General features: G+C 72.0%; 53 protein-coding genes and 2 pseudogenes (1 of these 55 running past the window's edge). 26 read left to right on the top strand and 29 right to left on the bottom strand.

Annotated features, from left to right (window positions below):
- The 6 genes in view from aepX to ACZ7P3_RS39825 are tightly spaced (at most 28 nt apart) and all read right to left on the bottom strand, a layout consistent with a single transcriptional unit that may run on beyond the window.
- Positions 1 to 369: the 5' portion of a phosphoenolpyruvate mutase gene (gene aepX, locus ACZ7P3_RS39850; RefSeq protein ID WP_472089403.1), read on the bottom strand. It extends 525 nt beyond the left edge of the window; 369 of the gene's 894 nt are visible here — the first part of the coding sequence; its start codon is at positions 367 to 369; its stop codon lies off the left edge, out of view.
- Between the two features lie 28 nt (positions 370 to 397).
- On the bottom strand, positions 398 to 778 hold the full coding sequence (locus ACZ7P3_RS39845; protein ID WP_472089402.1) for a Rieske (2Fe-2S) protein: 381 nt from the start codon (positions 776 to 778) through the stop codon (positions 398 to 400).
- Positions 779 to 782: 4 nt separating this feature from the next.
- Positions 783 to 1,868: an amidohydrolase family protein gene (locus ACZ7P3_RS39840; RefSeq protein ID WP_472089401.1), complete on the bottom strand. Its 1,086-nt coding sequence runs from the start codon at positions 1,866 to 1,868 to the stop codon at positions 783 to 785.
- Positions 1,869 to 1,873: 5 nt separating this feature from the next.
- Entirely contained in the window at positions 1,874 to 2,719 is an 846-nt protein-coding gene (locus ACZ7P3_RS39835) for an SDR family oxidoreductase (protein WP_472089399.1), read from the bottom strand.
- Positions 2,691 to 4,097: an aspartate aminotransferase family protein gene (locus tag ACZ7P3_RS39830; protein ID WP_472089398.1), complete on the bottom strand. Its 1,407-nt coding sequence runs from the start codon at positions 4,095 to 4,097 to the stop codon at positions 2,691 to 2,693. Before ACZ7P3_RS39830 ends, ACZ7P3_RS39835 begins: the two co-directional genes overlap by 29 nt.
- Positions 4,094 to 5,305: an aminotransferase class I/II-fold pyridoxal phosphate-dependent enzyme gene (locus ACZ7P3_RS39825; protein ID WP_472089396.1), complete on the bottom strand. Its 1,212-nt coding sequence runs from the start codon at positions 5,303 to 5,305 to the stop codon at positions 4,094 to 4,096. The genes ACZ7P3_RS39830 and ACZ7P3_RS39825 overlap by 4 nt, the downstream gene beginning before the upstream one ends.
- Before the next feature lie 453 nt (positions 5,306 to 5,758).
- Here ACZ7P3_RS39825 and ACZ7P3_RS39820 point away from each other — a divergent pair, with 453 nt between their 5' ends.
- The 12 genes from ACZ7P3_RS39820 to ACZ7P3_RS39765 all read left to right on the top strand — a co-directional run bounded on the left by ACZ7P3_RS39820 (position 5,759) and on the right by ACZ7P3_RS39765 (position 18,407).
- Positions 5,759 to 6,913, top strand: a complete 1,155-nt coding sequence (locus tag ACZ7P3_RS39820) for an iron-containing alcohol dehydrogenase (protein WP_472089395.1) — start codon at positions 5,759 to 5,761, stop codon at positions 6,911 to 6,913.
- Positions 6,913 to 8,229 carry a cupin domain-containing protein gene (locus tag ACZ7P3_RS39815; protein WP_472089394.1) on the top strand — a complete coding sequence of 439 codons (1,317 nt, stop codon included), beginning with the start codon at positions 6,913 to 6,915 and terminating at the stop codon, positions 8,227 to 8,229. Before ACZ7P3_RS39820 ends, ACZ7P3_RS39815 begins: the two co-directional genes overlap by 1 nt.
- Positions 8,230 to 8,238: 9 nt before the next feature.
- Positions 8,239 to 9,255 (top strand): NAD(P)-dependent oxidoreductase, encoded by a 1,017-nt coding sequence (locus ACZ7P3_RS39810; RefSeq protein WP_472089392.1) that lies wholly within the window; start codon positions 8,239 to 8,241, stop codon positions 9,253 to 9,255.
- On the top strand, positions 9,255 to 10,403 hold the full coding sequence (aepY, locus tag ACZ7P3_RS39805; RefSeq protein WP_472089391.1) for a phosphonopyruvate decarboxylase: 1,149 nt from the start codon (positions 9,255 to 9,257) through the stop codon (positions 10,401 to 10,403). Before ACZ7P3_RS39810 ends, aepY begins: the two co-directional genes overlap by 1 nt.
- Entirely contained in the window at positions 10,400 to 10,954 is a 555-nt protein-coding gene (locus ACZ7P3_RS39800) for an adenylyltransferase/cytidyltransferase family protein (protein WP_472089390.1), read from the top strand. Before aepY ends, ACZ7P3_RS39800 begins: the two co-directional genes overlap by 4 nt.
- Entirely contained in the window at positions 10,926 to 12,212 is a 1,287-nt protein-coding gene (locus ACZ7P3_RS39795) for a CMP-5'-phosphonoformate--3-phosphoglycerate phosphonoformyl transferase (protein ID WP_472089388.1), read from the top strand. The genes ACZ7P3_RS39800 and ACZ7P3_RS39795 overlap by 29 nt, the downstream gene beginning before the upstream one ends.
- The gene (locus tag ACZ7P3_RS39790; protein ID WP_472089387.1) at positions 12,206 to 13,456 is read left to right on the top strand and encodes an enolase-like domain-containing protein; all 1,251 of its coding nucleotides are present in this window, start codon (positions 12,206 to 12,208) and stop codon (positions 13,454 to 13,456) included. The genes ACZ7P3_RS39795 and ACZ7P3_RS39790 overlap by 7 nt, the downstream gene beginning before the upstream one ends.
- The gene (gene bcpA / locus ACZ7P3_RS39785) at positions 13,440 to 14,330 is read left to right on the top strand and encodes a carboxyvinyl-carboxyphosphonate phosphorylmutase (RefSeq protein ID WP_472089386.1); all 891 of its coding nucleotides are present in this window, start codon (positions 13,440 to 13,442) and stop codon (positions 14,328 to 14,330) included. Before ACZ7P3_RS39790 ends, bcpA begins: the two co-directional genes overlap by 17 nt.
- Positions 14,320 to 15,708, top strand: a complete 1,389-nt coding sequence (locus tag ACZ7P3_RS39780; RefSeq protein WP_472089384.1) for an aldehyde dehydrogenase family protein — start codon at positions 14,320 to 14,322, stop codon at positions 15,706 to 15,708. The genes bcpA and ACZ7P3_RS39780 overlap by 11 nt, the downstream gene beginning before the upstream one ends.
- A gap of 9 nt (positions 15,709 to 15,717) precedes the next feature.
- Entirely contained in the window at positions 15,718 to 16,476 is a 759-nt protein-coding gene (locus ACZ7P3_RS39775; protein ID WP_472089382.1) for an MBL fold metallo-hydrolase, read from the top strand.
- Positions 16,477 to 16,566: 90 nt separating this feature from the next.
- Entirely contained in the window at positions 16,567 to 17,118 is a 552-nt protein-coding gene (locus ACZ7P3_RS39770) for a TetR/AcrR family transcriptional regulator (protein ID WP_472089380.1), read from the top strand.
- Between the two features lie 236 nt (positions 17,119 to 17,354).
- Positions 17,355 to 18,407, top strand: coding sequence for an IS4 family transposase (locus ACZ7P3_RS39765; protein ID WP_472089378.1), 1,053 nt, complete (start codon positions 17,355 to 17,357; stop codon positions 18,405 to 18,407).
- Positions 18,408 to 18,588: 181 nt separating this feature from the next.
- On the opposite strand, the gene ACZ7P3_RS39760 is transcribed toward ACZ7P3_RS39765, so the two are convergent.
- Together ACZ7P3_RS39760 and ACZ7P3_RS39755 are read right to left on the bottom strand one after the other, a co-directional pair.
- Positions 18,589 to 20,226, bottom strand: coding sequence for a M4 family metallopeptidase (locus ACZ7P3_RS39760; protein WP_472089376.1), 1,638 nt, complete (start codon positions 20,224 to 20,226; stop codon positions 18,589 to 18,591).
- A 663-nt stretch (positions 20,227 to 20,889) separates the two neighbouring features.
- Positions 20,890 to 21,432 (bottom strand): GNAT family N-acetyltransferase, encoded by a 543-nt coding sequence (locus ACZ7P3_RS39755; protein WP_472089375.1) that lies wholly within the window; start codon positions 21,430 to 21,432, stop codon positions 20,890 to 20,892.
- A gap of 497 nt (positions 21,433 to 21,929) precedes the next feature.
- Here ACZ7P3_RS39755 and ACZ7P3_RS39750 point away from each other — a divergent pair, with 497 nt between their 5' ends.
- Entirely contained in the window at positions 21,930 to 22,175 is a 246-nt protein-coding gene (locus ACZ7P3_RS39750; RefSeq protein ID WP_472089373.1) for a hypothetical protein, read from the top strand.
- 293 nt (positions 22,176 to 22,468) lie between these two features.
- Here ACZ7P3_RS39750 and ACZ7P3_RS39745 read toward each other — a convergent pair whose 3' ends face one another.
- The 5 genes from ACZ7P3_RS39745 to ACZ7P3_RS39725 form a co-directional block, all read right to left on the bottom strand.
- Positions 22,469 to 22,753, bottom strand: coding sequence for a hypothetical protein (locus tag ACZ7P3_RS39745; protein WP_472089372.1), 285 nt, complete (start codon positions 22,751 to 22,753; stop codon positions 22,469 to 22,471).
- Positions 22,754 to 23,285: 532 nt separating this feature from the next.
- Positions 23,286 to 24,032, bottom strand: coding sequence for a carbonic anhydrase (locus ACZ7P3_RS39740; protein ID WP_472089371.1), 747 nt, complete (start codon positions 24,030 to 24,032; stop codon positions 23,286 to 23,288).
- Between the two features lie 185 nt (positions 24,033 to 24,217).
- Positions 24,218 to 24,577 (bottom strand): winged helix-turn-helix transcriptional regulator, encoded by a 360-nt coding sequence (locus ACZ7P3_RS39735; RefSeq protein WP_472089370.1) that lies wholly within the window; start codon positions 24,575 to 24,577, stop codon positions 24,218 to 24,220.
- 119 nt (positions 24,578 to 24,696) lie between these two features.
- Positions 24,697 to 25,368 carry a fumarylacetoacetate hydrolase family protein gene (locus ACZ7P3_RS39730; protein WP_472089369.1) on the bottom strand — a complete coding sequence of 224 codons (672 nt, stop codon included), beginning with the start codon at positions 25,366 to 25,368 and terminating at the stop codon, positions 24,697 to 24,699.
- The gene (locus ACZ7P3_RS39725; protein WP_472089367.1) at positions 25,368 to 25,859 is read right to left on the bottom strand and encodes a MarR family winged helix-turn-helix transcriptional regulator; all 492 of its coding nucleotides are present in this window, start codon (positions 25,857 to 25,859) and stop codon (positions 25,368 to 25,370) included. Before ACZ7P3_RS39725 ends, ACZ7P3_RS39730 begins: the two co-directional genes overlap by 1 nt.
- A gap of 72 nt (positions 25,860 to 25,931) precedes the next feature.
- Between ACZ7P3_RS39725 and ACZ7P3_RS39720 the strand changes: the two genes are divergently transcribed.
- On the top strand, positions 25,932 to 26,573 hold the full coding sequence (locus ACZ7P3_RS39720) for an MBL fold metallo-hydrolase (protein WP_472089366.1): 642 nt from the start codon (positions 25,932 to 25,934) through the stop codon (positions 26,571 to 26,573).
- Between the two features lie 360 nt (positions 26,574 to 26,933).
- On the opposite strand, the gene ACZ7P3_RS39715 is transcribed toward ACZ7P3_RS39720, so the two are convergent.
- Entirely contained in the window at positions 26,934 to 27,227 is a 294-nt protein-coding gene (locus ACZ7P3_RS39715) for a hypothetical protein (RefSeq protein WP_472089364.1), read from the bottom strand.
- A gap of 211 nt (positions 27,228 to 27,438) precedes the next feature.
- Positions 27,439 to 28,110, bottom strand: coding sequence for a DUF4097 family beta strand repeat-containing protein (locus tag ACZ7P3_RS39710; RefSeq protein WP_472089363.1), 672 nt, complete (start codon positions 28,108 to 28,110; stop codon positions 27,439 to 27,441).
- 263 nt (positions 28,111 to 28,373) lie between these two features.
- Between ACZ7P3_RS39710 and ACZ7P3_RS39705 the strand changes: the two genes are divergently transcribed.
- The 3 genes and pseudogenes from ACZ7P3_RS39705 (at position 28,374) to ACZ7P3_RS39695 (ending at position 30,694) form a co-directional block, all read left to right on the top strand.
- Positions 28,374 to 29,156 (top strand): GbsR/MarR family transcriptional regulator, encoded by a 783-nt coding sequence (locus tag ACZ7P3_RS39705; protein WP_472089362.1) that lies wholly within the window; start codon positions 28,374 to 28,376, stop codon positions 29,154 to 29,156.
- Between the two features lie 362 nt (positions 29,157 to 29,518).
- On the top strand, positions 29,519 to 29,905 hold the full coding sequence (locus ACZ7P3_RS39700) for a hypothetical protein (protein WP_472089361.1): 387 nt from the start codon (positions 29,519 to 29,521) through the stop codon (positions 29,903 to 29,905).
- A 693-nt stretch (positions 29,906 to 30,598) separates the two neighbouring features.
- Positions 30,599 to 30,694 (top strand): annotated as a pseudogene (locus ACZ7P3_RS39695).
- A 266-nt stretch (positions 30,695 to 30,960) separates the two neighbouring features.
- Here the strand turns inward: ACZ7P3_RS39695 and ACZ7P3_RS39690 are convergent.
- The 5 genes from ACZ7P3_RS39690 to ACZ7P3_RS39670 all read right to left on the bottom strand — a co-directional run bounded on the left by ACZ7P3_RS39690 (position 30,961) and on the right by ACZ7P3_RS39670 (position 34,168).
- Entirely contained in the window at positions 30,961 to 31,227 is a 267-nt protein-coding gene (locus ACZ7P3_RS39690) for a hypothetical protein (RefSeq protein ID WP_472089359.1), read from the bottom strand.
- Positions 31,203 to 31,604 carry a VOC family protein gene (locus ACZ7P3_RS39685; RefSeq protein ID WP_472089358.1) on the bottom strand — a complete coding sequence of 134 codons (402 nt, stop codon included), beginning with the start codon at positions 31,602 to 31,604 and terminating at the stop codon, positions 31,203 to 31,205. Before ACZ7P3_RS39685 ends, ACZ7P3_RS39690 begins: the two co-directional genes overlap by 25 nt.
- The gene (locus ACZ7P3_RS39680) at positions 31,601 to 32,122 is read right to left on the bottom strand and encodes a cupin domain-containing protein (protein WP_472089356.1); all 522 of its coding nucleotides are present in this window, start codon (positions 32,120 to 32,122) and stop codon (positions 31,601 to 31,603) included. Before ACZ7P3_RS39680 ends, ACZ7P3_RS39685 begins: the two co-directional genes overlap by 4 nt.
- An 88-nt stretch (positions 32,123 to 32,210) precedes the next feature.
- A complete protein-coding gene (locus ACZ7P3_RS39675) occupies positions 32,211 to 33,461 on the bottom strand; it encodes an MFS transporter (protein WP_472089354.1) in 1,251 nt (416 codons plus the stop codon).
- Between the two features lie 113 nt (positions 33,462 to 33,574).
- Positions 33,575 to 34,168 carry a malonic semialdehyde reductase gene (locus ACZ7P3_RS39670; protein WP_472089352.1) on the bottom strand — a complete coding sequence of 198 codons (594 nt, stop codon included), beginning with the start codon at positions 34,166 to 34,168 and terminating at the stop codon, positions 33,575 to 33,577.
- Positions 34,169 to 34,286: 118 nt separating this feature from the next.
- On the opposite strand from ACZ7P3_RS39670, the gene ACZ7P3_RS39665 reads away from it, so the two are divergent.
- Positions 34,287 to 34,793 carry a MarR family winged helix-turn-helix transcriptional regulator gene (locus ACZ7P3_RS39665; protein WP_472089350.1) on the top strand — a complete coding sequence of 169 codons (507 nt, stop codon included), beginning with the start codon at positions 34,287 to 34,289 and terminating at the stop codon, positions 34,791 to 34,793.
- A 493-nt stretch (positions 34,794 to 35,286) separates the two neighbouring features.
- On the opposite strand, the gene ACZ7P3_RS39660 is transcribed toward ACZ7P3_RS39665, so the two are convergent.
- The 3 genes from ACZ7P3_RS39660 to ACZ7P3_RS39650 form a co-directional block, all read right to left on the bottom strand.
- Positions 35,287 to 38,226, bottom strand: coding sequence for an ATP-binding protein (locus ACZ7P3_RS39660; protein WP_472089348.1), 2,940 nt, complete (start codon positions 38,224 to 38,226; stop codon positions 35,287 to 35,289).
- Between the two features lie 28 nt (positions 38,227 to 38,254).
- The gene (locus ACZ7P3_RS39655) at positions 38,255 to 39,022 is read right to left on the bottom strand and encodes an SDR family oxidoreductase (protein ID WP_472089346.1); all 768 of its coding nucleotides are present in this window, start codon (positions 39,020 to 39,022) and stop codon (positions 38,255 to 38,257) included.
- Positions 39,023 to 39,358: 336 nt separating this feature from the next.
- Positions 39,359 to 40,384, bottom strand: coding sequence for a helix-turn-helix domain-containing protein (locus ACZ7P3_RS39650; protein WP_472089344.1), 1,026 nt, complete (start codon positions 40,382 to 40,384; stop codon positions 39,359 to 39,361).
- A gap of 193 nt (positions 40,385 to 40,577) precedes the next feature.
- On the opposite strand from ACZ7P3_RS39650, the gene ACZ7P3_RS39645 reads away from it, so the two are divergent.
- Positions 40,578 to 40,781 (top strand): hypothetical protein, encoded by a 204-nt coding sequence (locus ACZ7P3_RS39645; protein ID WP_472089343.1) that lies wholly within the window; start codon positions 40,578 to 40,580, stop codon positions 40,779 to 40,781.
- A 256-nt stretch (positions 40,782 to 41,037) separates the two neighbouring features.
- On the opposite strand, the gene ACZ7P3_RS39640 is transcribed toward ACZ7P3_RS39645, so the two are convergent.
- On the bottom strand, positions 41,038 to 41,469 hold the full coding sequence (locus ACZ7P3_RS39640; protein WP_472089341.1) for a TrmO family methyltransferase domain-containing protein: 432 nt from the start codon (positions 41,467 to 41,469) through the stop codon (positions 41,038 to 41,040).
- A gap of 273 nt (positions 41,470 to 41,742) precedes the next feature.
- On the opposite strand from ACZ7P3_RS39640, the pseudogene ACZ7P3_RS39635 reads away from it, so the two are divergent.
- From ACZ7P3_RS39635 to ACZ7P3_RS39610, 6 genes and pseudogenes are all read left to right on the top strand, one after another.
- Positions 41,743 to 41,841: pseudogene (locus ACZ7P3_RS39635) on the top strand.
- 576 nt (positions 41,842 to 42,417) lie between these two features.
- Positions 42,418 to 42,906: a hypothetical protein gene (locus tag ACZ7P3_RS39630; RefSeq protein ID WP_472089338.1), complete on the top strand. Its 489-nt coding sequence runs from the start codon at positions 42,418 to 42,420 to the stop codon at positions 42,904 to 42,906.
- 395 nt (positions 42,907 to 43,301) lie between these two features.
- Positions 43,302 to 43,835 carry a GNAT family N-acetyltransferase gene (locus ACZ7P3_RS39625; RefSeq protein WP_472089336.1) on the top strand — a complete coding sequence of 178 codons (534 nt, stop codon included), beginning with the start codon at positions 43,302 to 43,304 and terminating at the stop codon, positions 43,833 to 43,835.
- A 977-nt stretch (positions 43,836 to 44,812) separates the two neighbouring features.
- Positions 44,813 to 46,336 (top strand): InlB B-repeat-containing protein, encoded by a 1,524-nt coding sequence (locus tag ACZ7P3_RS39620; RefSeq protein WP_472089335.1) that lies wholly within the window; start codon positions 44,813 to 44,815, stop codon positions 46,334 to 46,336.
- 402 nt (positions 46,337 to 46,738) lie between these two features.
- Positions 46,739 to 47,308, top strand: a complete 570-nt coding sequence (locus ACZ7P3_RS39615; protein WP_472089334.1) for a hypothetical protein — start codon at positions 46,739 to 46,741, stop codon at positions 47,306 to 47,308.
- 385 nt (positions 47,309 to 47,693) lie between these two features.
- Positions 47,694 to 48,086, top strand: a complete 393-nt coding sequence (locus ACZ7P3_RS39610) for a hypothetical protein (protein ID WP_472089332.1) — start codon at positions 47,694 to 47,696, stop codon at positions 48,084 to 48,086.
- Between the two features lie 45 nt (positions 48,087 to 48,131).
- Here the strand turns inward: ACZ7P3_RS39610 and ACZ7P3_RS39605 are convergent, their stop codons facing one another.
- The gene (locus ACZ7P3_RS39605; RefSeq protein WP_472089330.1) at positions 48,132 to 49,157 is read right to left on the bottom strand and encodes an alpha/beta hydrolase family protein; all 1,026 of its coding nucleotides are present in this window, start codon (positions 49,155 to 49,157) and stop codon (positions 48,132 to 48,134) included.
- Between the two features lie 573 nt (positions 49,158 to 49,730).
- On the opposite strand from ACZ7P3_RS39605, the gene ACZ7P3_RS39600 reads away from it, so the two are divergent.
- Positions 49,731 to 50,567, top strand: a complete 837-nt coding sequence (locus tag ACZ7P3_RS39600; RefSeq protein WP_472089328.1) for a PIG-L family deacetylase — start codon at positions 49,731 to 49,733, stop codon at positions 50,565 to 50,567.
- Between the two features lie 588 nt (positions 50,568 to 51,155).
- Here the strand turns inward: ACZ7P3_RS39600 and ACZ7P3_RS39595 are convergent.
- The 4 genes from ACZ7P3_RS39595 to ACZ7P3_RS39580 all read right to left on the bottom strand — a co-directional run bounded on the left by ACZ7P3_RS39595 (position 51,156) and on the right by ACZ7P3_RS39580 (position 55,445).
- Positions 51,156 to 51,821, bottom strand: a complete 666-nt coding sequence (locus ACZ7P3_RS39595; RefSeq protein ID WP_472089326.1) for a nitroreductase — start codon at positions 51,819 to 51,821, stop codon at positions 51,156 to 51,158.
- Positions 51,822 to 52,224: 403 nt separating this feature from the next.
- Entirely contained in the window at positions 52,225 to 52,956 is a 732-nt protein-coding gene (locus ACZ7P3_RS39590) for an SDR family oxidoreductase (protein ID WP_472089325.1), read from the bottom strand.
- Positions 52,957 to 53,056: 100 nt separating this feature from the next.
- Positions 53,057 to 53,725, bottom strand: a complete 669-nt coding sequence (locus ACZ7P3_RS39585; protein WP_472089323.1) for a nitroreductase — start codon at positions 53,723 to 53,725, stop codon at positions 53,057 to 53,059.
- A 1,234-nt stretch (positions 53,726 to 54,959) separates the two neighbouring features.
- A complete protein-coding gene (locus tag ACZ7P3_RS39580; RefSeq protein WP_472089321.1) occupies positions 54,960 to 55,445 on the bottom strand; it encodes a MarR family winged helix-turn-helix transcriptional regulator in 486 nt (161 codons plus the stop codon).
- Positions 55,446 to 55,657: the final 212 nt, after the last annotated feature.

The raw sequence follows: 55,657 nt of genomic DNA, 5'->3' as shown, positions 1-55,657 counted from the left end.
GAACGAGTTCATCTTGGGGAAGACCTTGTCCTCCAGGCAGACCGCCGAGGCGCCGATCCGCTCGGCCTGCCGTGTGAACCGCCGCGCGCTGTTGAAGTCGCCGTGCCCGGTGTCGCCGTCGACCATGACCGGCACGGCGGAGGCGTCCACCACCCGGGCGACCACGTCGACGATCTGCGACCACGAGGCCTCGGAGCTGTCCCGGACACCGAGAGCGGTGGAGATGGACAGCCCCGACGCCCATAGGGCCGGGAACCCGGCGGCGTCGGCGATCCGGGCGGACAGCCCGTCGTGCGCCTCCATGAAGAAGAACAGTTCCGGGGCCTCGAACAGGGCGCGCAGCCGGGCGTTGCGTGAACCAGTGGACATGCGTTTCTCATTTCGCTGGGTGGACGGGTCAGACGTAGAGAACGACATCGCCGTCCTCGACCTCGGCGCGGTACGTCGCCGCGCGCAGCGGCCGTGGCTCCCATACGGAGCATCCGGTCGAGACATCGGTCTCGAAGTTGTGCCAGGGGCAGACGGCCACCGTCCGGCTGTCGGAGCGCCGGTGTTCACCGGGCCGGTCCGCGACCCACATCCGTTCCACCGACCCGCCGGACAGCGGTCCGCCCTGATGGGGGCACATGTCCGAGACGGCGTGCAGTTCCCCGTCCTCGTCGCGGACCACCAGGATTCGCCGGCGCCCGAGTTCGGCGAGGCGACTGGTGCCCGGAGCGAGCTCGTCCACGGCGCACACGACGTGCCGTTTGCGTTCGCGCTGGTACTCGGTGCTCATCGCGTCACACCTCGATCCCGTAGAACGAGGCCGCGTTGTCGTGAAGGATCTTGCGGCGCAGTGCGTGCGAGAAGCTGGTAGGCAGCGCGCGGGTCGGCGAATCGAAGTCCCAGTGCGGATAGTCCGAGGAGAACATGAGGAACTCGTCGTTCCCGACCATCTCGAACATCTGCAGCAGGTGCTCGGGGTCCTCGGCGATCTCCATCGGCTGCGTGGTGAACTTGACCCGTTCGCGGATGATGTCGGACGGCAGCCGGGTCACCCACGGGATCTCCCGGCGCAGACTGCGGTAGTTGTGATCGAAGCGCCACATCAGGTGCGGCAGCCAGGTCCAGCTCGACTCGATCATCGCCACCCGCAGGTCGGGAAACTTGTCGAAGACCCCGTGCACCACGCATCCGATCAGCTGCGACTGCCACGCCTGCTCGATCGCGGTGTGCCACTCGATGTAGTAGGGCGGCAGACCGACCGCGGTTTCGACCGTGGCGCCCTGGTGGAAGCCGACGGCCAGGTTGTTGCGTTGCGCGGCGGCGTAGACCGGGTGGTAGTACTCACGGCCGAGTACGTCGTGCGAGATCACCGGCAGGATGACCTGCACGATCTGGGGGTGCTGCCCGACCCGGTCTATCTCGCGCGCCGCCTCCTCGGGCTTCTGCGCGGCCACGCACACCGAGCCGAGCAGCCGCGAGTCCTTGTCGAGCCAGCTGGAGATCAGCCAGTCGTTGTAGGCCTTGGCGATACCGCACGCGAACTCGGGCTGTGTCTTGAACTCGGTGGGGTACAGCAGGCCGGTGAGCACGGCCTTGCCGAGGCTGAACTCGTCGAGGTGCTGGCGCTGCATCAGCCCCAGGTCGCTGCCGGCCCGGAAACCGTTGCCGGGGTTGGCGTCGGGCCGGGCCAGGCCGCCCGTGGTGGGCCAGGAGTAGGGGATGGAGATGCCCATCCAGTTGTCGGGGTGGATTCGGCTGCGCCAGGGTTCGTCGACGTATTGCAGGAACTCCAGCGGGTTGCCGATCATCTCGTGCACATCGGCGTCGATCACGGGAATGTCCGTGTTCGGAGCCGCTTCATCGGTCGCTGCCACGGTCATGCCTTTCAAGTGAGCGGACGGCTCGGGGGGTAGCGCCTGGCGATGAGACGCTCGAGGAGCCGTCCGGTGAGAAGTCGCTTGAGGAACAGCTGCAGGGGGACGTGCGCGCCGATGGAGTACACCGGCGCCGGGTCGGGGTCGTTGACGATCCGCCAGACCAGCCGCGACACCTCGGCCGGGTCGCCGGCCTTGGCGTGCGAGCTGTCGAGCGTGTCCGAGGCCGCGGTCAGCGCGGCGGCGTACGCGGAGCCGGGGAGCAGCACGCGCTCGCGCCGCCGGCTGATGTCGGAGCGGTAGTAACCGGGCTGCACGACGCTGGCACGGACACCGAACGGCGCGACCTCGTACCGAAGGGACCGGGCGAAGCCCTGGAGCGCCGCCTTCGAGGCCGCGTAGGCGGACTGGTACGGGAGCGGGAACTCGGCCATCAGCGAGCCGACCATCACGATCGCCCCTTGGCCGGCCGCGCGCATCCCGGGCAGGTACTCGCGGACCAGCCGCACCGGCCCGAACACGTTGACCGCGAAGAGGTTCTCGATCGCGGTGTCGTCGAGGTCCTCCAGCGGGCCGAGCTGGCTCATCCCGGCGTTGTTCACCAGGATGTCCACCGGTCCGGTCAGCTTCGCGCACGCCGCGACGCTCGCCGGATCGGTGACTTCCAGCGGGATGTACTCGACTCCCGCAAGCCGGTCGGGGTCCGGGAGCGCCGCCGGGTTGCGGCAGGTGCCGAACACGATGACGCCGCGGGCGGTCAGGAACCGCGCGATGTCGCGGCCCAGTCCGCTGGACACGCCGGTGACCAGCGCCGTGCGGCGGGACCCGCTAGACGACGAGGTCGAGGAACCGGTCATACGCCGTCACCACCTTGTCGTTGTCGGCCGTCGTGTGGGCGGTGGTGAGCATGTCCCGGCCCATGCGGGACAGGACCCCGGCGTTCTGGACCGGCAGCATGTAGCGGCTGAGGATCTCGCGGCGCCGCAGTACCTCGGCGAAGTCGTCGGGGCCGCGCAGTCCGACCGCGTGCGGCGCGGTCAGCTCGATCCTCACCACGGTCCCGAAGTGGTAGGCGAAGAAGTCGAAGCCGCGCGAGGTGAACAACTCGTTGAGCCGCGCGACCAGGTCGGCGGCGACGGCGTCGGCCCGCTCGAACACGCCGTCCCGGCCGATGATGCCGAGCGTGTGGTAGGCGGCGGCGGCCGACAGCACGTTGCCGGACAGCGTGCCGCCGATGTACGTGGTCGGGCGGCCGTCGGGGACGCCGATGTGCGCGGTGTCGATGATCTCCCGGCGGCCTCCGACCGCTCCGCACGACGGATAGCCGTTCATCAGGCCCTTGCCGAGGGTGGTCAGGTCCGGTGTGACGCCGAAGCGGGCCTGCGCGCCGCCGCGGGCCGCCCGCACGCCGGTGACCACTTCGTCGAAGACGTACAGCGCGCCGTAGCGGTGCACCAGTTCGATCGCCTGGGCATGGAAGTCCTCGTCGAAGGGCACCAGGCCGGACTCGGCCCCGAGTGGTTCGCAGATCACCGCCGCCACGCCGCCGGCCGGCTCGGCCGCCCTGAGCGCCTGCTCCAGCTCGTCCAGATCGTTCTGGTGGACGAGCACCGTGTTGCTCAGGAACTCGGGCGGTACCCCGCCGGACAGGACCGTCCCAGAGCCCGGGATCTCCAGGTCGGTCATGAACTGGTCGCCCCAGCCGTGGTAGGCGCCACGGAACTTGACGACCTTGCTGCGGCCGGTGTGGGCGCGGGCCATGCGCATCGCGGCGAGGTTGGCCTCAGCGCCCGAGGAGGTGAACCGTACCGCCTCGACCGAAGGGAAGACGTCCGATATCCGCTGTGCGGCGAGGACCTCGAACTCGTCCATGTAGCCGTGGAAGTTCGTGCGCCGGCTGACGATCCCGGCCAGGGCCGAGTTCAGTTCGGGGTCGTTGTGCCCCAGGCTGAGCGCGCCTCCGGCCAGGACGCAGTCCACGTACTCGTTGCCGTCGACGTCCGTCACCCGGCTGCCCCGGCCGCCGCGCATGAACAGCGGGTACGGATAGGAGAGCGGGTCGACGTGCTCGACCCCGCGCGGCAGCACTTCGGCGGCGCGCTGTGCGAGGTCGGCCGAGCCACGGGTGCGGTGCAGGAACTGCGCGTGTTCGGCTTCGAGTCGCGCCGGGTCGGGCTCGCGCAGCGGCGCCTTGGCGAGCTTGGCCTGCCGCTCGCGGATCTCCGCGGCCTTCATGCCCGGCCCACCAGGTCGAAGTAGACCTTCTCGATCGCCTCGACGGTCCGTTCCACGTCGTCGGCGGTGTGCAGAGCGGTCGGTGTCAGCCGCAGCTGGACCACGCCCTGGGGCACCACCGGGTAGGTGACCAGGCTCACGAAGACTCCGTGCTCGTCCCGCAGCCGCCGGATCAACTCGACCGCGAGTTCGGTGTCCATGCTCAGGTAGACCGGGGTGACCGGGCTTTCGGTGGCGCCGACCTCCAGGCCGCGAGCCCGTAGCTCCTTTTGCAGCAGGGCCGAGATGTTCCACAGTGCCGCGCGCGCCTCGGGCCGGGTCCGGATCAGCCGCAGCCGCGCGCGGTTGCCGATCACCACCGGCATCGGCAGGCCCTTGGAGAAGATCTGCGAGCGGGTGTTGTAGCGCAGGTAGGAGACGACCTCGGTCTCGCCCGCGACGAACGCGCCGATGCTGGCTCCGGCTTTGGCGAAGGTACCGAAGTACAGGTCGATGCCGTCCTGGACTCCGAAGTGCTCGCCGGTACCGCCGCCGCTGGGGCCGGTGACGCCGAAGCCGTGCGCGTCGTCGACCAGGAGCCGGAAATCGAAGCGGTCCTTGAGCCGTACGATCTCGTCGAGTCTGCCGAGATCGCCGGACATGCCGAAGACGCCTTCGGTGACGACCAGGATGCCGCCCTTGGGGTGCAGCTGCGCGCTCACCCGCTCCAACAGGTCGGTGAGGGCCGCGACGTCGTTGTGCGGGAAGGCGAAGTGCTTGCCCTGGTGCAACACGACGCCGTCCACGATGCAGGCGTGGCAGTGCGCGTCGTAGATGACCACGTCGTGCCGGCCGGTGACCGCGTCGATCATCGACGACATGCCGGGGTAGCCGAAATTCATGAAGAACGCGGCCGGCTTGGCCGCGTACTCGGCCAGCTCACGCTCCAGGTGTTCGAGCTCGTCGGTCTCGCCGGACATCATCCGCGAGCCCATCGGTGCGGCCAGACCGTAGTCGGCGGCGGCCTGGGCGTCCACAGCCCGGATCTCGGGGTCGTTGGCCAGGCCGAGGTAGTTGTTGACGCTCCACACGACGCAGTCGCGTCCGCCGAAGTTCATCCGGTTCGAGATCTCACCGCGCAGTTTGGGGAAGGCGCACAGCCCGTGGGTGCGCTCGGCCCAGGAGCCGAGTGTGCCCTCGACGGGTTTCGTCTTCGCGAACAGGTCCATCTGCGGTCCCCTTCAAGCCGTATCGCACACCGGTTCGGTGAGCGCGATGAAGCGGAAACCTAGGCAGGGCCGCGAAGCCGGTCAACGAGCGCGACCGTTGCTGATCAACCGATAAGGGATGTCTGATACATCAACAGAAAGGGCGAAAATAACCAACTGCTTATCGATCGCCCCCACTCGGCTAATGAACGTTGGCCCTCTGGTGGAGCGCTGGTTGCCTGTGCGTGTCCGGCGGACCCGGCGGCGCGGTGTCCCCCGCACCGCGCCGCCGTACGACCGGCGACGACGACCGCGGTCACGTATCCGCACCACCGGTACCCAGCGCCATCAGCCGCCGGCGGCGACACGCCCGTCGCCGGACGGCCGGCCGCGGTGCACGCCTGGCGCCACCCGCATGGTCGAACCGGCCGCATCCCGGTCCGGGCACACCACCGACCGCAATGCCGAGGACTCATGACCATCGCACCCCCCTCTCCCCGTCGGACACGGCCGGACGACCCCTACGTGGCGTTCGGCCCCGGCTCGGCGCTGGGCCTGACGCAGGTCCTGGCCCGCTTCGGCGACGGACGGCCACCGCTGGTGCTGGCAGGCCACGGCTCGGCCGGCCGCGCCTGGCTCGCCGAACTGCGCGGCACACTGCCGGCGCACGTCTTCACCACCGTCCCCGGCGGCTACCCGACCTGGGCGAAGATCGACCGGATCGCGGACCTGATGGTCCGTCTGGACACGGGCCCCATCGTGGCCATCGGCGGCGGAAGCGTTGTGGACACCGCCAAGGTGGCCGCGGTCCGCGCCGCCGAGGCCACCGGCATCCCGCGCCGCCCGGTCACCGCTGTGCCCACCACGCCCGGCACCGGCGCCGAGGTGACGCCGTTCGCGACCGTGTGGGACTTCGCCGGCGGACGCAAGGACTCCTTCGTCGGCACGGGCATGGCGCCCGACGCGGTGGTCATCGATCCGGAGCTGACCCGGACCCTGGCCGCCGAGACCCTGGGCGGCATGGTGTTCGACACCCTCGCGCAGGGCATGGAGGGCGCCTGGTCGGCGGGCTCGACGCCCGAGACGGTGGCGCACGGGGTCGGCGCGGTCGCCCTGGCGTCCGCGAACCTGGAACGCCTGCTGGCGGATCCGGACGACATCGCCGCGCGCAGCGCGATCAGCCTGGCCGGCCTGTACTCCGGGCGCGCCATCGCGGTGGCACGCACCACGGTGTGCCACGCGCTGTCCTACCCCATGACCCTGCGCTACGGCATCCCGCATGGCCACGCCTGCGGTCTGACCCTCGGAGCGGTCCTCTCCTACAACGCCGAGACCACGGACGCCGACTGCCAGCATCCGCGCGGCGCGCGCGCCGTGCGGGACATCGTCGCGCGGATCCTCGACGCGCTGCGCTGCGCCGACCCGGGCTCGGCCGTGCGCCGGCTGGACGGCCTGCTGGCCGCGGCGGGCCTGGCCGGTTACGACGGCCACGACTTCGACGACGAGCATCTGGCGGCCGAGGCGCTGCGCTACGACCGGGCCGACAACAACCCGCGCCGACTCGACCGCGACCGCCTCGGGTCGCTCCTCGCGAGCCTGCGCCAGCCCACCTCACCGCGGAGCGAGTGATGACACCAGACCGGTTCCGACTGATGCACTGGATGAACGCGCGCAAGATCACGCCGGACCTGCTCGGTGCCGCGGGCGTGGACGTGCCGGTGCTGAGCGCCGTCCTGGACGGCAGCCGCACCGACATGTCCGAGACGCAGCTCGCGGCCCTGTGCACGGCACTGCGCGTCGCACCGGAACAGATCGCCGCGCGCGAAGGCACCGACGCGGCCGCGATCGTGCAGAGCGCGGAACAGATGTACGCCACGTGCCGGCCCATCCAGCGGGCCGGCATCCACTTCTACAACTACTACACGATGGCGGCGCCAGAGGGCCGGGTCGCGCCGGTCATTCTCGACATCCTCTGCCCGGCCGGAACGCTGCCGACACTGAACAACGGCCATCTGGAACCCGCGATCACGATCAACCTCGGCCCCGGGCGGATCCACGGACGCTGGGGAGCCGAACTGGACGACACGACCTGGCGAGTGATGGAGCCGGGTGACTCCTATGTCGAGTCCTCCTACTGTCCGCACACCTACGGACTCGTGGACGAGACCCCGGCCCGCATCGTCTCCTACACAGGCGTCTCCAACCTGGCCCGCCTGCTGGAGGAGGCCAATACCTGGGCCGACCCGGCGGTGGACGCCCTGCTCACGGACCTGGACACCGTCCCGGCGGAGGCGGCGGCGCTGCGTGCCGCCCTGCGCCGGCGCGGATTCGACGCCGACAGCGCGGGCCGGATCTCCGGCGTCAGCGCCGACCACATCAGCGCATTCTGCGACGGCAAGACCGAGAGCCTCGGCCTGGGCGAACTGCGCGACCTCTGCGGGACGTTGGGCTTCGACTTCCGGCCCCTGATCGAGCCGGTCCGGCGCCGCGACAGGCTGGGCAAGACACATCTGACGGCCGCGGAGAGCCGGGCGACCACCCGAGCATTCGCCGGCTACACCGCGTCGTCGGCCGCCATGACCCCCGAACTCCCCGACCTGGTCGGTGTCTTCCTCACCGTCGACGGCGAAGCGGACGGCCTCGGCCTGACCGACCACGGCGAGAACCACTACCTGGTCACCGACGGCGAACTGACGCTGCGCCGGCAGGAACCCGACGGCACGGTGACCGCCACCACCCTCGGACCCGACGGCACGGCCTGGCTCGCGCCGTTCGTCGCGCACTCCTGGTCCGGCTCCGGCTCGGTCATCAAGCTCGGCAGCGGCGACCACCTCGGCTACCTCGACCAGATCGAACTGACCAACACCTTCGACCCGGCCGCCACTGTGCGGCGTGGCCGGCGGGACGCGCGCGGCTGGGGCTACGAGCCCGGCAGCGGGAAATGAGGAGTGCCCATGCCCAGCGTCTTCTACACCGACCCCGCCTGGGCCGTCGACCCGGCGGGGCGGCTGAACCCCGAACTGGCGACAATCGAGCGCGAGGTGTACGGCGACGAGGTCGAGCTGCGGTTCGGCACGCACGGTGCGACCGGATACCTGCTCGATGGTGAGAAGCTGTACGCGCGCGCGGCCGGCGCCGACGCGATGGTCGTCTACCGCTGCCAGGTCACGCCCAAGCTGCTGGCGGCGGCCGGCGACGGCTGCCGGGTAGTGGCCCGGCAAGGCGTGGGCCTGGACAACCTGAACATCCCGTTGCTGAAGAGAGCCGGCCGGTTCGGCTTCCACGTCCCCGACTACTGCGGCGACGAGGTGAGCACGCACGCCCTCGCCCTGCTCCTCGCCCTGGAGCGCGGTGTGTGCGTGCAGAACGAGGCGGTGAAGGCCGACCACTGGGGCATCTACCGCGGCGGCGTCCCGCGCCGCACCGCCGACGCGACCGCCGGGATCGTCGGCTTCGGCCGCATAGGCCGCGCGGTCGCCCGCAAACTCCAGGCCTTCTACGGCCGCGTTCTGGCCTACGACCCCTACGTCCCCGGCGACCTGATGGCCAGCCATGGCGTCGCACGCTGCGCCGAGCTGGAGGACCTCCTCGCGGCCTCGGACGCCGTACTCCTGCACGCCGAACTCACCGCGGAGAGCAGGGGGTTGATCAACACGCACACCGCCCGGGCCTTCAAGCCGGGCAGCCTGCTGGTCAACGCGGCCCGCGGCGCCCTCATCGAGCTGGAGGCCGTCGCCGCCGCCCTCGACGAGGGCCGGCTGGGCGGCTTCGCCTCCGACGTGTTCTCTCCGGAGGACCCGAACCGTGCCGCGGTGGCCGCCGAACTGATCAAACGCGACGACGTGGTGGTCAGCTCGCACCGGGCGTTCCTGTCGAAGCAGGCCGAGACCAGCCTGCGCCGCCGGATCGCCGAGGGCGTCCTGCACGTGGTGCGCACCGGCGAGCCGCCACGCTCGGGCCGGGTGGCGTGATGGTCGCCGCAGCGCACCTGCTGGACCTGCTGGCCGACCGGGGCGTCGTCGATGTCACCGGCGTCCCGTGTTCCTACCTCACGCCCCTCATCAACCGGGCGGCGTCCGGCTCCAGGGCCACCTATCTTCCGGTGGCGCAGGAGGGCGAGGCGGTCGCGCTCGCCGCGGGTGCCTGGCTGGCCGGGGCGAGCGCGTGTGTGATCGCCCAGAACTCTGGACTGGGCAACATGGTCAATCCCCTGACCTCGCTCAACCATCCGGCCCGTATCCCGATCCCCCTGGTGGTGACCTGGCGCGGTGAACCCGGACGCCCGGACGAGCCGCAGCACGCGCTGATGGGCCGTGTCATGCACGACCTGCTGGACATCGTCGAGGTCGGCCACACGCCGCTCCCCGGTGAACCCGGCGCCATGGCCGACGCCGTCGCGCACGGCTGGAAGGAGATGGAGACCTCCGATCTGCCGCATGCCTTCGTGCTGCGGCAGGGGATCCTCGCCGACGAGCCACTGATCGAGCCGGAACCCGCCACACCGGTGCGGCCCGCCGTGGTGCGGCACGAGCCGCTGCACGCGCCGCCGACCCGGATCAGGGCACTGGAGGAACTGCTGGCGACTCTGCCCGACTCCGCCGCGATCGTGTGCACGACCGGCAAGTCCAGCCGGGAACTGTTCACGCTCGCCGACCGGCCGCAGCACTTCTACCTCGTCGGAGCCATGGGCTCGGCCATGGCGGTCGGCCTCGGTGCCGCCCGCCACACCGACCGGCCGGTGGTCGTCGTCGACGGCGACGGCGCGGCCCTGATGCGGCTCGGCGCCTTCGCCGCCGCCGGACGGCACGGCACCGGCCGGCTCCTGCACATCCTGCTGGACAACGGGGTCCACGATTCGACCGGCGGCCAGCAGACCCTCGCCGCGCAGGTGGACTTCCCCACCATCGCCGCGGCCTGCGGCTACCACGCCGTCCACGACTGCCCGGATCTCACGTCGTTCGCCGCCGCGCTCCGCGGCGCGCTGGCGGCGGGCGAGGGCCCGACGCTGATCCGCCTGACGGTCACCCCGGGATCGCTGCAAAGGCTCGGGCGGCCGAGCGTGGGCCCGGCCGAAGTGGCACGGCGCTTCCGCGACTTCGTGACGGGAGGCACACGGTGACCCATCCGGTCGGCGTGATCCACGGCCGCTTCCAGCCCCTGCACCTCGGCCACCTCGAATACCTGCTCGCCGGCGCACAGCGCTGCGAGACCCTCGTGGTCGGCATCACCAACCCCGACCCCGAACAGACGGCCTTCGAGCCCACCGACGCCGAACGCGGACTCGCCGAGTCGAATCCGTGCACGTACTACGAGCGCTATCTCATGGTGCACGGAGCGTTGACCGAGGCCGGCGTCGAACCGAACCGTCTGCGCATCGTCCCGTTCCCGCATTCGTTCCCCGAACGGCTCCGGTTCTACGCACCCCAGGAGGCGGTCTACTACCTCACCATCTACGACGACTGGGGAGACGCCAAGCTCCATCGCTTCCGCGACCTCGGTCTGCGCACCGAGGTCATGTGGAAACGCACCGACAAGCCGATCAGCGGCACGCGGGTGCGCCGCGCGATCGCCGAAGGCGGGACCCACTGGCCCGCACTGGTTCCAAACGCCGTGTCCACCGTCATCAAGGAGCGTGGCATCGATGAACGCATCCGTGCCGTCCACGACTAGCGGGAAGGTGTACGTCCTCGCGCTGTGCGGGGGCGCGGACCGGCCGATCGGAAGACTCGAGGGCCGTACGCCGTTCGAGGCCGCCGACACACCGCACCTGGACGCGCTGGCGGCGCGCGGCGCGAGCGCGCTGATCGAGGTGATCGGCAGCGGTATCCCGCCCGAATCCGACTCCGGAGCCATGGCCTTGCTCGGCTACGACCCGCTGCTCCACTACACCGGACGCGGCCCGCTCGAGGGTTTCGGCGGCGGCTACTGGAGCGGCGGCGGCTCATCGGTGGCGTTCCGGATCAACTTCGCCAGTATGGACCCCGTCTCCGGGCGCCTGGACCGGCGAACCTCGCGGGACCTGACCGATCCGGAGCTGGAGACGCTGGTCGCGCAGATCACCGCCGGCGTGGACCTGGGGCCGGCGATCCGGATGTCGCTGACCGGCTGGGGCCGCCACCGCGGCATCCTCGCACTGACCAGCGAGTCGACGGAGCTGTCCGGCGCCGTCTCCAACACCGATCCCGGATTCGTGAAGATGGGCGCTTTCGGGGTACCGGTCGCGGAGCCCGCCGACACCCCGCTGCCCTGCCGGCCACTCCAGGAGGAGCCGGCCGCGCGGCGCACCGCCGACCTGGTCAACGGCTTCGTCGCGGCGAGCGCCCGCGTCCTGGCGGGCAGCGCGGTCAACCGCGCCCGCATCGAGGCGGGCCGCAGACCCGCCAACGTGATCCTGGTACGCGACGGCGGCCACACACTGCCGACGCTCGCGCCCGCGCCCCGGACGACGTCGATGTACGGCCAGGTCCCCGCCGAACAGGGGCTGGCCGCCCTGATAGGGGCCCGGTTCACCCGCTCCAGGCCCGCAGCGGACGAGTCGGTCGAGGCGTACTACCGCGCGCTGGTGCCCATGCTCCTCGCCGACCCCGCCGAAGTGGTGTTCGTGCACGTCAAGGGACCCGACGAGCCCGGCCACGACGGCCAGGTCCAGGAGAAGGTCCACGCGATCGCGGACCTCGACGCCCATCTGGTCGGCCCCCTGGCCGCAGCGCTGACCCCGGCCGACACCATGGTCGTGACCTGCGACCACTCCACACCGTGCGAGCTCGGCATCCACGCGCCCGACCCGGTGCCGATCACGGTCGCCGGGCCCGGTACGGCCCCGGACGGCTGCACCGTGTTCGGCGAGCGGGCGTCCGCACACGGCTCGCTGCCGCTGTCGCGGGCCTGTGAGCTGATGGACCGGCTTTTCAAGGAGCGGCCGTGCTGATCGAACGGGTAAGGCTGCGCGGCGTGCTCGACTCGCGGGCGCACCCGACGGTCGAAGCCGATCTCCAGCTCGCCGGGGACGAGGGCTTCGGCCGCGGTTCCTGCCCCGTGGCCATCGCGCCCGGACGGCTCGAACGGCGCCGCGGTCTGCACACCGGCGACCTCGGCACCCTGCTGGACCAGGGCACCACCGCACGACTGGTGCGCTCCGCACTCCATGGCCGGCAGGTGTCGGGCCAGCGGGAACTCGACGCCGTGCTGCTCGCCCTCGACGACGAGCACGCCCTGGGCGCCGACGTCACGCTGGCACTGTCCCTGGCCTTCGCCCGCGCCGCCGCCCGACGCGAGCGGCTTCAGCTCGTCGGCTGGCTCGCGCAACAGAACGGCGGATTCCCCCGGCAGGTGCCCCGGCTGCTCGTCAACACGTTCTCCGGCGGGATCCACGGCCGGGGCGAGGCGGCCTCGTTCCAGCAGATCATGGCGATCCCGCTCCACGAGACCCTGATCGAGGACATCCACGCGGCCATGGCCGTCCACTCCCAGCTGGAGAAGGCGCTGGGGGATCCCCGGTTGTCGGCGTCGAGCGGGTTCGTGGTCGCGGACCGGCCGACGCGCGACCAACTGGCGCTGCTCGCCTCCGTCATCGACACCTGCAATCTCGCCGGCCGGGTAGGCATCGGGGTGGACGTGGCGGCGGAGCACCTGGCCACCGACGGCGGCTATCGCTTCGAGGGCCGGGTCCACACCTGCGCGGGGTTCGGCGAGCTGCTGCTGCGCCTCACGGGCGACCACGGCTTCGGCTACGTCGAAGACCCCTTCGATCCGGCCGACACGGCGGCCTGGCGCACGTTCACGCCGCGGTTCGGTGAAGCCGGTGCGCTGGTCGTCGGCGACGACCTGTTCGCCTCCGACGCCCGGCGGGTCGAACCGGCCCTGGCGCACGCCGTCCTGCTCAAGCCCAGCCAGGCAGGGACCGTCTCGGCCACCCTCGACGCCGCCTGGGCGGCCCACACCGCGGGTCTGCGCACCGTCGTGTCGCACCGCTCCGGCGAGACCGAGGACACCGCGATCTGCGACCTGGCCCTCGCGGTCGGCGCCGACCACATCAAGATCGGCGGCCCGCGCCGCGGCGACCGGATCGCCAAGTACAACCGCTTCCTGCGCCTGCTCGAGTCACCCCTGCTGGCAGGCCTACCACGCCCGCCCGTCCACCCCAAGGAGAACCGGCATGTCCCGTGCCAGTGAGTTCAAGAGGCTGATGCTCGACCCGAAGATCCTCGTGGTGCCGAGCGCGTACGACGCGCTGAGCGCCAGGGTGATCGCACAGGCCGGGTTCTCGGCAGTCCACATGACCGGCTCGGGCACCTCGGCGGCCATGCTCGGTCTGCCCGACCTGGGCTTCGCCACCATCACCGAGATGGCCTGGAACGCCAAGAACATCTGCCTGGCCGTCGACCTCCCGGTGATCATGGATCTGGACGCCGGCTACGGCAACGCCATGAACACCTGGCGCTGCATCCGCGAGTTCGAGCAGGCCGGCATCGTCGGCGGACATCTCGAGGACCAGGTCGTACCCAAGCGCTGTGGGCACCTGGAGGGCAAGCGGCTGATATCGGCGCGCGAGATGACGGGCAAGATCGAGGCCGCGGTCGAAGCCCGCCGCGACCCGGACTGGACCATCATCGCCCGCACCGACGCCCGCGAGAAGCTCGGCCTGGACGAGGCGATCCGCCGCTCCAAGGAGTACGTGGCGGCCGGCGCCGACTGCATCTTCCTCGAGGCGATGCTCTCCGTCGACGAGATGAAGCGGGTCCGCGACGAGATCGACGCCCCGCTGCTGGCCAACATGGTCGAGGGCGGCAAGACCCCGTGGCTGACGACGGCCGAGCTGGAGGCGATCGGCTACAACCTCGCGATCTACCCGCTGTCGGGCTGGTTCGCGGCCACGTCGATCCTGCGCAAGGTCTTCGCCGAGCTGCGGGACGCCGGGACGACGCAGGCGTTCTGGCCTCGCCACGGCATGCAGATGACCTTCGAGGAGCTCTTCGAGGTCTTCGGCTACAGCAGGATCTCCGAGCTGGAGGAGCGGTTCGTGGTGAAGGACGACGATGTTTCTTGACGGCCGCATCCACAGCACCAACCGCGAACTGACGGTGTCCGACCCCTGGGACGGCAAGGTCGTCGGTGCCGTCCCGGCCGATGGTCCCGAGCAGGTCGGGACGGCGCTGGCGGCTCTGAGCGGCGCCGGTCCCGCGCCATCGGCCACCGACCGCTCCCGGGTCCTGTCCCGGGCCGCCGACCTGGTGGCCGAGCGGGCCTCGCAGTTCGCGGCGCTGATCACCGCCGAGGCCGGGATCTGCCGCGCGGAGTCGGCGCGCGAGGTCGAGCGTGCCGTGGCGAACCTGCGGGTCGCGGCCGCCGAGGCCGAGCGGATCCGCGGGGAGTCCATCCCGATCCCCGGCGCGGGCCGGCTCGCGGTGACCGTCCCGGAGCCGATCGGCGTGGTCGCCGCGATCACTCCGTTCAACCGGCCGCTGAACCAGGTCGTGGTGAAGGTCGCGCCGGCCGTCGCCGCCGGCTGCCCGATCGCCGTCAAGCCCTCCGAACGGACGCCGCTGACCGCCTTCAAGTTCGCGGAGCTCCTCGTCGAGGCGGGTCTCGCGGCCGATCGGCTGGCGGTGCTCGCCGGCGAGCCGGGCCATGTGGGTCCGGTCCTCGTCAGCCATCCCGAGGTGGCGATGGTGACGCTGACCGGCAGCGTCACCACCGGCCGTGCCGTGGCGGCGGCCGCGGCGGGCCGCAAGCTCCTGCTCGAACTGGGCGGAAACGATCCACTGTTCGTACTGCCCGACGCGGATCTGGAGCTCGCGGCGAGGCTGGCCGCCGACGGTGCGTGCGCCACCGCCGGCCAGTCCTGCCGCGGGGTGAAGCGGATCATCGTGTGGGAGTCGGTCGCCGACGCGTTCGTGCCCCTGCTCACCGCCGCGGTCGCGGCGAAGCGAGCCGGCGATCCACGCGCCGCCGACACCGACGTCGGACCGCTGATCACCGAGGACGCGGCCCGCCTGGTCGCCGAACGGGTGGCCGCTGCGGAGAAGGACGGCGCCCAGGTCACCGTCGGCGGCACCCGAACCGGGCCGCTCATGGCGCCGACGGTACTCGACCGCGTACCGCCCCGGACCGACCTGGTCCGGGAGGAGACGTTCGGCCCGGTCGCGCCGGTGCTGCGCGTCGCGGACACCGACACGGCGGTACGCGTCTCGAACGGCACGCCGTACGGGCTCCAGGCCGGGGTGCTCACCAACGACAGCGCGGCGTTCTGGGAACTGGCGTCCCGGCTGCGCGTCGGCGCGGTCAACCTCGGCGCCGGTCCGCACTTCGACTCCCCGCACATCCCGTTCGGCGGTGTGAAGGCCAGCGGAGTGGGCCGCGAGGGGATCAGATATGCCATGGCGGAGATGACCTCCGTCAAGACGGTGACATTCCCCTACGCGTGAGGAGAAACCATGCGCGTGACGATCGCCGGCTCGGGCGACGCGTTCGGCAGCGGAGGCCGCTTCCAGGCCTGCACGCACATCGCGCCGTCGCACGGTCCGGCGGTCCTCGTCGACTGTGGCGCCACGTCGTTGACGGCGCTGCGCAGGGTCGGCCTGGACCCGGGGCAGGTCGGCATCGTCGCCATCACGCACCTGCACGGCGACCACTTCGCCGGCCTGCCCTACCTGATCCTCGACGGCCAGTTCCGTCGCCGGACCACCGGCCTGCGGGTCATCGGCCCACCCGGCACGCGCGGCCGTCTCGCCGAGGCCATGGAGGTCCTGTTCCCCGGCTCGACCACGGTGGCCCGACGCTTCCAGGTCACCGTCGACGAGGTCGCACCGGGCGAGACGGCGTCGACGCCGGCCGACCGGATCCGTGTCGAAGCCCACCCCGCCGACCACTCGGCGGGCGCACCGGCCCTCTGCCTGCGACTGGCCGTCGAGGACCGGATCCTGGCCTTCTCCGGCGACACCGCCTGGACGCCGGAACTGGCGGTCATGGCAGCAGGCTCGGACCTGTTCGTCTGCGAGGGCTACACATGGGGGCGCAAAGTGCCCGGCCACATGGACGTGGCGGACCTCGTCGACAACCGGGAGGCGGTGGCGGGCGGGCGGCTGGTGCTCACCCACCCGTCGCCGGACGTGCTCGAAAAGGAGGCGCTGCTGCCGTTCGAACTCGCCTCCGACGGCATGGTCGTCGACATCGGGTCCGGGCCGCTCCCGTGATCCCGGCCTCCCGCAGCGGGAACGGGCACTCGTCCCAGAAGACCGTGGCCGATAGATGTAAGACTCCAGCATATTGTCTACGATGTATACATGACTGCGAGGAGCACCACCACGCCCGGCCGCCGGCCCCTGGCCCGTGCGCGCATCATCGACGCGACCTGGGCGCTGGCCGCCGAGCAAGGGCTGGCGTCGGTGACCATGCGGGCGGTGGCCGACCGCCTGGGGGTCACGCCGATGGCGCTCTACCGGTACGTCGGTGACAAGCAGGGGCTGTTGGACGGGCTGGTGGAACGACTGCTCGGGGAGATCCCGTTGCCGGACCCCGCGCTGTCGTGGTCCGAGCGGCTGGCACAGCTCGCCCAGGGGATGCGGGCCGTGGCACGGGCCCATCCCGACCTGTTCCCGCTGCTGTTCGAGCGTTCCGCGATGACCGAGTCCGCACGGCGACCGCGGGACGCCGCCTACAGCGCGCTGCGGGAGGCGGGGCTCGACGAAACGGACGTCCAGCGGGCCGAGCGGATGCTGTCGACGTTCGTACTCGGATTCGCGTGCTCCGAAGCCGCCGGGCGGTTCGAGCACGTGGACGCCGACGCCGAGTTCGCCTACGCCACCGATGCCCTGCGCCGGGTACTCGTCGCCTGACCGTCGATGCGCGCCTGCCTGCTTCTCGTCGGCCGGGCCGTGCGCACGAGCGCGGGTGCCCGACGTGACAAGCGGATTCCTGGACGGGCCGGACACGCCGGCCCAATTGTCGCTCAAAGTAGCGGCCTGGTATCACGGTGGCTGACATCATCGACTCCACTCGCGGCAGCTCTCGACGACAGGTGGGCGGCGAGAGGGCTGAGCGCCGGGGTGAGGCGGGACCGGGCAGTGTGCCCGTGACCCACCCGTGCGCCTCGTCGCCGGCCCGTGCCCGGCGCCGGCTGGGAAGCGGACCGCTGCGCCACCTGTTCTCGATCCTGGCCGGACCAGTGGCAGACCACCGCCGGTCCTGCGCCTTCTACCAGGGCCTGCGCCTGGTCGCCGTGGACGGCACCACCCTGTCCGCTCCCGACGAGAAAGCGGTGACCTGGCACTTTCGCAAACACATCGGCAGGGTCCGCGCGTTCGGCTACCCGCTGGTGCGCATGGTGGCCCTCGTGGAGTGCGGCACACGGGCTCTGGTGGACGCGGTCTTCGGACCCGACGACGTCGGCGAACTCGCCTACGCCCGCCGTCTGCTGGGACATCTGGACGCATCGACACTCTTACTGGCCGACGCCTACTACGACGCGTTCGACTTCCTTCAGGCCGTGCAGGACACCGGGGCCCATTTCGTGCCGCGCTCGACCCGCAAGCGTCGCCCGACTGTGCGCCGCCCGCTGCCCGACGGCCCCTACCTCACCGCGGTCCTGCCGCGCCGCTACCGTGCCAGGGCGAACGGTCAGCGGATGGAGGTGCGGGTGGTCGAGGCGTGGCTCACCGTCGTCCTCGCCGACGGCACGCGGCGCACGGAGCTGTGGCGGCTGCTGACCAATCTGCTGGATGCCGGCCGCCACCCCGCGAACGACCTGCTGCGGCTCTACCGCCGGCGCCGGCAGGCGCAGACCTGCTATTTCTCGCTGAAGTCCACGATCTTGGGCGGGCGAGTGCTGCGTTCACGCAGTGTCCCCGGTCGTGAGCAGGAGATCTTCGCGCTGCTGACGGTCTACCAGGCGCTGGTCCGCATGGCAGGCGATGTCACGACGGCCACGCCAGGACTGTCCGTCCAGCGAGTGAGCTTCACCGTTCTGTTCCAGGCCGCCGCGGACCAGATCATCGTCGCCCCGGGGCCTGCCCGGGGCAGTACGGCGTCGTTGATCGGGGCCATCGGCCGGTCCGTGCCGGCCAACCTCCTCCCCGAACAGCGCCCCCGCCCGCCGGCACTGGGCCGCACCCGGCCGAGTCAGTGACGGCAACGGCGACAGCCCCAAGGAGGCGTCGCCGGCGAAGCGGCCGTGGCCGTTGCCCAGGGCCGCGGTGTCATGGCCGTTGTTCCAGACGCAGTTACGGCCGTCTGTACACACCGCCCGGCCGCGGATCCCGTGCGGCACCCGGGTCATGGCCGGGTGCCGCACTGCGCGGGCAGGGGGTTCAGCTGACGCCGACTGCGGACCAGGCTGCCGCGACCGCCTTGTACTCGGCGCTGGAGGCGCCGTACAGGTCGGAGGCCGCGGAGAGGGTGCCCTTGCGGGCGTCCGCGTAGTTGGTTGTCGACGTGAAGTACGCCGTCAGCGCCTTGTACCAGATCTGCAGCGCCTTGTCCCGGCCGATGCCGGTGACCGTGGAGCCGTCGTGGGTCGGCGAGTCGTAGCTCACGCCGTTGATCGTCTTCGCGCCGCTGCCCTCGGACAGCAGGTAGAAGAAGTGGTTGGCGACGCCGGACGAGTAGTGCACGTCCAGATCGCCCACCCCGGAGGACCAGTAGTCCGCCGAGTTGCCGTCCTTGCTGGGCTTGTCCATGTAGCGCAGCGGCTTGCCGTCGCCGTTGATGTCGATCTTCTCGCCGATGAGGTAGTCGCCGACGTCGGTGCTGTTGTCGGCGTAGAACTCCACACCGGTGCCCATGATGTCGCTGGTGGCCTCGTTCAGGCCGCCGGACTCACCGCTGTACTCCAGGCCCGCGGTGTTGGAGGTGACACCGTGGCTCATCTCGTGGCCCGCGACGTCCAGCGCGGTCAGCGGGTCCTTGTCGCCGGAGCCGTCGCCGTAGGTCATGCAGAAGCAGCCGTCGTCCCAGAACGCGTTCACGTACGCGTTGCCGTAGTGGACGCGGGAGTAGGCGGCCTTGCCGTCGTTCTTGATGCCGCTGCGCCCGAAGGCGCTCTTGTAGAAGTCCCAGGTCTCCTGCGCGCCGTAGGCGGCGTCGGCGGCGGCGGTCGCCGCGTTCGACACGGTCCCGTCGCCCCAGGTGTCGCTGGACTGCGAGAACAGCGTGCCGGTGCCGGAGGTCTTGTGGTCGAGGTTGTAGGTCTTGTGCCCGCCGCGGGAGGCGTCGGTGAGGGTGTAGGAGGAGCCTGACTGCGTCGTCGTCAGATCCACCTTGCCGCTGTACTGGGTGTTGCCGACACCGGTCTCGATGCCCTGGTACTCGAAGAGCTTCTTGCCGGTGGCGGCGTCGCTGATGACGTGCAGCCGGTTCGGGGTGCCGTCGTCCTGCAGGCCGCCGACGACCGTCTCGTAGGCAAGGACGGGCTTGCCGGAGCCGGCCCAGATCACCTTGCGCACGCTGTCCGCGGCCGACTTGGCCGAGCCGAGGGTCCTCGCGGCGCCCACGGCCTGCTTCTCGGCCCTGGCGGCGCTGGTCTGCGGCGTGAGCGAGGCCACCTTGATGACGGCCCTGGTCGCCTTGGTGACACCCTCGGTCCGGCCCGACCTGGCGGTGTGCACGACGAGGTCGCCGCCGAGCACGGGCAGGCCCGCGTAGGTGCGCTCGTAGCGGGTGTGGACGGTGCCGTCGGCGTCCTTGACGACGTCCTTGACGACGAGCTTCTCCTTGGCGCCCAGGCCTATCTGCTGCGCCGTCGCGGCGGCGCCGGCCTCGGCCTTCTGTATCAGGGTGGTACGCGCGGCCGCGGACAGCGTGAGCGGGACGCCGGCACGGGGTGAGGTACCGGCCGTGGGCTGTGCGGTGGCAGTGGCCGTGAGCGCAGGGCTCAGCAGGGCCGCGGCAGCGACGGCAGTGGCCGCGGCCAAAGCGGTGCGCCGGCGGCGCGTGTTGCGGGAGGACACACAAGCTCCTTCGTGGGGGGAATGTCCAGCCGTTGTGGGGACGGCTGAAGATGCTGAAAGTTCTCGTTCTCCTGCAGCGGTGACAGCAGAATCACATACATGGCATGCGCATGTCAGCCCATGGGACGGTGGCGCAGCCGAAAACCGGCCAGTCGGCGAACGGGTGAACGCACACTCCGGCTCCGCCTCATGCCCCGGAGACCACCCTCGTCCGGGCCGGCTCCGCCCACCCCGGCCGACTCGCCGGCCGGGGTGGGCAGCGTCTCAATCTGGCCCTCAAGACCGCCGGCCGACCCAGGGGCGCGAAGGGCTTCGCCGGCGCGCCCCGCCGACGGGCCGTCGAACGCAGCCCGTCCCGGCTCACCCGCGCCAGGAGAAACGTCAGAGGAACGTCTGAGGAACGGCAGAGCCCACGAACGCCTCCCCCAACGCTCCGAATCCCACCAGGCTGCGAAGCCCACCTGGCCCGGGCAGCCGCGGCGTTGCTGGCGCGCCGGCTCTCCAGGAGTCCGAGCCGTTCGGCAGCGCAGTCCCCGACGGCCTCACTCCAGCCCGCACTTGCCGCGCGGCCAAAGCCGCCGGCCCGCCCGCAGACCCGCCGCCTCAGGGCCGGGCCACTGCTGCCGGCGGCGACGGGGCAGCCGGTTCTGCACGGCTGTCCCGTCAGATGCGGTTCCGGGCGGCCGCGCGCCACTCCTCCTCGAGGACGCTGAACATCTCGGAGTCCCGCCAGCCGTCCCGGATCAACGCGGTATGACGAAGCCGTCCCTCCCGTGTCATGCCGATCTTGCGCAATACCCGGGCCGACCCGAGGTTGCGCGGGTCACAGGTGGCATGGATCCGGTGCAGGCCGAGTTCCCCGAAGCCTCGCGTGAGCAGCTCGTTCCCGATCGCCGTTCCCACGCCCTGGCCCCAGGCCCCAGGATGCACGGCATAGGTGATCTCGCCTTGCCGTTGTTCCCGGCTCCGGACATGCAACTCGCCCATGCCCACCACGTCGCCCTCCACCGACGCCGCATAGGCGAACCGTCGTTGAGGTGTGTGCGACCACGCGTCGGCCGCGTCCGCCACGAACGCGCGCGTCTGCTCTTCGCTGTTCGGCCCCCAGGTCTGGAAGCGGCAGACCTGGGCGAGGGAGGCCCAGGAGTGGACAGCCCGCCAGTCCGCGAGGCCGATCCTGCGCAAGGTCACCAATTGCCGGGCCACAGGCCGATCTTGCCAGGTATGGTCCGCGACGGGCTACCGGTCACAAAACAGGCACGCAGTCCCACGCCCTGGCGTGGTGGGTCTGCACACGTACTCGATGAGCGGCCGGATCGCCGCCGGCACGGAAGGGGCGGCAGCGGGCCCTCTGCCAGGAGCCGGACCGCCTGGGACGACCAGGTGCCGAACCGCCCGGGACGACCAGGTGCCGGCCCAGGCGCGGCAGCTGCATCAGGAGCGTCAGGGGCGTCAGGGGCTCCGTGTGGCGGCCGGAACGCTGCCACCGCAGCGCCGGCCGGCGCCTGCGTCCGTCCTCACCGTTCGCAGCGGCCAGGTTGTTGTTGCGGCGGTGTGAGTACGCGCGCCTGCGAGGGTGAGTACGTGCCCCGATGCCCCCTGCCCGGCGGCTGTGATGCGGTGGCCGCATGCTTCCCGACGGCGTGCAACCGAACGACGTGCGAACGTGCCTTGCCCACCCGACATGGTGGAAGGCGCCTCTCGTGGCCTCCCTGCTCGGCCTGCCGTTCCTCGTGTTCGAGTACAACTGGTTCCGGTCCCAGGACGGCCTCGGCGCCCTGGGAGGAGTGTTCTACTGGTCGGCCGGCCTGCTCGCCCTCTCCTGGGCCCTGCCGCACCGCCGCTCGCTGCAAACGCCGCGCATGCTGACCGCCGGCGCCGGGCTGGGATGCGTACTCCTTCCGGTGCTGTTCGCGCTGGCTCTGGGCGCGGCCATGACCAGCGGCTGAAGGGACCGGGTGCCGCCCCGCGCCCTGCCCGGGAAGCCGGCCTGCACGGACCGCCGTCGCCGGCTGGGCAGGAGCCGGAGGCAACGTCTGCGGCCCGCACACCGAGGGGCCGAGGCGGTCACGCCGGCCGGGTGCGCGCGCTCGCCGGTCCCGGGGTCAGGCCTGCGGGGCGCCTGGCCGGATGAGCGGTCCTTGGGGTGAGGGCGGTGCGCTGCACCCCGGCCGGGCAGCCGAGCGCGGTGGCGGCCTCCCCGGGGGCCGGTGCCGCATCGGGATTCCCGTCAGGTCGCTGTTCACTTCCGGTGATTGAACGGGTCCACCGCGAACGACTCCTGCACACTGAGGATTCGGCAGGCGCCGGTCACACCATGCACCGAAATCTGGCAGGGGCCGTAGAGGAAATACCTGTCATCGTCGGTGGCGATGAATTTCGCGGACTGAAAGGCGAAGTAGAAGAACTCACCCTTCTCCGCTCTCGCCTCGTCACCCTCGAAGAGGGCAACCTCACTGTCCCAGCCTGCGGTTTCCTGCCGGAGAAACGCCGCCGCCAGTTGCGCTGCCTGCTCCATTGTGTACATCGGTTCGTCCTCATCGGTTTGGATGTGTTCACGGCGGCCGGGCCGGCGAACCCCGTCTGCACGTCAGCAAAGAGGACCCGGCCTTGGTGATTCAAGATATGAACACTTGACCCGGGTGCACATGTTGGGGCTCCGGCCACGCGGGTCCGTCATCGGGACAGGCGGCCTCGACCCGGACCGCGGCAGCGGCAGCGGCAGCGGCAGCGGCAGCGGCGCCCGACGGGCGGAGCGGACGCCGCTGCCGCTCACCTGCACGCCGGTGAGGTGAGCGCCCGGCCAAGTGCCGGGCGGAGAACCGGACAAGGGACGACGACCGGCCCTTCCGGCTCGCCCGCCGCCCGGGCCCTGCGCAGCGCGGCGATCCCCTGCTCGTCGTGCGCGGCCGGCCGCCGTGACCGGGGGCGGCGAGCCGGTCCTCCCGGCCGCCGCGGTACGCGAGGCAGTTCCGCGCGGTTCGCCGCCGCCCGGGCCGCCGCCGTGTCCGGTGACGGCCGCCTGCACGCCCGGGTCCGCGCCCCGGGGGCCGATCGGTTCAGGAGGGTGCGCCGGCCAGGACTTCCACCGCGCCGGTGTCGAGCGAGTAGTAGGCGCCGACCACGGCCAGGGTGCCCTTTGCGACGAGGGGTGCCAGGTCCCGGTTGGAGCGCAGGGCGGTCGCGGTCCATGTGATCTGGGCGCGGGTCATGGTCTCGACCGGATCGGCGGCGCCCTCCCCCGCTGCCTGCTCGTAGGCGGGCCGCAGAGCCTTGGTGATCGCCTCCAGGTTGCCGGGCAGCGGTTTGCCGTCACGGATGGACTCGTATGCGGCCTTGACCGCGCCGCAGCGCTGATGCCCGAGGACGACGATGACCGGGGTGCCACTGGTCATGGGACCGTACTCGACGGAACCGGTGACCACCGGGCCGATCGCCTGCCCGCCCGTGCGCATCACGTACAGGTCACCCAGTCCGGTGTCGAAGAGGAGTTCGGGCGGCACCCGGGAATCGATGCAGGAGAGGATCGCCCCGAAGGGCTTCTGCTCCTGGGCCACGAGCTGACGCCGGTCGGGGTCCCGGTCGGGGTGGTTCAGCTTTCCGCTCTGCCAGCGCTTGTTGCCTTCCATCAGCCTTGCGAAGGCTGCGGCCGGCGTGGCCGGCCGCGCCGGCGGTGAGGCACTGGCCGCGGCACTGGCCGCGGCGGCGGCCGTGCCCGTCGAGCGGCATCCCGCAAGCACGAACGCGGAGCCCGCGAGGGTGCCGGCGAGCAGAGCTCGGCGGTGCGGGTGCCCTGCTGTGTCCATCGGCCGCTCTCCTCGCTGCCGCCCGGCCCTGTCCATGTGGCCTGACCGGGGCCATTGTTCAGCGGCAGTGGCTGACGTGGCAGCAGGCTCAAGGGGGCGGGGGCTGCTTTGCCACTGACGGCCGACAGAACCGGCTCGGGCGGCGGCACCGGCCGCAACCCCGTGGGCATCACAGGTGCGGGGCGTCAGCTGCGCGCATGGTGCCCGTCGTAGTGGGACCGGGCGGCTTCGGCCGTGGCGAGGTGGTCGGTGACCCATCCCAGCAGGTCCTGCAGGGGTGTCTGCAGTGTGCGGCCCGGGCGGGAGATGCGGTACTCGATCGCCACCGGATCCGTGGACAGGACCACGCGCTCGACCACGCCGTTGCGTTCCAGCCGCCGCAGGCATGCGGTCAGGGATTTCGGGGTGACGGTGGGCAGGTGCCGGCGAAGCTCGCTGAAACGCCGGGGACGGTCGCACAACGCGTCCAGCACCAGCAGCGACCACTTGTCGAAGAGCTGGTCGAGCAGCCCCCGGCCGTTGTCGTCGGGCTCGGTTCCGCTCACGCCGGTCTCCTGGGTGATACCCGGTCCCGTTGCAGTATGTCGAGCCTGCCGGGTACATCCGAGATACCTGCGGCACAGGCACTCGGCTCGGCGGGCACGGTTGCCGGGACCACTGCCCGTCAGGTACCTGCCGGCTCGCCGGACTTGGGGGGCTGCGCGATGACGGGGTTGGTGAGCGAGCCCAGGCCGTCGATCTTCACGGTGACCAGGTCGCCTGCGCTCAGCGGCCCGGTTCCTGCCGGAGTGCCGGTCAGTACGACGTCTTTGGGGTGCAGTGTCATGGCCGCGGAGATGTGGGCGATGAGGTCGGCGATCGGTATCAGCATGTCCGAGGTCCGGGCATCCTGGCGCAGTCTGCCGTTGACCAGGCATGCGATCCGCAGGTCCTGCGGATCGACGCGGCGCGCGGGGACGATCGGGCCCAGCGGGCAGAAGGTGTCGAAGGACTTGGCGTAGTCCGGCAGTCCGTCGGCGTGCTGGATGTCCCGGGCGGTCACGTCGTTGGCGCAGCAGTATCCCGCGATGGCGCCCAGCACGTCGCGGGCGGTCACCCGGCGCACCGGCCGGCCGATCACGAGGGCGAGTTCCGCTTCGTGCTCGACCCGTGCGGATTCGGCGGGCAGCACGATGGCCTGACCGCTGCCGATGACAGCGCCGGGCGCCTTGAGGAAGATCTGGAGTCGCCGGGGTGCCGTGCGTGCGACCTGGGCCGCGTGGCCGGCGTAGTTCAGGCCGATCCCGATGATCTTCCCGGGCCGGGAGGCCGGCGGGGTGCGGGCGCCCGCCGGCATCACCAGGCTCCGGTGACGGGACCGCGGTCGGCCCTCGGCGCGCTCTGGGCGATTTCCGCCGCGAGGCGGTCGAGCACGGGCAGGGCACGGGCCAGGACGTGCCGTTCGTCGTCGTCCAGGCTGTCGGCGATGGCCCGGGCGAGCAGACCGGCCCGGTCGCGGCGGTCGGCCTCGATCGCGCTCGTCCCCTCCGGAGTCAGGGTGAGGGTCTTCTTGCGTGCGTCGGCCGGGTCGGGGCCGGCGGTCAGGAGGCCGGCCCCGGTGAGTTCTTTGACGGTGGCGGCCATCGTCTGGTGGCGCACTCCCCGGCCGGCCGCGAGGTCGGCCGTGGTCATCGGTCCCTGCCTGTCGAGCAGGTCCAGGACCGCCGCCGGGATCGGGGCGAGGCGGTCGGAGCTCCGCCCGGCGCGGACGAGGGCGCCGACCGTGGTTCTCAGAGCGGCCGCGAGACCGTCCGGTGAGGGCACGGGCTCTGCTGACTGGGTGGGCATGCGGCCACACTACCAGAAATACAGGAGAGGCTGTACAGTTCAGACTGCACACTTTGGAAGGGAAGAGTTCTGATGCAGCTGACGAAACACGCACATGCCTGCGTGACCCTGGCCAAGGAGGACGCGCGGATCGTCATCGATCCCGGCACCTTCACCCCCGACGCCGCGCAGGCGGTGGCCACCGCCGATGCCGTGCTGATCACCCACGAGCACTTCGACCACTTCGACGAGGACCTGATCGCGAAGTCGCTGGACGCCAGGCCCGAACTGCGGGTCTACGGACCGGCATCGGTGGTCGAGCGCTGGCAGGCCCGCCGCGGCCAGGTCACGGCCGTCACCGCCGGGGACACCGTCACCGTCGCGGGTTTCGACGTCTCGGTCTTCGGTGACCTGCACGCCGCCATCCACCGCGACATCCCGCGTGTGGCCAACGTCGGCTACCTCGTCGACGGCCGCCTCTACCACCCCGGGGACGCCTACCACGTCCCCGACGCCCCCGTCGACACCCTGCTGCTGCCCACGAGCGGGCCCTGGACGAAGCTCGGCGAGGCAGTCGACTACGTCCGGGAGGTCGCGCCCGACAACCTCGTCCAGATCCATGAGGTCATGCTCGGCCCGGTCGGACAGCAGTCGGTCGCCCGGTTCCTGAGCCCGGAGATGCTCACCGAGGTACCTCTGACGATCGTGCCGGTCGGAGAGACCATCGCGGTCTGAGCCCCTGACGCCCGGTCGACCGACGCGGGCGACGCGGGCGACGCGGGCGACGCGGGCGTGAACGTGTCGGCATCCCCCGGACACCGTGAACGTGTCGGCATCCCCCGGACACGATGACTGTGCTCGGTGTGTTTCAGGCGGGGCGGCCACGGCAGGCGGCCGAAGAACACCGCCGGACGCAGGTCGGCCGCCGGCGAGAGCCGACGGCCGATCGCGGAAGCATGAGACCTGTGAGACTGCTCTTCCCGAAGCCCCCGGCCGTGCAATGCCGTTGCAGATCGTGATCTTGCCGGCCGGGCATCGGGCTCCGTGCGGAACCGATCTCCGCCTCGGCCGGTCCGGTCCGATGCGCTCGCCGTCTCAGCCGGACCGGTCGGCGCAGGGGCTGACGGCACTGTCCGTGCCGTAGAAGCGGCCCCGGTCGCACAGGGCGTCGATCTCGGCGTTCTCCTCTTCGCTCAGCTGCGCATCCAGCGCGACGCCGACGACACGCCGGGCGCGGGCCGACCGCCGAGCGACATCCCGGTCGGCGACGAATGTGCCGACGGTGTACTCGTCGGCGGTTCCGGATGCCTGGCGGGATCCGAGCCGGTCGAGGGAAACAACGAACTCGTTGAGATCCCGCAGTACCGCGACGACCTCGCTGAGGGGCATGCGGATTTCCCGGCAGGCATGTCCATCGGCCCATTCAACTCCAGAGCCGGTGCCCGGGCCCGGGCCTGCCGGCGGGTGCGCGCCGCCGGACGGCACCGTGGCAATGCCCGCCGGCACACCGGGCGGCAGGGGTCGCTCAGGCCCGGCTGCCGCCCGCCCGTGATGCCGTGCCGCCCCCGGGACCGGCCTGGCCGTCAGGCCGGTCACGGCATCACGGGTGCAGGCTGTGGGCGGTGATGTCGCCGTTGGGGGTGGTGGCCCGGATGTCGAGATCGGCGGTGCCGTTGTTCTTGAGGGCATTGCTGATGCGGCCGTGGCCGGTGCCGGCGTCCAGGGTGGCCGAGACGCCCGCGGCGGCGGCGAGCGTGATGTCGCCGGACTGGGTGCGCAGCTGGACCGTGCCGCGCACGGCCTCGGCGATCCGGATGTCGCCCCGTGCGGTGCTGATCTCAGCGGGGCCGCCCAGCCGGCCGATCTCGATGTCGCCGTCGACTGCGGCGAGGCGGAGGCCCGCGGTTTCGTCCAGCTTGATCTGCCGGTATGCGCCTTCGAAGGCGACGTCGCCGAGGCGGCCGACGGTCCGCAGCTCGCAGCCGGCGGTCCTGGCCTCGACGCGGGAGCCGGCGGGCAGTTTGACGGTGACCTCCAGGGATCCGGAAGGGCCGAAGAGCTGGTTGCCGGGTTCGCAGGTGCGGATGCGCAGGACACCCTCGCCGTAGGTGACGGTGGTCTGCTCGGCGCTCTGGACGTCGCGCTTCCTGGAGGGGTTGGCGGGCAGGACCTCGACGGTGGTGTCGGTGCGGTCGGCGGCGATGAGCTGGATGCGTCCGGCGGGGATGTCCAGGACGGCGGTGATCGGGGCGGGGGTGTCGAACTTCTGCATCGTGCTCTCCCTTGCGCTGACGGCTCACTGTTTCGCAACACCGGAAACGCTACGTTGCTTTCCAGCTATGCACAACGAGAACTTTGCCTTGAGTAAGCATCTACGCAGGTGGGAGCGCAGTAATCATTGCAACGCTCTCTCGCGTAACGCAACGATGCGGCAGGTCAGCGTTGCAATGCTTTGACGATGAACGCTATGGTGGGGGCAGCAGGAAAACGCCGAGCAGCGCCATGGGGCACCCGTGGGGCATGAAGGGGGTCGTGATGCCGGGAGGCAGGCTCACCCAGCAGGAACGCCAGCAGATCGCGCTGGGGCTGGCCGACAGCCTCCCCTACGCCGAGATCGCCCGCCGCCTGGACCGTCCGACCTCCACGATCACGCGTGAGGTGATGCGCAACGGCGGCCCCACCGGCTACCGCGCCGACCTGGCCCACCGCGCCACCCAGCAGCGCACCCACCGGCGCGGGCAGGCCGCGCCCCGGGGGCCGCAGGCGCTCGAGCAGCCCTACGGACGCGACGCCGAGGCCGTGCGCGACTACCAGGAGACCCTCACCACCGTCTTCATGACCTCGGGTCTGCCCAAGATGATGGCCCGGGTGCTGGGCTGCCTCTACACCACCGACACCGGCCGCCTCACCGCCTCCGAACTCGCCCAGCGCCTCCAGGTCAGCCCGGCTTCCGTCTCCAAGGCGATCACGTACCTCGAGGGCCTGGACCTCGTCCGCCGGGAACGCGACGAACGCCGCCGCGAGCGCTATGTCGTCGACGACGACCTCTGGTACCAGTCGATGATCCGCAGCGCCCGGGCCAACGACCAGTTCATCGAGACCGCACGGCAGGGCGCCGGCATCCTCGGCCCCGGCACCCCGGCCGCCACCCGCCTCGAGAATGCCGCCCGCTTCCTCGACTTCGTCAGCGAAGGGCTCATCCGCGCCGCCGAGCAGGGTCGCGAGGTCCTCTACACCAGAACCGAAACGGCCCCGGACCACGCCGCAGAGCCGAGGGCGGACGACGGACGGACGAGCGCGGCGACGGGCACGGCATGAGACGAAGCCGGCCTCGCCGCCGAGAGCCACGGGCACGGCTGCCGCGGCCGGCAGCCCTCCAGGCCCTCTTCCCGGGACCCCTTCGGCGACGGTCCACCCGAGCCCGGTGACGGCGGACCCGTCCCCCGGGGCAGCGCCCGCGCTCCCGCCGGCCCACCGGCGCCCTGCGGCCCCGCACCCCGCACCGGCGGGCTTTCGGCATACGCCCCTAACCGGAACCCGTAAATCCGTCAAGTCCCGACATGGAGTGTCATGACGGGACAGGCACCCGGCAGGCCTACTGGATGTACCGGAGGCGCCGGACAGGACGGCTCCTCCCGCCGGCCCCGGCCGGCCCTCCCCTACACGAAGGAGCACCTCACATGTCTGCCACCGTCCCCACCCCCGGCATCTCCCGCAAGCGGCGTCTGGCACTGCTGGTGGCCACGACCGGCCTGGCAGCGGGCGGCGCCATGATCCCGGCCAGCGCCTTCGCCGCCTCCCCGCACACCGCGCCCGTAGCGGCGCTCCACAGCCCCCACGGCCACGGCACCTCCACCACCAAGACCACGACGACCACCGAGACCACCACCAAGAACCGTCGCGGCACCAAGACCACCAAAACCACCACGACCACCAAGACCACCAAGTCGCGGCACGGCACCACGACCACCAAGACCACCACGACCGAGACCACCACCAAGGGGAAGCACAAGTTCCACCCGCACGACCAGAACGTGGCGGGCAACGGCCCCGTCAACGGCCAGTAGGACACCCGCCCGCCCACCGCGCCCGAACGACCCGCCGGCCCAGGCCGGCGGCGCCGGCAGCAGGCCGGATGCCTCTCTCGGCCGGCGATCACGGATCTTCCGTGCCGTGACCGGTGCGGGACAGGCCGGGTGCCCGTGCGCGGGCGGTGTCGGCGACGTACTGCTCGCCGGCACCGTGGGCGAGGCCGAGGGCGACGCCCGGCTGAGCCTCCTGACGGCGCGGCGGGGCAGCAGCGCCGGGGGGAAGTGCGGATCGGGTACCAGAGAGCCGCCCCCGTCGTGTTCGCCGCACTGCCGGCCGCCCCCGCCCCTGCACAGATGCAGATAGCTCGGACACTCACACAGAGGACGCCGCCCGTTGACACGGTGGGGCCGGCTCACCGCCTGTGCACCGCCCCCAGCGGAGTGCCCCGCAGGCCCGCAGGCCCGTAAGTCCACAGGCCCGTAAGCAGGTCAGCAGGTCAGCAGGGGGCTTCGAACAGCCGCTGGCCAGGACGGCGCCCGGCGAGCGACGCGTCTTCGCAGAACCCGTCCCGCACAGTGCGATGTTGGGCCGGCCGGCCCAGGGTGTGACGGCGCGGGGTGCGGGCCGCGGCGGCCGGGCGCATCAGCAGCCCGTCAGTGCGCCGTCAGGGGGTCCTGCCACTCTTGTTCATGTGAACGGCACCGGAGACCACCCGGGGCCGGGAGCAGGGAGAGGTGCCCGGAGCGGTTGATCGGGGACCAGCGAGCACGCCTCAAGGTCGGGCCCCCACGGGGCCCACGCAGGTTCGAATCCTGCCCTCTCCGCCGTATCGAAGCATCAGCCCGTCGCCCGGTCCGGTGCGGCGGGGTTCCGTCCCGGCCGTGCGGTGAGCGGGCCGGCTGTATGCCTGACCGGCCACGGGGACTGTGCCCGTGGCCTGGCGGGTGACCGGACGGCGGTTCCTCGAACCCGGCGGCCGGCCCGGGGCGGGACGGTTTCGGTGCACGGGCCGGTGAGCCGGTCTTCGCGTGCAGATTCCTGAACCCCGCAAGAGGAAGCCGCCGTCGAAGCAGCCGCGCAGGCAGCAGCCTCAGCGGGTCGGCCGTCGGCACAGTTCTTCGGACCAGTCCCGCAACGGGCCTTCGAGAGTGAGGGCGTCCCCGCGGCCCACGGTCCGCAGCGGCCGGGCGCGCACGCTCGCTTCGCCGGCGAGGCCGGCCGCGCTGCCCACGTGCTCGGCGGCGACGGCCCGCCTGCCGTGCACCGGACGGCTGCGCTCAGGCGTCCTGGTCCGGGCGGGCGCGGCCGCCGTGCCGCCGTGAGGCCGCGGGTTCAGATGGTCCAGTTGCGTGAGCACAGGACGAGCAGGTACCCGTCGGGGTCGGCGACGGTCACGCCGTGCCTGTCCCAGTAGGGGTTGTGCGCGGCGACCCGGGTGCCCCGATTGGCCTCCAGGCGGTCGACCAGGGCTTGGTCGACCGGGGCGCCGAGGTAGAGGACGAACAGGTCGTCCACTGTCGGGGTGGGCTCGATCGGCCGTTCGGGGTCATGCGTGAGTTCGATGTGCCAGGCGGCGCCCGGCGGCCCGACCATCAGGAGGTCGTGCTCACCCGCGACACGCTCGGTGGAGCGCCACAGGACGTCCAGGCCGAGACCGTCTGTGTAGAAGCGCTCGGCGGCTGCGAGGTCCCGTGAGGGCCGGGCCACCCGGATCCGGGTCGTGGAGTCGATCATGCGGAACGCTCCAGGGCGGCGCGCCAGACCGGGCTGTCGACGTAGTGGTTGTCGAAGCGTTCCGAGGACTCGGCGATCTCCTTCGGGTCTGCCTCGCCGCGCATCACCCGGCCGAGCAGGCGCAGGTAGTCGAACCTGCCCATACCGGGGGTGAAGACGAACAGGACATCCGCTTCGCAGCCCGGGGCGGCCGCGAAGGCGTGCGGGGTGTGGGGCGGTACGGCGAGGAAGTCGCCTGCCCTGAGGACGGTGACTTCCTCGCCCACCAGGACCTGCAGGGCTCCGCTGATGACGAAGAAGAGTTCCGATGCCCGGGTGTGGAAGTGGGCGGGCGCCCCTGCCGCGCCCCTGGCGAAGGTGGACCGGTAGCTCGTGCAGCCGCCTGCGGTGCCGTCCGAGTCGGCCAGCAGGGTCATCACGCTGCTGGGGTCGGCACAGGTCTCGGCATCTGCATGGCGGGTCAGCACCGCCTCGAGCGGGGCCGTGGTCGCGGGCGTGGTGGGTGTTTCCTCGTTCATGAGGGTGCTCCTGAGGGTGAGGGTGGGACAGGGACAGGGACAGGGACAGGGACGGGTGAGGGTGAGGGTGGGGGTGGGGCGAGGCGTGTCAGCCGCGCAGGGTGATCAGGGCTGCGATCGCCGGGCCGAAGGCGCCGCCCAGCTGGTAGCAGAGGTTGAACAGGCCGATCGCTGTGGGGCGCTGAGCGGTCGGCGCGGCCTGGGTGGCGTATACCGCGAGCGTGGCCTGGCCCGCGCTCGTCGTGAAGACGGCCAGCGTCGCGACCAGCAGGAGCAGCGGTGCCCAGGGGGTCAGCACGGCGGTGAGCGGGGCCAGTGCTCCGGCCGTGAGCAGGATCGTCAGGACCCGCGGGCGGCCCAGCCGGGCCGAGGCCGCGGCCAGCGTCATGGAGAGCACGGAGCCCGCCAGGAGGGCGGCCAGCTGGCCGGTGCCGATCTGGGAGGTCGACCAGCCGGTACGGTCGCGCAGCAGCTGCGGGATGGTGAAGAGCAGCGTGAAATACGAGGTCGCGAAGGTGCAGGCGAGCAGGGCGCAGAGGGCGAAGGCCCGGGTGCGCAGGAGCGTTGCGGGGACGAAGCCCGTGGGGTGGGACCGGATGTGCAGGGCCAGGAGTGCGGTCGTCATCAGCGAGGCGGCCACTGCCGGGAGCGGGTAGCGCGGGATGAGTACCAGGGCCGTCGCCGTCAGGACCAGCAGGGCGGCGCCCCGGCCGTCGAAGGGGGTGCTCTGCCTGGGTGCGGACAGGTCGGCGCGGCGCATGACCGCCGGCAGGGCCAGGAGGGCGAGCGCCCCGACGGCGAGGGACGCCCGCCAGGAGGCCGTGCCCGCGATCGCCGAGCCGAGCAGCGGTCCGAGCGCGCCCAGTGTCCCGAAGCCCGCCGTGATCACCCCCATGCGGCGGACCGAGCCCGCCAGGCTCATCGCCGCGGTGACCAGGCCCGCGCCGCCCGCCGCCTGGGCCGCCCGGCCTGCCATGGCCAGCGGCAGCCAGGGCGCCGCGGCCAGGAGCGCGGTGCCGGCCACGATCAGGGCCGCGCTCAGCCGGAGCGTGTCGCCCAGGCCGCGGCGGCGCAGCAGGCCCGCCATCAGCGGGGTGCCGACGGCCATGGCCCAGGCGAAGACCGTGACGAGCCAGGTCGCCGTGGCCGTACGGATGCCGAGCGAGCCGGCCATGTCGGGCAGGATCAGGACCGGGCTGTTGGCGCTCGCGGCGACCGGGGCGGCCAGTAACGCCAGCCATGCGGACGGGACATGGCGCGAAGCCGCGGTGGCGGGCGCGGTGGCGGTGGCGGTGGCCGGTGCCTGCGCGACGGGGCGGGGGCGGGCGAGCAGAGACATGGCGGGCTCCGGAAGGTGAGGGGTCGGCGTGGAGGGCTCGGGCAAGTCACACAGGCGGTTCAGGCGGTTCAGGCGGCTCAGGCGGCTCAGGCGGCTCAGGCGGCTCAGGCGGTTCAGACCGTGGTGACGACCTGGTGGTAGGCGAGCCGCGGTGAGCGCGGGTGCCAGGCGTCCGCTCCGGGGCGGCCGATGTTCACGGCCATCACAGGCGTGTGGTCGTCGTCCAGGAACTCCTTCTGCACGCCCGGGAAGTCGAAGCCGGTCATCGGCCCCGCGGCCAGCCCTGCCGCCCGCACGCCGAGGATGAAGTACGCCGCCTGGAGCGTCGCGTTGAGCAGCGCGGACTCCTCGCGGACCGGGCGGTCGGCGAAGAAGAGGTCCTTGGCCTGCGGGAAGTGCGGGAGCAGCGCGGGCAGTTCCTCATGGAACTCGTTGTCGGCGGCGAGGACCGCGGTCAGCGGCGCGGCGGCTGTCTTGCGCCGGTTTCCCTCGTCCATGAGGTCCACGAGCCGCTTGCGGGCCTCGTCGGAGCGGACCAGGACCACCCGCAGCGGCGACTGGTTGTAGGCGGTCGGGGCGTATTTGACCAGGCCGTAGATCGCCTGGACCTGGTCCTCGGTCACCGGGTCGGCGGTGAAGGTGGCGGCGGTGCGGGCCCGGCGGAAGAGGAGGTCCTGGGCGGCGGGGTGCAGAGCGAGCTCGGGCATCGGTGGTGCTCCTGTCGTTCAGTCTTGATAATCTCAACGTTGAGATAAAAGCAGTCCGACTCTTTCAACGTCAAGTGTCTTAACGTTGAGAAGATGTCCGTTGAGAGGAGTGACGGTGATGGGCGATGCCGTGGACGCGATCATCGGCCAGTGGGCCAAGGAGCGCCCCGACGTGGTGGAGGATCTCTGGCCGGTGCAGCTCTTCGGGCGGATCCAGCGGCTGGCCCGGGTGGTCGACAAGTCCGCCAGGGCCGCGGCCGCCGCACACGGCGTGGAGCACGGCGAGTTCGACGTGCTCACCACGCTGCAGCGCTCCGGGCCGCCCTACACCCTCACCGCCGGGGCCTTCCTCAAGGCGTCCATGGTGACCTCCGGTGCGATCACCAACCGCATCGACAAGATGGAGGCCAAGGGCCTGGTCGAGCGCGTACGTGACGGCGACGACCGGCGCACCATCAAGATCCGCCTCACCGAGCACGGACACGAGGTCACCCGGGCCGCCTTCGCCGACCATCTGGCGAACTACGCACAGCTGCTCGCCGGCGTGGACCGCGGCCTGGTCGACAAGACCGGCGAGGGCCTGCGCCAGGTGCTGGAGGCCCTCGGCGACACCACCCTCACGTGACGGCCGTCCGGCAGGCCGGGGATGCACACGGTGAGCCGGACATGACGGCCGCCGCACCCCGTCCGTGATGCGGCCGGTGCGCGGCGTCCGTGATGCGGCCGGTGCGCGGCGTTTGGCCAGGCCGCCACCCCGTGCGCCTCGGGAGCCGCCGTCCGGGACGGGGCCGCCGGCGCGGCCCTGCCCGGATCCGCCGCGAGCGAGGCCGTCGCGGCATCCGGTGCCCGCAGGCAGTGCGGGATCCCGGATTCCGCGGCCGCATGTCACGGCCGGCGGCCGCCCGGCGGCCGCCGTCGCGGAGTGCGGGGGCGCGCTCGACGGCGGTGGTCTGGAAACCGTGCCGGTGCAGCCAGTGGGCGAGCGCGGGACCGGCGACGCAGGCGCCGCGGATCGCTGCCTTGAGGTTCGTCATGCCCCAGACCTTCTGCGGGAGCGCTTACCGCGCACTCACCGCGCACTCACCGCCGGCCCGCTCACCGCACAGGGACGACCCGGCTCACCGGTCCGCGGCCATGCCCATGTCCATGTCCATGTCCATGGTCTCGAGGGCCAACTCCACGGTCTTCTCCGGCAGCCCCAGCATGCGCAGCACCTGCGGGGCGTGTGCCCCGGCCGTGCCGGCGGCCTCGGCGGCCTGCCGGTAGTGCCGGCGCGCCTGCGTGTGGCGGCCCCGGGCCGCGGCGACGCGGCCGAGGCCGATGAGGGTGCGCACCCGGGGCCCCAGACTCTTGATCCAGTGCGGGTCGATCCGCTCCAGCGCCTCGCTGTAGAGCCGTTCCGCCTGTGCCGGGTCGCCCTCCCCCAGGGCGATGTCGCCGAGCCCGCGCAGCGCCGCCGCCAGGTAGGTGGAGCTGCCGGCGCGGCGGGCGAGCGCGGCGGCGTTCGCGTAGGCGGTCCGGGCCCCTGCCGTGTCGTCCCCGGCGAGGTGATCGCCCCGGTTGACCAGCAGGTCGGCGCTGTCCTCCAGGGCGCCGAGCTGTTCGGTGAGCACCAGGGCCCGGTCGGTCAGCGCGAGCGCCCGGGTCCGGTCACCGCGTGCGCCGGCCACGCCGGCCAGCGCGTCCAGGGCCAGCGCCGTGCCCCAGCGGTCGCCGAGCGAGCGGAATCCCTCCAGGGCCTGGCCGAAGGCGTCCTCGGCCGCCGCGGGATCCCGGCCCAGGTGCCCGAACCCCGACACGTAGTGGGCGGCGGCCCGCGCCCACGGCTCGGGACACTCGCGCTGGGCAAGGACGAGCGCGAACGCGCCCTGCGGGTCCGGTCCGCCTGCGCTGCGCATCATCCACAGCAGCAGGACGACCGGGTAGCGGCCCGGCCGGTCGCCGGGCCACGCGGCCGCCAGCGCCTGGCCGGCCGCCGCACGGTGGCGCTGCCACGCCTGCCCCCCGGCCTGGTCCGCCGTCGGCGCCGCGCCGGCCAGCAGCACGCACGTCGCGTACTGCTCGCCGAGCCCGTCGGGGACCGTCTCGCCCACCGAGGCGAGCAGTGCGGCCGCCAGCGGCGCGACCGACGCGGAAGCACCCCGGATCCACAGGTAGTTGAACGCCGCGGCGAGCAGCTCGAAGGCCGTCCCTGCGTCCGGCTCCCGCACGGCCCAGCGCAGTGCCGCCAGGAGGTCACCGTGCTCGGCGGCGACCACGGGCAGCCATGTGAGCTGCTCGGCGCGCCGCAGATGCGGGTCGGCCGTCCGCATGAGTTCCAGCAGGTGCTGGGCGTGGGCGCGCCGTATCCATTCGCGTTCGCCCGCCGCGTCGAGCCGTTCGGCGCCGTAGGCGCGGATCGTCTCCAGCATCCGGTAGCGGCCGCCCGCGACCTCCAGCAGCGACTTGTCGGCCAGGGCCTCCAGCGTCTCGCCGTCGGTGCCGCACACCTTGAGCGCGGATGGGGCCGTTGCGCCCCCGGCGAAGACCGTGAACCGCCGCGCGGCGCGCTGCTCGGGCTCGGAGAGCAGCTCCCAGCTCCAGGCGACCACCGAGCGCAGCGTGCGGTGCCGCTCGTGTGCCGTGCGGTTGCCGCGGGCGCCGACGGCGAGGAGGTCGTCCAGCCGCCCCGCCAGGTCGTCGATGTCCAGGGTCCGTGACCGGGCCGCCGCGAGCTCGATGGCCAGCGGCAGGTCGTCGAGCGCCGCGCAGATCCGCCGCACGGCCCCGGGGTCGGCGGTGAAGCCGCGCCGCACGGCGCCGGCCCGCTCGGTGAACAGCCTTACGGCCGCGTCCTGGTCGAGCGGCCGCACGGGGTAGAGGTGCTCGCCGATGATGCCGAGCGGCTCCCGGCTCGTGGCCAGCACACGCAGCCGCGGGCAGGCTGCCAGCAGCCGTGCCGCCAGCGCGGCGACCTCGTCGGCGAGGTGCTCGCAGTTGTCCAGGACGAGCAGCAGCGTCCGGCCGGACAGTGCCGCGGTCAGACGATCGGCCGGTGCCTTCGCGCCGCCGTCCATCTGGAGCCCGTTCTCGCGCAGGCCGAGCGCGCCCAGCAGGGCATGCGGCAGTGCGGCGCCGTCGCTCAGCGGTGCCAGCTCCACGAAGCACACCTGGCCCGCGGTGTTTGCGGCGCCCGCGACCTCGATGGACAGCCGGCTCTTGCCGACGCCGCCCGGCCCCAGGAGGGTGACCAGCCGCGCCGCCCGCAGCGCCTCGGCGACCTCGCTCACCTCATCGGCGCGCCCCACGAAACTGGTCAGCTGGGCGGGCGGCGCGGCGGGCGACGGCGCCGGATCGGTGCTCAGCAGCTCCCGGTGCAGCGCCGCCAGTTCGGCCGAGGGGTCGGCGCCCAGCTCGTCGGCCAGGTGCCGCCGGGTCTGCTCGAACACCACCAGCGCCTCGGCCTGCCCGCCCTCGGCGGACAGCGCCCGCATCAAAAGCGCCGCCAGCCGTTCCCTGAGCGGATGGCAGCCGACCAGCTCGCGCAGCTCGGGTACGGCCGCCCGGTGCTCGCCGAGCCGCAGCCCCGCTTCGATGCGGTCTTCGAGTGCCCCGAGCCGGCGTTCTTCCAGCCGCACGGCGGCGGCCCGGGCCGTCCGGCTCTCGGGCAGGCCGGCCAGCGCCGCTCCCCGCCACAGCTCCAGCGCCTCGCGCAGCAGCACGGCCGCCCGTCCGGCGTCGTTGCCGGCGAGCGCCGCACGGCCCTGCCCGGCCAGGCGCTCGAACCGGCAGGCGTCCACATCGTCCGGATCGACCGCGATCCGGTACCCGGCGCCGGCCCGTTCGATCGCGGCTGCGGCGCCCAGTGCGCTACGGAGCCTGGACACCTGGGAGTGCAGGGAATGCGGCGACAGCGCCCCGGCGGGGTCGATCTCGTCAGCCAGCCGGTCCGCCGGGACGATCTCTCCGGGGCGCACCAGCAGCAGGGCCAGCAGCGCCCGGCGGGCCGGTCCGCCCAGCCGGACCTCGCCGCCGTCGCCGCGCCATGCCCGGATCTCGCCGAGGATTGCGAACTGCATGCCGGTGATTATTCATCGGCGTGAAGGATCACGGGGCGATCGGGCCGAGGAAGGTCCCGCCCGAGACGTCGAGGGTCTGACCGGTCACCCAGCGGCCCTGCGGGCCGGCCAGGAAGGCGACGACGTCCGCGATGTCCTCCGGCTCGCCCAACCGGCCCAGCGCGGTGATCGACTCCAACCCGGCCACCACCTCGGGGACGCAGGTGTGGCCCGCGGTCATGTCGGTGCGCACGGCGCCCGGCGCGAGCGTGTTCACCGTGATGCCGCGGCGGCCGAGTTCGTTGGCCAGCGACGGTGCCATCGCCTCCAGCGCCGCCTTGCTGATCGTGTAGCCGATCTGGGTGGAGACCGCGAACCGGCTGGCCGTGGAGCCCATGTTGATGATGCGTCCGCCGTCGTTCAGCAGTGCCATCGCGCGCTGGACCACGAAGAACGGGGCGGCGACGTTGATCTCCATCAGCCTGGCGAACTCCTCCCGGGTGACCTGCGAGATCGGGTTGCCCGAGCTGATGCCCGCGTTGTTGACCAGGATGTCCAGCCCGGCCCCCGCCAGCCCCGCGGTCAGCTCCTCGAACAGCCGCTCCACCGCACCGTCCTGACCGAACCGGGCCCGGATCACGAACGCCCGGCCGCCCGCCTCCTCGATGCGCCCCACGACTTCCCCGGCCGCCCGGTCGTTGCCGCCGCAGTGGACGGCGACCAGCGCGCCCTCGGCCGCCAGCCGCAGCGCGACCGCCCGGCCGATCCCTCGCGAAGCGCCGGTCACCAGTGCGCTCTTGCCGGTCAGAACGTTCATCGTCGCTCCCTGGGGGATGGCCGGTCCGCGGCGGATCCGGCGATGACCCCACCCTCGCGTCCCAGGCTCACCGGCAGCTCACCGGCAGCTCACCGGGGTACGCCGGCGCCGGCCGGCCCGGCGATCACAGCGTGCGCCGCCACGCGCCCGGACGGGTCTGGCCAGGGCAGCCGGACGGGCCGCCGTCACCCATTCACTGTCGCCGCCGGTGTGCCGGTCTGCTTGAGCGACCTGGCCGGCCCCGGGCAGCACGGTTGCGGCCAGAACGCCGACGGCACGGCAACCGGCAACACTTTGCGGGTGAAGGAGGATGTGCCGGTCCCGCGCCCTGCCCCATCACCGCAGACGCTGGATGCGCCCGTCGCGCAGCACGCCGCGGTGCATCATGCCCTGCCCCCTGCCGTTAAGGGCGACGAGCACTCTGAACCGCTCACGGGCCTGGAGCGGCAGCCGGGGCAGCACCACCGTGTTCTCCTCGAAGCCCAGGTCATCGGAGTCCGCCGCCGCGGCCCGTGTCGCGGGCCGCAGGCCTGTCAGCTCCACGGCGAGCACCCGGCGCTCCGCGAAGACCAACTGCAGCGGCGAGATGTAGTCCTCGGCGGTCAGGCTCCGGCGGCCTGGATTCTCGACCGTCACCAGCACCAGGCTCACCTGCGAGGCTTCGTCGCCGAAGCGGTAGCCGAACGGCTCGCCCAGCGAAGTCCCGAACGTGGTGAGTGCCGTGTCCGTCTGCACCCGCAGACCCAACCGGGCGCGCCCGGGACGCCGCAGCCGCGACCACAGCGCCGGCCGCCATGCCGGGACGTCACCGCTCTTGGGGGACGCAAGGCGCACGACGCCGGAGCGCGACGGTGCGAGAAGCGCTTGCGCAGGCGACGGGGGCGGCCCCTGCGGCGCAGGAGGCATCGGCCGCGGTGCGGCTGCATCCTTCGGCGACGTCCCTTCGCACGTCCGCTCCCGCTGCGGCGTCAGCTCTTCCTGCGTCCGGCGCTGCAGGTGTGCGACCTGTTCCTCCAGTGTCCGCACCCGCTCGGCCAGCGAGTCCACCGAGACACCGCCCAGCTGCTCCGCCAGCATGGTGATCTGGCCCGCTCTCAGGTCCGAGGCAGCCCGCAGCGAGAACAGCTCCGCGCGTACCGTCTCGGGCACCGTCACGCCGCAGCGTTCAGCGAACTCCAGCAAGGAGGTGAGGACTTCCTCCTGCACGAAGCGTTTTCCGTTGAGGTAGCGGCTGACGGAGGCGGGCGCGTAGTGCGCCTCCTCGGCCCAGTCCTTCTGGCTGCGCCCGGTGGCCTCGAGCAGGTCCTTCATCCGCACGGCCAGCCGCTGTGCCTCCGGCCGCCCCTGCCCTGACTCGCTCATCCCGCTCAGAGCCCCCCTCATCCCCTCCGTTCCCCGATACTGCCCCTGCCCGGGCGGCAGGCAACCGCGTACCGCGCAACCGCCGAAGTTACCGCTCCTGCGGGAACCGCGATTTCCAGCAGTTCCCGCCTGCGCAACCGGCCGGCCGGCAGCACGCTGGAGACAGCCGACGCCCCGGACCGAGGAGCCCGTCGTGTACCTCGCCTTCGCCGAGTTGCCCTCCCTGCTCACCGGTGCCCTCAGCGCGCCGTGGTGGGTGTCCGTGCCCTGTGTCGTGGCCGCCGCAGCACTGGCGGCACTGCGCACCGTCTTCCCGCAGCATTCCGCGGACCGGCTCGCCTGGTGGCGGGACCGCCGCCGGCACCGGGAGCGCCGTACACGGGACGGCGCACCGTGAAGCGGGCCGCGAGGCAAAGTCCCGCGGCCCGTGAACAGATTGCGGGGCCCGCCGGACACGGCAGATCCGCTCGGCAGCCGCAACGACACGCGCCGGCACCCGGCCGCCCCGGCAGGACCCGGCAGGACCCGGCACGGCCCGGCACGGGCCCGGCATGACCCGGCACGGCCCGGCATGACCCGGCAGCAGGCGGCTGTCGCAGCAGCCTCCGCCGGGTGCGCGCGCTCGCGTTTCCCCGGCCCGTGGCGGCGGCCTGTCAGTAGTAGTCGCGCATCAGCGCGGATGCCCATTGCGGCTGCCGGACCTCACCGCGCGGGCCGAACTCCCGCACATACGGCTTCAGGTCGAGCACCGGAGTTCCGGCCACCGCGTCAAGCCCGCTGACGTGAACGTCCAGGCCGTTCACCGACATGATCCGGCAGCGCGAGACACCGAGCCTGTTGGGCCGGCGCCGGCTGCGCTGCGCGAAGATCCCTACCAGGGTTGCGTCCTGGCTGCCCGGCACGGGACGGGCACCGCAGTCGATGTCCAGGCTGTCGACCTGGTCGAAGAAGAACACCACTTCAAGATGCGAGAACCCGTCCAGGCCGAAGAGAGCCTCGGGCCCGAACATCGAAGAGTCCAGCCGGATGACGGCCTCCTCACGGCCCCATCCAGACTCCCCGACCTCGGCGCGTCCACCTACCACCCGGGCGACAGGCCGTGATTCAACAAGCCCTGCACCGTGCCCTGCACCCAACAAAACCCTCCCGGCTCAGCCCCACACGAAAGCCCGAAGCCTGCCACAGCCTGCCCGAACCCGACGCGTGTCACAGAAGGTCACAGGTCACGGGAACACACCCGAACAGTGCGGCTCGGCCAGGAACCACCGCGCATCACAGACACGTCAGTGCCCGGTCAGCCGGCCCTGCCACTCTGGTTCACGTGAACGGCACCGGACACCACCCGGGGCCGGGAACAAGGAGAGGTGCCCGGAGCGGTTGATCGGGGACCAGCGAGCACGCCTCAAGGTCGGGCCCCCACGGGGCCCACGCAGGTTCGAATCCTGCCCTCTCCGCCACACCGGACACCTCACGGTGCCCGCGTACCCGCCCAAGCGCCCGGCCCAGTACAGATGCACGTGCTCGGCTCCGGCACGGATCCGAGCGCTGCATGACGGTCCGCGAAGCGCTCTGCCGGATCAGTCCGACGATGCCAATCGTGCGACGCCGTCAGAGCGGGCGCCCGGCGAACGGCGCCTGGAGTTACAGGGGGCAGTCGTCGCGGGCGTGCCGGTCCGGGACAGGGGCCGGAACGTGCGCCGCGACTCCCCGAGCGGCAGGTCAAGCCGGCAGGGCCCGTTCGTGCAGGAGAGCGAAGCCGGCGCGGCCGGACCTCTGGCGCTCGGGCACCCTGATCCGGTCGGCGTGGCCTTCGGCGGCGCCCCAGTTCCGGGGGAAGTGAGTGCGGCCGGGGTGCGGAGGCCGGGCAGGTCGTCCTGCCGGACCGCGTCGAGCCGCCCCTCCCCCTCACACCCGACCAGCCACTGCCTGGCCCGCCCATGACACCTGTCACACGGCATACATGACCGGCGGCCCTGCCCCGCGTGCGCCTCCCCGGGCACACTGATGATCAACACACCGACCACGGGGGCACCATGAACATCCTGCGCAGGAAGGCCGCACCGGCCAAAACAGCCGACACCAGCGGCCCGACCCCCGCCGACTACCGGCTCCCGGTCTGGTTCTTCGCCTTCGAAGGCCTGCTCGCAGCCGCCTTCGACGTCCTCAAAGCCTTCCCCACGGCGTGGCCCGTACTGCTGCTCCTGCTGGCCGCGAACATCACCATCTCACTGACCGTGATGCGCAAGCGCATCAAGCTCGCCAAGGCACTGTGGCGCGGCAAGGACACCCGTAAGATCGCCCTCGCGCTCATCGCCCTGCGGATCGGGGGCCACTTCGCCATGAACGCCCTGGGCCTGGCCGTCACCTCCGCCCTCGGCCACGTACTCTTCGCACTCGCCATGGGCATCGTCACGATCAGCCTCCTCGCCTACTCCCAGAACACCGCCATCCGCGCCCTCACCACCACCGCCACCGCCACCGCCGCCGCCGCGCCGCCCGCACCCGCCGCCCCAGGGACGTGAACCGAGCGCCGGAACCACAGACCGGACAGGTCCGGGCGGCCCGCCAACACCTTCTGGGCATCCCTCCCGGGCCGGACCCTGCCACCTTGTCCGCGCCCGCAGCCGCGGCCGCGGCCGGAGCCAGTCACACGACGCTCCGCAGCCAGAGGCAGCCTGGTCACGACGGCTGGCCGTCCGCCGGCTGCGGTGACACTGCAAACCTGTACGCCGGGCTGTCCGCGACTGCCGTTGCCCGGCACCCGCCACCGCCCCTGGCACCCTCGCGCCCACGCACCCTGCGTCCTCGCACCCTCGCGTCCTGGCGTCCTGGCGTCCTGGTGTCCTGCGGTCCCGAGCGGCAACACGGACAAGCGCCGATTACCGATGAGGTCCCTGCCTTCGGCAGGATGGGCGCCATGACCGAGATCCGCACCCCCCGCCTCCTCCTGCGCCGCTGGCATGACGACGACCTCGCACCCATGGCGGACATCAACGCAGACCCGCAGGTCATGCACTGGATCGACGACGGCTCGGTGCGCGACCTGGACCACACGGCGCAGGACATCGAGAGGTGGGAGGAAGAGTGGGACGAGGAGGGCTTCGGCCTGTTCGCCGTCGAGCTGCTGGCCTCGGGTGAACTGGCCGGCTTCGCAGGTCTGTCCGTGCCCGAGTTCCTGCCGCAGGTGCTGCCCGCCGTCGCCGTCAGCTGGCGGCTGGGCTCACAGTTCTGGGGCCAGGGATACGCGTCCGAAGCCGCCCACGCCACCCTGGAGTTCGCGCTCCAGGACCGTGGCCTCGACCGCGTGATCAGCATCAACCGGGTCGGTGACGACGCCTCCGAGAACGTCATCCGCAAGCTCGGCATGGCGCCGCAACGCGTGACGGCGCACCCGGTGTACGGCTATCCGCTGCGGGTCTGCACCATCGATCTCACCGAGTTCCAGGCGTGAACCGGCCGAGCCGCCAGATCACCACGCAATCGCCGACCGCCCTCCCTGCGACCGCGACCGCGACCGCGACCGCACCATCGCCGCGAGGCGGGACACCCGGGGCGGGAATGCTGCTTTCCCGCCGCTGACCCGTCCTTCACAAAGCCCCGGCCAGAACATCCGGTGCGGGGCTGCACACTCTCCCGGCCAACCGCCCAACGGCGGTTGCCGGTTCGGGTGGCCACACCCGGTTCCCGGACGGGAAACCGGCCGCTGCCCGCCGCCCGGGCGGGCCCCGCTGCGCCGGACACTGTCAGAGAGGCCTCTTTCCGTTCATCAGATGTGAGGAACAGACGGCTTTCTGACACCGTGCGGGCCGTGATCGCGCGTTGCTGCCACCCGTGAGCCGGGCTCGTGGCCGGTGGCGGGATCACCGGCCACATCCTGGGCGCATCGTGTTCACGTTCCGCAGCAGCCTGCTCCGCACAGAGCTGCCCGGGCGGTTCGGACCCCGGGCAGAGGGCCCGCGGACGGTTCGCCCGCCCGCGGTGCGCGGCCCCGGGCAGAAGGCCCGCGGACGGTTCGCCCGCCGGGCCGAAGAGGGCACCTTCGGCAGTCTTTCGGCCACAGCCCGCACGCCAGGCAGAACGGGAGTGGCCGACCGCGACCGGCCCCGCGATCGTTCGCGCCCGCCGGCACACCGCCGCCAAAAGGAGCTCGAAGAACGCGGATTCGGACGCCCCGCGGCGGACTGCGGCAGCACGCGGCCCCGAGTCCGGGCGCAGGTCCGGGTCCGGGTCCGGGTGCAGGTCCGGGTCCGGGTCCGGGTGCAGGTGCGGGTCGGGTACGGGTTCGGGTGCGGGTGCGGGTGCGGTCTGCAGGCGGCTGACCGGATGAACCTCCGGGCGACATCACTCCCGCTGCCGCGTGCTGGAGGGCACCGCGCGGTCAGACGCTGATCATGGGCACATTCCCCACCGGAAAGGTTGACGTCCTCGATGCGTCGTTACCTGCTCGTCGCCTGTACCGCGGCGACCGCTCTTCTCGCCTCCCTTCCCCTGGCCATCGCCGCGCCGCCCGCACGCGGCGGCTCCGGCCATGACGAGCCCTGGGTGGTGCGCTCCGCCGTACTGCGCGCCGACGCCGAGGAGTTCGCGTCCCTGTGCCGTACGCAGCAGGAAGGCGTGCCGGAGCACCGTACGTTCCCGCTGTTTCCCGGCACCCGGGGCATCACCGCGATGCGGGACTACTACCACAAGGACGCGGACGGCACCGTCTACTGGGAAGGGCACGACCCGAAGAAGCCCGAGGACACGGTGTCCTTGTCCGTCATCGGAGCCTGCACGGGCGGCCCCGCCACCCTCGACGGCGTCATCGAGGTCGGCACCAAGGACTACCTGTTCACGCCCCTGCCCCGGCATCCGGGCGAGTACTGCCTGCAGGAGATCGACACGCTGAAGCTGCCCCCCAGCGGGCACAAGGGCGACACCGTGACCCTGAGCCCGCGGGCCGGGCGTGCGGGGCACGCGGAGAAGACGCCCAGGGCCGATGCCAACAGCCCCCTCGCCATCGACGTCCTGGTGCCCTACACCCCCGCGGCCGTCGCCGAGCTGGGCGGGGTGTCGGAGGTCCAGGCCCGGATCCGCTACGGGGTGAGCCAGCTCAACAAGGCCTTCGCCGCCAGCCATGTGCCGGCCAGCGTGCACGTCGTCCACTCGTACCAGACCTCGGCGTCCGGCGTTGCCGACGAGAACGCCAACACCGTGCTCAACAAGCTCAACAAGAGAGCCGACCTGACGCTCGGCGCCACGGCCCACGCGCTGCGGGACGACTACGGCGCCGACCTGGTGGCCCTGCTCGCCTCCATCCCCGCCCAGAACAGCTCGGGTTCGGCCGACCTGCCGATCCCCGTGACCTCGCAGACCAGCGAGAGCGCCTACTCCGTCACGAGTGTGCTGTCGGTCAAGGACTGGGACAACCTGGGCCACGAGATCGGCCACAACCTCGGCATGCGGCACGACCGGAAGACCGTGACGGATGAAGGGGAGACGGCGCCGGGCCCCGACGACACCAACTTCGGCTGGATCACGTCCGACAACAAGTACCACACGCTGATGGCCTACAGCACGCCCTGCCGGCCCGGCTGCAAGGTGATCGACCAGTACTCCAACACCGTCAACAAGACGGCCGAGGGCAAGGCCCTCGGTGACGCGAAGAACAACAACGCCGGCATCGCCCAGCTCGCCACCCCGCTCGTGTCCGCCTACCGCACCTCGAAGGCGGCCAACCGGCACACCCTGACGATGTCCGTCTCCCCGGCGGGCGGCGGCAGCATCACGGTCAGTGAGTTCGGCCCCTACGACCCCGGCACCCAGGTGACCCTCACCGCCCACCCGGCGGCCGGCTACGTGTTCGCGGGCTGGCAGGTCGACGGCGTGAAACAGAGCGACACCACGGCCGAGTACCAGATCACCATGGACAAGAGCCGCAACGTCGAAGCGCTGTTCACCAAGACTCCGTAAGCCTGCTGCCCGCCGCCCCCGGGCGGCGGGCAGCAGGCAGCAGGCAGCAGGCAGCAGGCAGCAGGCAGCAGGCAGCGGGCAGCGCCCCGGGCAGCCGCCGGCACGGGCCCGGCACGGCCGTCGGCACGGGCCCGGGCCTGACGGCTGCGGCGGGCACTGCCCGCCGTGCCCCGGGGTGAGCGCGCCGACGGCAGAGCCCTGCCGGCCGCGAACCGCGCCGGCGGACCGGCGCCCAGGCCAAGCGGACGTCCGGCACGTGGCAGGGCCGTCCTTTCCGCAGCAGCCGCGGTACGCGGCGGTTGTCCGGCTGTTGATGTCCGGCGCCCGCGTCCCGGCGCCGGACAACCCCCGCCAGCTAGACATGGCCCAGCGCAACCGCGCCATGGCTACAGGGAGCAAAGCATGAGAGCTGCGAAACGACTGGTTCTGCTTCTGACGACCGCCGCGCACGCGGTCGGCGGCAGCTTCACGGGTTCACCGGCGGCCGCCGCGGCACCGCTGCCCACCACCGATCCGATCTCCCGCGGAGGGCTCATGCCGACGTCACACCGCACGCCCAGGATCCTCACCGCGACCGCCGTCGCAGCTCTCCTGTCCGTCGCCGGGCTCGGCGTCGCCACCCCCGCGAACGCGACGACCGTCACCGCATCGAGGACCCATTCCGTGCGCTCCGCCGGCTTCTACGCCGGCGGGGTCTGGGACATCTACCAGAGCAACGCCTTCCTGACGGTCAACCTGACGCAGGACAGCAGCGGGAACCTCTACGGCTCCGCCGTCCAGGCCGACCTGGTCGGCACCCTCCTGAACGGCGCCGTGAACGGCCAGAACATCTACTTCACCATCAGCTGGTCGAACGGGGCCGTGGGCCGCTACACCGGGGTGAGGGGCACGGACGGGCGTCTGTCCGGGACCACGTTCGACCTGAACAACCCGTCCAGCCAGGCGACCTGGGCCACCTCGCGCACGTTCTGACCCAACAGCACAAGACCCCCGCGGTGCCGGGACACACACCGCGGGGGTCTTCGCACTGAACCGGACCACCCGGCACGCACAGGCCGTTCACCTCGGCCAGGACGCGACGGCCGCGTCCACGAGATGACGTGGCAGCTGCGTCCACGAGATGACGTGACGGCTGGGTCCGCGAGATGACGTGACGGCTGTCCATGGGATGACGTGACGGCTGGGTCCATGGGATACGGGCAGCAGATGTCCTCCGCTTCGCAGGGCACCGCTGCCCGGCCCTGTCCGACCGCGGCAGCAGCGGCTGCGCTGCACCGCGCGGCCGTCGCGCCGGCCGTTTCCGCCCCCGCACGCCACCGGACACGCTCCGGCGCGAGCCAGGTGGGATCCTGCCCGTATGAACCGTCTCGGCGATGCGGATCTGCGCACCTTGACGCTGCGCTTCATGGCCCTCCTCGCAGCCGACACCCCCGATCAGCTTGCCTGGCCGGGCGAGCGTGAGCTGGAGACGGAGGCGGTCGCTGAAGAGGCGCAGTTCCTCTGCCGCGTGTGCGAAGGACTCGCACAGCGCCAAACCTTCGAGCCCACCAATCTGCGCGCTCTTGAGGACATCGGCCAGCGCCTGGGCGAGATCGATGCCGCCTGCCGAGCCGGTCTCTGGGCCAACGCCCTGGCCACAGACCCGGCCTGGGATGACATACGCACTCTCGCCCGGCGCTTGCTCCTGTCGGCACTGGGCGAGTGGCGTCAGCCACTGCCACGCCCCGCGCGTCAGACGGGCGGCCGCTGAGCACGTCCGGACCGCCTGCCAGACCCCAGCGGCCCGTCTTGCCGGTCAGTTCGCCTGCTTGCTCTGCAGCTTGCCCAGGGCGCCGGGGTCGTCTTCGAGTGCGGTGGCCGCCGCCTGCCAGCCGGCGTCCTCGCCGTACAGGGCGCTGCGGAGGAAGGCCGTGGTCAGGTGCTGGACCAGAGCGACGCGCCCGGGGCTCTCGTCCGTCGTCTCGGCGACCTGGTATCCGGGGATGCCGCCGAGCGAGTGCTCCGCCGCGAACAGGGTGAGCAGGCTCTTGTTCCCCGTGCTGTGGGTGTAGGGGTCGGTGAACCAGTCCGGCCCGCGCGTCGACAGGCGGGACTGGTCGTGGTCGCCGGCGACGATCAGGGCCGGTGTGGTCATGGTGGTGAAGGACGGCTTCATGAAGGGGAAGTGCTCGGCGGCGAACGGGGTCAGGCCTTCGCCCAGACCGGCCAGGGCGAGCAGCACCCCCGCCTTGACGCGGGGGTCGGACATGTCCTGTCCGGGGACGCCGTCGGAGCCGAGGACCCGTGCGCCCAGCAGCGCGCTCGCCGTCTGGGCTCCCCAGGAGTGGCCGGCCACGGCGATGCGGCCGCGGTCCAGGCGTCCGGCGAGAGCGGGCACGGAGGTTTCCACAACGCCGAGCTGGTCGAGCACGCGCACAAGGTCTTCGATGCGCAGGCGCCAGATCCGCGGCGTGCGGGGGTCCTCGGCGGAGATGTTGAGCGTGCGGGAGTCGAGGTGGGTGGGCTGGATCACCGCGAAGCCGTGTGCGGCCCAGTGGTCCGCCAGCGGGGCGTAGCCGTCCATCGACCAGCCGAAGCCGTGGGAGAAGACGATGACGGGCAGCCTGCCGCCGCTCACGGGGGCGGACACGCGGACCTGCAGGTCCTCCCCGCGGCCCGGGGCGGACAGGCCGACCGGCTTCACCGAGACCACCGCGGCGGGTGCGCCCACGGCCTGCCACGCGTCCACGGCCTGCCGCACGTTCGCGGTCTGCCACGCGTTCGCGGCCTGCGGCGCGTCCACGGTCTGCTGCCGCGCGTTCGCGGTGTTCGAGTCGGACATGGGGGTGCCTTCCGTTCAGTGTCTTCGCGCTCTGTGGTGCGGCGGGCCCGGCGGTGGGCGGCGCCGCGGGCCGGGCCCGGCCGGGGGGCGGGGGGGCTTTCTCGTGCGACGCCGTATCGACGCCGGCTGCAGGCGCTCGCGTGCTCGTGCGTCCGGGTGGAACGTGCCGGCGCCGGCAGCCTGGTGGACTGGACCACCCTGGCGGGCCGCTCTCCGGCCTGCCGTCACGGGCGGAAACGGAACATCGGCATCGCCCCGCCAACAATACGGAACACTGTTCCGTTTTTCAAGGGCGGCCGCGGTGCGCGCTCCCGGCGGCCCGGGCCCAGGGGTGTTGCGGTGTCGGCGGGAACAGCCGGTCGGGCCGGCACTGTTGCACCGGCCAGGAGTCCGGCGCCGCACGGGCGAAGAGCACAGAGCAACAGGATGTCCCGACGTGATCCGGGGGCCCCCGGGTCCGCGCTACGCCCGGCCGTCCGACAATCGACATTCCGGCAATCGATACCGAGGGCGATCGCTCATCTGCCCGCCGCGGACCCGGACCGAGGCCTTTACACACAGGAGGACTGCTTCATGAATGACCGGCCCTTGACGCTCATGGCCGTACACGCACACCCCGACGACGAGGCCACCGGCACGGGAGGCGTCCTGGCGCGGTACTCGGCGGAGGGCATCCGCACGGTCCTCGTGACGTGCACCGACGGCGGTTGCGGTGACGGGCCGGGGGGTGTCAAGCCGGGCAGTCCCGGGCACGATCCGGCGGCCGTCGCCCTGATGCGGCGCCGGGAACTCGAGGCCAGCTGCGACGTCCTGAAGATCAGTCATCTGGAGATGCTGGACTACGCCGACTCCGGGATGATGGGCTGGCCCGCCAATGACGCCCCCGGATCCTTCTGGCGCACACCCGTGGCAAAGGGCGCTGCCCGGCTCGCGGAACTCCTGCGCCGCTACGAGCCCGATGTGGTCGTCACCTATGACGAGAACGGCTTCTACGGCCACCCCGACCACATCCAGGCCAACCGCATCACGATGGCGGCGCTGGCGATGACCGCGCTGACACCGAAGGTGTACTGGACGACGGCGCCCCGCTCGATGATGCAGCGGTTCGGGGAGGTCATGCGCGAGTTCGGTGCGGACGACGGGCAGGAGCCGGATCCCGCCGAGAGCGCCGCGATCGCCGAGATCGGACTCCCCGACGAGGAGATCACCACCTGGGTGGACACCACCGTGTTCGGCGGCCAGAAGTTCGACGCGCTGGCCGCTCACGCCAGCCAGGGCGAGAACATCTTCTTCCTCCGCATGGGCCGGGAGAGGTTCACCGAGCTGATGGGCGTCGAGACCTTCGTACGGGTCCAGGACACCACCGGCGCGGCCCTGCCCGAGAACGACCTCTTCGCCGGACTGCGCTGACCCGCCCGCCCGCCAGGGGCCCCGCAAGAGCCCGCGGTCCGTGCGGCCGGACCGGGCGTGCCCGCACACCCGCAGGCCTGTCCAGGCACCTTCCGCTCCGGCGGCCCCTGATCAGGAGGGCGGACCCGCCCGGCCGCGCGGCGCTCACGAGGACGCCGGTCCCCCGCCCGGACAGGGCCGCCGAGCAGGAACCTCCGCCACGCCGGGCGGAAACCAGCCGGACACCCGACGGCCGCCCGGGCAACAGGACGCCGGCACACCCGACAGAACGTTGACTCACTCAGCAGGGCGTTGGCTCACTCAGCAGGGCGCCGGCCGGCTGAGGCAGCCGGCCGGCCCCGCACTGCACTCCTGCCGACCGCGCCGCGGGCCGGCCGGCCCGCGGACCGCGGACGGCACCGGCGCGGACGGCACCGGCGCGGTCAGGCAGGGCGCGGGGCCCGCCGGCCCCCGCACCGGGCCGGCTCCTCCCCGCCGGCAGATGCGCAGCGGCCCGCAAAGCCCCCGCGGCGGACAGCGCGGACCGCTCACCTGCGGCGGATGCGCCGGCGTTCCGGCTGCGGAGCCTGCCCCGGGGGCGGCCGACGGCTACCCCCCGACGAACGTGACCGTCTCCTCGAGCGGCGCCCGGCCGGTGCGGGCACCGCCTGCCGTGACGTCCTCATAGCCGATCGACATGCCGCAAAAGAGCATGAGGCCGTCCGGGGGTGACAAGATCTGCGCGACGGTCCTGCGATACACCGACCACGCCATCTGCGGGCAGCTGTGCAGCCCTTCGGCGCGCAGCAGCAGCATGACGGTCTGCAGATACATGCCGACATCGGACCACTGCGGCCGCCCCATGCCGCGGTCGATGTAGCAGAACAGGGCGGCGGGCGCACCGAAGCAGTCCCAGTTCGCGGAAGCGGCCCTCTGGCGCGCCTGCCAGTCCTCGCGCGCGATGCCGAGCGCACTGTAGCGCTCATGGCCGAAGGCCGAACGGCGCTCACGGTAGGGGGACTTCAGCACCGGCGGATACATCTCGTACTCCCGCTCGTCCCAGGCACCGCCCGCGGCCACGCGCTCACCGGCACGCTTCTTCAGCTCGGCCAGCGGCCGGCCCGTCACCACGTAGACATGCCAGGGCTGGAGATTCGACCCGGACGGCGCCCAGGCCGCAGCGGACAGCACACGCCCCAGCGTCCGCCTCGCAACGGGCCGCCCGGTGAACCCCCGCACCGCCCGCCGGCTGGTGACCGCCTCATAGACGTCCAAGACCGCCTGCCTCCCTCACCGGGCCCCGCGTGTCCGCCCGTCGACGTCCAGGAGGCGCAGAATGCGACAAGAAGCCTAAACCTCACACCCGACAGCCGCGCCGGGACGCGCCCCGCGCAGACGAGCACGAGGCAGGCACCGCGTCCGTCACGAGGCGGGCACCGCGTCCGTCACGAGGCGGGCACCGCGTCCGTGACGTCCTGCCGGCACACGGCGGGCACAGCGGACCTACACCGCCGGGCCGGGACAGGACACGCCCTGACGGCCCCCGCCCGCCCGGGTACCCGTGCGCCTCGCCGTCGATCCCGGCCGCGCGGCAGCGGTCACGGCCGCCCGTCCAGAAGGCCGGGATGCCAGGCCGTCCAGTCGGCGGGGATGTCAGGCCGTCCAGTCGGCGGGGATGTCAGGAGAGCCAGTCGGCGTAGCGGGTGGGGGCGAGGCGGGCGTCCTTGCCGGTGAGGACGTCACCCTTGACGAGGGCGAACATGCCGGCCGTGGGGTCGGTGACGACGGTGCGGCGCTCGCCCCTGCGGGACAGGGTGAACCGGCCCAGCTCGTCCAGGGCGAAGATCTCGGGGCCGGCGACGTCGCGGATGCCGTTCAGCGGGGTGCCCGCGGCGGCCTTGGCCACCGCACCGGCCACGTCCTTGGAGGCGACCGGCCGGATCGGCGTGGCGGGCAGCCGCACGGTGTCGCCGTCCGCGGTCCAGGACAGGACGGCGTCCATGAACTCCATGAACTCCATGAACTGTGTCGCCCGCACGATCGAGTAGGGGATCGGCCCGGCCGCGAGGATCTCCTCCTGGAGCACCTTGGCCCGGTAGCAGTCCAGCTGCGGCACCCGGTCCACGCCGACGACCGAGAGGATGACGACGTGACCGGCGCCGCCCCGGCACGCCGCGGCCAGAAGGCTGTCCATCGAGGTCCTGAAGAAGGCCGGGGAGGCTTCGTCGAAGGTCGGGGAGTTCGCCAGGTCGACGCCGGCTCCCGCCACCGCCTCCTCCAGCCCCCGGCCGCTGATGACATCGGCCCCGGTGGACAGCGCGTGCACTGCCGCCTCGTGCCCGGCGGCGTTCAGGTTCTTGACGACCTGCGACCCGATCAGTCCGGTACCGCCGATGACCGCGATCTTCACGACATGCCCCTTCACCGGGATTACGTGCGCGATACGGCCCATGAGCCGCCATGGAGGCGCGGCAGGAAAACGGCGTCCCGGCCGGCCGGGGAACGGGGCGTCACAGGCCGTCGACAAAGGTGACCGTCTCCTCGAGCGGGGCCCGGCCGGTGCGGGCATCACCTGCCGTGACGTCCTCGTAGCCGATCGACATGCCGCAAAAGAGCATGAGGCCGCCCGGGGGTGACAGGACCTGCGCGACGGTCCTGTGGTACTTCGCCCACGCCATCTGCGGGCAGCTGTGCAGCCCTTCGGCGCGCAGCAGCAGCATGACGGTCTGCAGATACATGCCGGCATCGGACCACTGCGGCCGCCCCATACCGCGGTCGACGTAGCAGAACAGGGCGGCGGGCGCACCGAAGCAGTCCCAGTTCGCAAAAGCCGCCCTCTGGCGCGCCTCCAGGTCCTCGCGCGCAATACCGAGCGCGCCGTAACGCTGCTCACCGAAGGCCGAACGGCGCTCACGGTAGGGGGACTTCAGCACCGGCGGATACATCTCGTACTCCGGCTCGTCCCAGGCACCGCCCGCGGCCACGCGCTCACCGGCACGCTTCTTCAGCTCGGCCAGCGGCCGGCCCGTCACCACGTAGACATGCCAGGGCTGGAGATTCGACCCGGACGGCGCCCAGGCCGCAGCGGACAGCACACGCCCCAGCGTCCGCCTCGCAACGGGCCGCCCGGTGAACCCCCGCACCGCCCGCCGGCTCATCACCGCCTCATAGACGTCCAAGACCGCCCGCCTCCCTCCGCCCAACGAGTAACCCTGCTTCGTTACACCCACGATAGTATCACTCGATACTGTATCGAGTGAAACTAATGTGGGGCATGAATCCCCGGCCCCCGGGTACACCGCCCCGGGCACGGCACCTCGGAGAAAACCCACGACCGCGCCCGCCACGCCGCCGCGCCCGCCACACGTCGGCTCCTGCGCGTTCCACGGCAAGGCGCCCTCGCCCCGCCCGGCCACAGCCGCCTTCCGCAAGACCCGCACGGAGCAGAACGCACGGCACGGTGATCTGCCGCAACCCCGCCCGCGGCCCTGTCCACCGCCGGCCCCCGGTGCACCGGCTGCGCCACCCCGGCCGGCACACCCCGCAGCAGCCCGCCGCGTTCACCGCGCGCGGTGAACGCGCGCATGCAGCTCACCGAGGAACCGGAGCAGACGGACGCCGCCCCGGCCCGGCACCCCCCTGCAGCGACCCCTCGATCCCGCCCGTACGGCTCCTCGATCCGGTCCGCAGGGCTTCCCGGGTTCCGTCCGTACGGCCCCCCGATCCCGTCCGCAGGGCCTCCCGGGTTCCGTCCGTACAGCCTCCCGGGTTCCGTCCGTACAGCCTCCCGGGTTCCGTCCGTACGGCCCCCCGATCTCGTCCGCAGGGCCTCCCGGGTTCCGTCCGTACGGCCTCCCGACCCCGTCTGTACGGCTTCCCGGGTTCCGTCCGTACGGCCTCCCGATCCAGTCTCTGTACGGCTTCTCGATCCCGCGGGGCCTCAGGGCCCGGCGGGACGGCGTGTTCCAGCCCGGCTGCACCGCGGGCGGGACACCTTGCGCCCAGGGCGGCACCCCGCCGGCCGCGGCGGCTCCCGCCGGCCGGTCCATCCCGCCCAAGGCCCACGAGTGCACACAGAACCCACCCGCAAGCCGCCCTCAGGGGCCACCCCGGCCCGGACCCCGGCTTCATCACCCCGGAACTCACCATGGCCCTGCACAACCCGGCCCTGTCCAAACCGGTCCCCCCTGCAACGCGTCCGGCAAGCACGCCTTCCGTCCGACAACGCGTCTTCGAGGACGCGGCACCAAGGCCGGGGAAACCCAGGGAGCACCTCGCCGCGCGACCCGCCCGGACGGGGAGACCGTGTGACGCATCGCCCCCACGACGCACCCGATACCCTCAGCACCCGGCGCCCTCAGCGCCCGGCGCCCTCAGCGCCCGGTGCCCTCAGCGCCCGGTGCGCGGGCGCGTTTACGCCCCGTTGTCCGCGGGATGGGCAAGCCGGGTCAGCAGATCCGTCAGCTGCTCGGACTCCCCCGCCCCCAGTCCGGCAACCAGACGCCCGGCCAGCGGCTCCGCCGCCGCATGGGCCGCATCGAAAAGCTCGAGCCCCCGGGGCGTGATCTCCACCGCCCGCACCCGCCGGTCCCCCGCAACGGCCTTGCGTACGGCCAGCCCCTTACGCTCCAGGTCGTCCACGACCCGCATGATTCCCGCCTTGTCCGACCCCGTCGCCGCCGCCAGATCCCGCTGCACCGTAGGCCCGCGGTTGACCAGCACGATCAGCACCGCGAAATGCCGCAGCTCGATACCCAGCGGCCCGAGCGCCTCCCCCATCACCGCAGCCGCACGCCAGTGCGCCCGGCGCAGCAACAGCCCGAGAGCGAAAGGCGAGTGGTCCCCAGGGCGGTCGGTCGCGCGCGAAGCGGCGGTTCGGCGAGGAACATCAGCAGTCACAGAGGGCACATTACCAGCCATCAGATCATTCGATACGGTATCGACTGAAACCAAACGCGGCCCCGCCCGACACCGCAAAGACCCGACCAGGACCACGGGAGCACGGCACAAGCGGGCACGGCGCACGGGAGCACGGCACAAGCGGGCACGGCGCAAGGGAGCACGGCACGAGAGGGCGCGGCACGAGAGGGCACGGCGCGAGAGGGCACGGA

It is taken from the genome of Streptomyces sp. NPDC107581, from assembly GCF_055657175.1.
Note: the sequence above shows the minus strand (reverse complement) of the source record. Positions and strands in the feature narration are given on the sequence as shown.

Excerpts from the sequence above, each read along its gene's own strand:
- ACZ7P3_RS39845 (WP_472089402.1), bottom strand. The coding sequence starts at position 778 with ATGAGCACCGAGTACCAGCGCGAACGCAAACGGCACGTCGTGTGCGCC.
- ACZ7P3_RS39840 (WP_472089401.1), bottom strand. The coding sequence starts at position 1,868 with ATGACCGTGGCAGCGACCGATGAAGCGGCTCCGAACACGGACATTCCC.
- ACZ7P3_RS39835 (WP_472089399.1), bottom strand. The coding sequence starts at position 2,719 with ATGACCGGTTCCTCGACCTCGTCGTCTAGCGGGTCCCGCCGCACGGCG.
- ACZ7P3_RS39830 (WP_472089398.1), bottom strand. The coding sequence starts at position 4,097 with ATGAAGGCCGCGGAGATCCGCGAGCGGCAGGCCAAGCTCGCCAAGGCG.
- ACZ7P3_RS39825 (WP_472089396.1), bottom strand. The coding sequence starts at position 5,305 with ATGGACCTGTTCGCGAAGACGAAACCCGTCGAGGGCACACTCGGCTCC.
- ACZ7P3_RS39820 (WP_472089395.1), top strand. The coding sequence starts at position 5,759 with ATGACCATCGCACCCCCCTCTCCCCGTCGGACACGGCCGGACGACCCC.
- ACZ7P3_RS39815 (WP_472089394.1), top strand. The coding sequence starts at position 6,913 with ATGACACCAGACCGGTTCCGACTGATGCACTGGATGAACGCGCGCAAG.
- ACZ7P3_RS39810 (WP_472089392.1), top strand. The coding sequence starts at position 8,239 with ATGCCCAGCGTCTTCTACACCGACCCCGCCTGGGCCGTCGACCCGGCG.
- aepY (WP_472089391.1), top strand. The coding sequence starts at position 9,255 with ATGGTCGCCGCAGCGCACCTGCTGGACCTGCTGGCCGACCGGGGCGTC.
- ACZ7P3_RS39795 (WP_472089388.1), top strand. The coding sequence starts at position 10,926 with ATGAACGCATCCGTGCCGTCCACGACTAGCGGGAAGGTGTACGTCCTC.
- bcpA (WP_472089386.1), top strand. The coding sequence starts at position 13,440 with ATGTCCCGTGCCAGTGAGTTCAAGAGGCTGATGCTCGACCCGAAGATC.
- ACZ7P3_RS39780 (WP_472089384.1), top strand. The coding sequence starts at position 14,320 with ATGTTTCTTGACGGCCGCATCCACAGCACCAACCGCGAACTGACGGTG.
- ACZ7P3_RS39775 (WP_472089382.1), top strand. The coding sequence starts at position 15,718 with ATGCGCGTGACGATCGCCGGCTCGGGCGACGCGTTCGGCAGCGGAGGC.
- ACZ7P3_RS39770 (WP_472089380.1), top strand. The coding sequence starts at position 16,567 with ATGACTGCGAGGAGCACCACCACGCCCGGCCGCCGGCCCCTGGCCCGT.
- ACZ7P3_RS39745 (WP_472089372.1), bottom strand. The coding sequence starts at position 22,753 with ATGTACACAATGGAGCAGGCAGCGCAACTGGCGGCGGCGTTTCTCCGG.
- ACZ7P3_RS39740 (WP_472089371.1), bottom strand. The coding sequence starts at position 24,032 with ATGGACACAGCAGGGCACCCGCACCGCCGAGCTCTGCTCGCCGGCACC.
- ACZ7P3_RS39730 (WP_472089369.1), bottom strand. The coding sequence starts at position 25,368 with ATGCCGGCGGGCGCCCGCACCCCGCCGGCCTCCCGGCCCGGGAAGATC.
- ACZ7P3_RS39725 (WP_472089367.1), bottom strand. The coding sequence starts at position 25,859 with ATGCCCACCCAGTCAGCAGAGCCCGTGCCCTCACCGGACGGTCTCGCG.
- ACZ7P3_RS39720 (WP_472089366.1), top strand. The coding sequence starts at position 25,932 with ATGCAGCTGACGAAACACGCACATGCCTGCGTGACCCTGGCCAAGGAG.
- ACZ7P3_RS39715 (WP_472089364.1), bottom strand. The coding sequence starts at position 27,227 with ATGCCCCTCAGCGAGGTCGTCGCGGTACTGCGGGATCTCAACGAGTTC.
- ACZ7P3_RS39710 (WP_472089363.1), bottom strand. The coding sequence starts at position 28,110 with ATGCAGAAGTTCGACACCCCCGCCCCGATCACCGCCGTCCTGGACATC.
- ACZ7P3_RS39705 (WP_472089362.1), top strand. The coding sequence starts at position 28,374 with ATGCCGGGAGGCAGGCTCACCCAGCAGGAACGCCAGCAGATCGCGCTG.
- ACZ7P3_RS39700 (WP_472089361.1), top strand. The coding sequence starts at position 29,519 with ATGTCTGCCACCGTCCCCACCCCCGGCATCTCCCGCAAGCGGCGTCTG.
- ACZ7P3_RS39685 (WP_472089358.1), bottom strand. The coding sequence starts at position 31,604 with ATGATCGACTCCACGACCCGGATCCGGGTGGCCCGGCCCTCACGGGAC.
- ACZ7P3_RS39680 (WP_472089356.1), bottom strand. The coding sequence starts at position 32,122 with ATGAACGAGGAAACACCCACCACGCCCGCGACCACGGCCCCGCTCGAG.
- ACZ7P3_RS39675 (WP_472089354.1), bottom strand. The coding sequence starts at position 33,461 with ATGTCTCTGCTCGCCCGCCCCCGCCCCGTCGCGCAGGCACCGGCCACC.
- ACZ7P3_RS39670 (WP_472089352.1), bottom strand. The coding sequence starts at position 34,168 with ATGCCCGAGCTCGCTCTGCACCCCGCCGCCCAGGACCTCCTCTTCCGC.
- ACZ7P3_RS39665 (WP_472089350.1), top strand. The coding sequence starts at position 34,287 with ATGGGCGATGCCGTGGACGCGATCATCGGCCAGTGGGCCAAGGAGCGC.
- ACZ7P3_RS39660 (WP_472089348.1), bottom strand. The coding sequence starts at position 38,226 with ATGCAGTTCGCAATCCTCGGCGAGATCCGGGCATGGCGCGGCGACGGC.
- ACZ7P3_RS39655 (WP_472089346.1), bottom strand. The coding sequence starts at position 39,022 with ATGAACGTTCTGACCGGCAAGAGCGCACTGGTGACCGGCGCTTCGCGA.
- ACZ7P3_RS39650 (WP_472089344.1), bottom strand. The coding sequence starts at position 40,384 with ATGAGCGAGTCAGGGCAGGGGCGGCCGGAGGCACAGCGGCTGGCCGTG.
- ACZ7P3_RS39630 (WP_472089338.1), top strand. The coding sequence starts at position 42,418 with ATGAACATCCTGCGCAGGAAGGCCGCACCGGCCAAAACAGCCGACACC.
- ACZ7P3_RS39625 (WP_472089336.1), top strand. The coding sequence starts at position 43,302 with ATGACCGAGATCCGCACCCCCCGCCTCCTCCTGCGCCGCTGGCATGAC.
- ACZ7P3_RS39620 (WP_472089335.1), top strand. The coding sequence starts at position 44,813 with ATGCGTCGTTACCTGCTCGTCGCCTGTACCGCGGCGACCGCTCTTCTC.
- ACZ7P3_RS39615 (WP_472089334.1), top strand. The coding sequence starts at position 46,739 with ATGAGAGCTGCGAAACGACTGGTTCTGCTTCTGACGACCGCCGCGCAC.
- ACZ7P3_RS39610 (WP_472089332.1), top strand. The coding sequence starts at position 47,694 with ATGAACCGTCTCGGCGATGCGGATCTGCGCACCTTGACGCTGCGCTTC.
- ACZ7P3_RS39605 (WP_472089330.1), bottom strand. The coding sequence starts at position 49,157 with ATGTCCGACTCGAACACCGCGAACGCGCGGCAGCAGACCGTGGACGCG.
- ACZ7P3_RS39600 (WP_472089328.1), top strand. The coding sequence starts at position 49,731 with ATGAATGACCGGCCCTTGACGCTCATGGCCGTACACGCACACCCCGAC.